This is a genomic window from Enterococcus aquimarinus (assembly GCF_001885765.1).
Taxonomy (GTDB): Bacteria; Bacillota; Bacilli; order Lactobacillales; family Enterococcaceae; genus Enterococcus_I; species Enterococcus_I aquimarinus.
The window spans coordinates 1-57,671 of sequence record NZ_JXKD01000008.1; the positions used below are offsets into that span (position 1 = coordinate 1).

The window sequence follows — 57,671 nt, forward strand, 5'->3', positions numbered from 1 at the left end:
TTAAAAGAGACTTTTGGGTCAGCCTCTTTTTGCTATTATTTATCTCCCTGCTACGGCAAACATTTCATCGATTAATGCAAGGACCTGACGGACTTCGGCATTTTTGACGATTGGTTCTTTGCCTTCACGAATCACTTCATAAAGGTTTTCGTAGAATGGCACAAAATCAGCGTGTCCTTCTGGTAATGGAATACTTTCCATCGCTTCTTCTGAAGGAGGTGCCATGGTTTTTGTCAGACCAACACCGGCTTGGATTGCTTTTGGTGCGCTGACGTTCTCAGCATTTGTGGCACGAATCATTTCACCTTGACAATCCCAATCGTCAATTTTAGCGGTTCCTTCCATTCCTTTGACATACCAACGAGGAAGTTTTGTGTAATTGCTTGTTCCAACTTCGACAATGGCACGCACACCATTTTCAAACGTAATATACGTGAAGAAACCATCATCAACTGGATCACCTAAAACGTAACTAAAGTCTACATTGAATGATTGAATCGGACTGTCAACTAACCATAGTAATTGATCGAGTAAGTGAACGCCCCAATCAAGCAGCATTCCGCCGCCATGTTCTTTTAGATGGCGCCAGTCGCCTGGAATGCCGTTCGCGCCTTGAACGCGTGATTCAATTTGGAAAATATCGCCAATTGGTTTTGCTTGATACATCTCACGAACCATGAGGAAATCAGGATCCCAACGACGGTTTTGGTGCACCATGAAGGTCTTTCCTGTCTCTTTTGCAACTGCGAGGATTTCATCTAATTCTTGGACTTTCATCGTGACTGGTTTTTCACAAACGACGTGCTTGCCTGCTCGTAAAGCGGCAATCGCTAAGTCTTTATGGGAATCATTTGGTGTCGCGATTAACACCACTTCAACTTTTTCATCCGCTAAAACAGCTTCAAAGCTTTCGTATGTTTCTAAACCCGCTTCTTTGGCCGCTTCGATACGCTCTGGAAGAACGTCATAAGCACCTGTTACGGTTAATTTATCATTTTGTGCAGGGATGATTGTATTGCCATGGTATGAACCCATGCCACCGTACCCCACAATTACTACGTTAATTTTTGTCATGTGAAAAACTCCTTCTGTCATTTACCCAAAAAATAGACTTTGACAATCGTCACAGTCTTTTTTTGGAGGGGATTTGTCTTTTGATTAAGGTTAGGCGTGGCCTGTTCTTGCGGCAACTTCAGTAAAATGAGTCAATCGAAAAACCACGATTGCTTCATTTTCCTTCCAGTTGCTTAGAGCAAATCGGCCTTGCTAACACCTTTTATTGACGGGTTAGGCGTGGCCTGCTCTTGCGGCAACTTCAGTAAAATGAGTCAATCGAAAAACCACGATTGCTTCATTTTCCTTCCAGTTGCTTAGAGCAAATCGGCCTTGCTAACACCTTTTATTGACGGGTTAGGCGTGGCCTGCTCTTGCGGCAACTTCAGTAAAATGAGTCAATCGAAAAACCACGATTGCTTCATTTTCCTTCCAGTTGCTTAGAGCAAATCGGCCTTGCTAACACCTTTTATGCCCACCACATGTCGCTTGGTTGGTCTTTAATCATGATGCTTTGTAAGTTTGTAACGGCGCGGGTTAATCCTTCGTCAACGGACATGATTGGATCTTCATGTTCGATACTTAAGACGTAATCGTAACCGTATAGGCGTAGAGCTGAGATGATATCTGACCATTCTTTTACGTCATGGCCACAACCGACAGAGCGGAAAGTCCAAGCGCGTGTTTGAACGTTGCCGTATGGTTGCATGTCTGTTAAGCCGTACATATTGATATTATCTTGATCGAGATACGTGTCTTTGGCATGGAAATGGTGAATGGCATTTTCTTTGCCAAGGATTTTAATGGCCGCAACAGGATCAATTCCTTGCCACCACAAGTGACTTGGGTCTAAGTTACAACCGATTGCTTTTCCTGCGCCTTCGCGTAGTTTTAGCATCGTATAAGGTGTATGTGCTAAGAAACCACCATGAAGCTCGATTCCGATTTTGACACCGGCTGCTTCAGCGTCTGTGTTGATTCCTTTCCAATAAGGGATGAGTTTTTGGTCCCATTGATAATTGTAGTTGTCTTCATACTCCGTTGGCCACGGTAACACTGGCCAGTTGACTTGTGTATCTGTTGCATTGCCGCCTGCGATTCCGGAAAATCCGTTGACAACCGGAACGTTCATTAAGCTTGCCAATTTGATGGTTTTGCGTAAGAGTTCATCCGCTTCTTGAGCGACGCTTGCGATTGGTGAAATTGGATTGTTGTGACAACTTAAGGCAGAAATCTCAAGTCCTTTGTCAGCTAATTTCGCTAAATATTCTTTGCGTGCTGCGCTACTTGCTAAGAGTGATTCAATGTCTAAGTGCGCATTGCCAGGATAACCTCCTGTGCCGATTTCGACTGTCTGCAAGCCTTTTTTGGCAACAGCATCAATCATTTCTTCAAAACTTAATTGGTTAAATAATGGCGTAAATACACCTAATTTCATCGATTATACATCCTCTCTTGCTTGATAGTGTCCGTATGTCGGATACGTATTTTCAGTTGGTGCACACCAACGAATCGCATTTTTAATGACTTTTTGAACTTGTTCGTTGTAATAACTTGGGTACGTCTCATGTCCTGGTTGGAAGTAAAAGACTTTTCCGTTGCCCCGACGATACGTACAACCACTACGGAAGACTTCTCCCCCTGGGAACCATGTCACGAAAACAAGTTCGTCTGGTGCGGGGATATCAAAGTGTTCGCCATACATTTCTTCTTGTTCGAGTTCGATCATTTCACCGACCCCTTCCACAATTGGATGGCTTGGATTGACGTTCCAAATGCGACAATGTTTGCCGTCTTCACGCCATTTTAAGTCACAACTTGTCCCCATTAATTTTTTGAAAATTTTAGAAAAATGACCTGAGTGAAGCACGATTAACCCCATGCCTTCTAGAACGCGTTGGTGAACGCGGTTGACAATTTCGTCTTGAACTTCATCGTGAGCAACATGTCCCCACCAAAGTAAGACGTCGGTTTCGGCTAAGACTTCTTCGGTTAACCCGTGTTCTTCTTCATCTAAAGTTGCGGTACGAACGGTAAATTCTTCCCCGATAAAGTTCGCTAATTGACCATGAATGCCTTCTGGATACATTTTTTGAACTTCTTCGTCTGTTTTTTCGTGACGGTATTCGTTCCATACAGTAACTTGAATCATCTCAACGACACTCCTCTATGATTTTATGTAGTGCTTGATAATTTGCACGCATCGCTTCCATTGGTGTCAGTGCTTGGAACGCTTCTTGTTCCACGATTAGCCAAGGAAGTTCGAAGGTTTTGGCTTTTTGTACGTACTCGACAATTGGCAAGATACCCTTGCCTATTTCGGTACTTTCTTTTGGTTCAGCTTGCATTTCTTTGATATGGAGCAGTCCGACTGCGGCTTTTTGCGCCTCCAACCAAGCATCCACGTTTTGTTCGGCGTATTGTAGCCAGTAAACGTCGACTTCCAGTTTTAATCCCGGTAAAGCTGTTGCTAAGTAAGCTACCGCATCAAAGTCCGAAATACTCGTAAACTCATGGTCATGGTTATGGTAATACACTGTGAATCCTTCTGCTTGTAACGTTGGAAGGAGTGTCTTTAATGTCGCGGCAAAGTCTTCCCATCCTTTTTTATCAGGAAACGTCGCATAGGGAATGACAATGCGCGTATTGCCGATTGCTTTTTCAAAGGCAACCGTTGCGTCAAAATCGTCCACTAATTTTTCGTATGGCACATGTGAAGCAGCCACCGCTAAGTCTAATTCATTTAATAAATCACGCACTTCTGTTGCGCTAAGGCCATGATAGCCGGCGAATTCGACGCCGGCATATCCTGCCTTTTTGACTTCTCGCAACGTATTTCGAAAATCTTTTTCACAGTCTTCTTTGATACTCCAAAGTTGTAAGGCAATCTTAGGCTCCATGTTTTTCGCTCCTTTAAAAGAATACTGGTGCATTGGTTTTAGAAGATTCGTAAATCGCTTCTAAAATTTCAGTTACAACTAACGCTTGTTCTGGTTTTACGACTGGTTCGGTGTCATTGATGATGGCATCGACCCATGATTGCGCTTCTAAGACTTCTTTACTGATTCCACTACCGTCGTAGAAAGCGACGCCGCCTGTTTCTAATTCAATTTTCTTCTCATATAATAAGCCACGGTCTTCGCCATTGATGGTTAATCCGTCATTCATATCTGCGCCGCCTTTTGTTCCAAATAGCGTCGTTTTCGATTCTTTCACATCTAAGCTGTTTAATGCCCAACTTGCTTCTAAATAAATGGTTGCGCCATTTTCCATCACCACAAAACCAAAGGCAGAATCTTCCACCGTGAATTCAGCTGGATCCCAAGGTCCCCAAGCATTTGCTGCATTTTCCGTTTTCGCTAATTCATGATACGTTTTGCCAACTACGTATTTTGGTTTGTAGTTGTCCATCATCCATAAAGTTAAGTCTAATGCGTGTGTACCGATATCAATTAACGGGCCGCCACCTTGCGCTTCTTCATCTAAGAATACACCCCAAGTTGGGACTGCACGACGACGAATTGCATGTGCTTTAGCTGAATAGATTTCGCCTAATTCGCCGGCAGCACAAACTTCTTGTAAGTAACGAGATTCTGTTGCAAAACGGTTTTGGTAACCGATTGTTAATTTTTTGCCTGTGCGTTTTGCGACTTCAATCATTTCACGCGCTTCTGCAGTGGTTTTTGCCATTGGTTTTTCACACATTACGTGGTTCCCTGCTTCTAAAGCGGCAATTGAAATTTCTGCATGTGAGACATTCGGTGTACAAACATGAACGACATCTAAGTCCATCGCTGCTAACATTTCTTTATAATCGCTAAATACTTGGCTATCTGCTGTACCGTATTGTTCTTGTGCTTCTTCAGCTCGCTCTACCACGATGTCACAAAAAGCCACCATTTCAACTTCTTTTACTTGTGCCAATGACGGCAAATGTTTACCACGGGCGATTCCGCCACATCCGATGATTCCAACTTTTAATACTGTCATGTGTTATTTCCTCCTGAAAGCCTTTTTATTTGATACTCTTATTATAAGCAAAGGCTTACAATCTTTCTTCCCACCTTTCATCCATAAAATTCCTGGATATTGCCTTTTGGAGTCTTTTTCATTTTTATAGTCAATAAAATAACGAATAAAACCCAACGAAAATGAATGACACCATTTTCGTTGGGTTTCGCCGATTTTCAGGATCCGACACTACTTTTATTTGACATAAATACCTATGGACGGTCGAATCCGTTTCCTTTCAGAAATACTCTGTTTTAACATAATGCTAAGAATCTATTGCTCAAATGAACCTTTATTCCGATACATTTCCATCTGGCGCTTGCCCGTCATGCGCTAACCATTGACACTCTGTTATTTCCATCTCTGTAAATACTGCTTTAAAGGATGAATCTTCTGGACTACAAGCATAAATACCAAATTGAATTAAACGATTCCCTTTCCACATGTGGAATATGCGCATCTGACTATAATGAATGCATCAATAGATGATTCTATACAATAATCATCCGCTCTTCGACTAAATCGATACCACATTGAATTAATCGATGCATCAATAACTGTAGTAGCCCAATCAGAATAACCATTATTTGTCACAACACTTCCTAAATGTTGAAAATCTTCATTTTCATATTCAACTGAACCTTTAAACCAATTTTCACTATCTAAATACATCACGACTCCACATTGGTCAAAACGATGATTGCTTTCAAATTCCGTTTTTACGATAAAAGAAAAATATTTTTCTTCCGTATTCATTTGCAAAACAGGCGCATTGTCATTCTGAAAGTTATAATAGGTTCTTTGCCATAAATCAGTGTGAGGTTCTGTCATCATTTCGATTTTATTCTCAGTAATAATATAGTTTTTAGGTTCTCTTAGCCATTTTAAATCGCTCACATCAAACTTCATTCTTCTTCTCCTTTTTTGAATTTAACAGTGTTCGTAACGGAACACCGTTAATAAAAAACGTCCTCATGTATTTCCATGAATTATTGAAGTTAACATACAATTAACAAAGCATGGATTGACGATGAGGTAACTAGAGAATAACATAAAACTATCCAAGGAACACACACTACTTATACGGAAATATCAACTGAGCTTGTCAATGAGACTCAATGGCATGGTGATAATCGGACTGTCTAATTGGTTTAATCCAACATCATTTCTCCAAATCTGCTAGTCCCAGATACCGTAGCCTAGCTCATTATTGATCACAGATTAGATAGATTGAATAACGCCTCTCATCCGAAAGCTGGCTATCATCTACTTGAAATATACGAATCAAATAGAAAAAAATAAGCTATTCGAAATGGGTTCATTTAAGAATAAAGTTTAAACTTATGAAGTAAAGAAGTTTCGCTAGTTAATACTGTTTTAACTAATAGGTAACCTAAAGCAGCTCCCATTGTATTTACGACAATATCGGCAACATCCGCACCACGCCAACCACCTAAAAAGTAGTTGGTTAAAAATTGGAAACATTCAATTCCGAGGCTAACGAAGAAACTTAAGAGAACTGCTCTAACGAAAGTAGCATTTTTTTTAAATAAGAAATAATAAACAGATAATGGAAGCAACATCAGCAGATTGGGTAAAGCAGAAAAATCAAGAACAGGATCAAAATTAATCAGACTCAACCAAGGCGTTTGATTAGCATATATCCCCGTTTGGATTTGAAAAGGAAAAAAAGTCAAATATAGAACCGAAAAACAGTAAAAGACAAAAGAGTAAATCGTGATTTTTTGATACATTGTAAATGATTTATTTCTCGTCATTCTCATGATATAGAGTCCCGTTAAAAGAAAAAACGGAATTAGAATAAAGCCGGACACAGTTAATTGCATGTTTACTACCTCTTTTCATCGTTAAGATAAAAAGAGTATACGCTATTTTTTGATCTTATCAATCAGCCTGTAGAAGTAGGTCATACTACATCCTCCCATTCTTTTACATGCAAACTACAAAAAAACACTCTTGCTAAAACCAATTTTAAGCTCCATCATTTTATCTCAATTCATTTGTATGTTACGATTTAAGTAACAAAAGCTGAGTCATAGATAAGGTGGTGATAGAATGAAGAACCTTTTAGTACTCTCAATTTTAGGGATGGGGTTAACTGGGGCAATCCTAATTTTCTCAGTTGCTTTATTATTCAACCCGCCAATCGGGAATGGATTGAAGATTGTTACTGCTGCTTCACTAACAGCTTTCGTTCTCTTCACTATTTATGCTCTAGTCCTTCGCCGACGATTAAATCATTAAGAAAAATCTACTGCACAAGGAAAATAGGCACTTTGGTACATAATAAAAATAGTGTTGTTTTACTATGTACACTTAAAAAAGTTGCTCCTTCGTAATAAACAGGGAGCAACTTTTTTAAGCTGTATCATTGTGATGGCGATGGAAAAATAGCCTCTTACAGCAGACAGTTTTCCGTCTTCATTCTATAGGGTTTACTTGAATAATCGCACTAGCTTACTTGTGAGGCTTCTTCTCCAGTTATTCACTTACGAAATCACCATCATTCTGTCTCTCTGGACTTTGCCAAGTACCGTCTCCGTGTCCTAGTATTGTTCTTATAGCCGGAATAAACGTCGTCACGATCGTGAGTGCGTTCATCATCCAAAATAGTAACATGTAAAATGGCGAAAAGAGAAAATATTTAAGTTTCTTACCGTGATTATCGATGATCATACTAATGCCTAGTTGCAGGACTCCAGCAATCATTTCAAAGCTAACGAAAATCGCGTTCATTGTCAGCATCCGATAAACTCGTTCCATATCTCCCTCCATCAAAGAATGGAGTAGTAGTACAATAAATAAAAAAGAAGCGAGCCAAAAGACAAATGACCACATGATACTTAACGTCTGGTCAATAAACATGACTGTCCGTCCAATATGTTTGAAGGGATTTTGCACGATTAATTTAACATTCGTCAGCCAAACTTCTGTCCCTCCTTTAGCCCAACGTCTGCGTTGTCGATAAAGCATCCTCAAGCTTTCCGGTACCTCCATATAAAATAAAATATCCGGGGCAAACACCGCTAACCAATCTTTACATTGATGATCCCAAGCGATACTGATATCTTCTGTTGCACGATCTTGACGAAATAGGCCCACGTCGATGAGTGCTGCTTTGCGGTACATTGTATTGGCACCGCTATAGGCGTAGAGACTTCCTAAAACACCGGCTTGCGTTCTTTTAATGATCCCAACAATACTTGAAAATTCAACGGTTTGGGACTTCCCTAATATGGTTGTGCGATTTTTCACATCCATATTCGCAGTCACTGCTGCGATATTAAATGATTCTTGTTTGATAAAATAATTGATATATTTCCACAGTGCATCCGGTTCGGGTACCGTGTCAGCATCATTACTTAGAATAAACTCTCCTTTAGCAAACGCAACACCTACATTGAAAGCATGTGCTTTTCCTTTATTCTCTTCAATTCGAATCACTCGCAACTTTTCATATTTTCTCATTAACGTCTTGAGTATCTCCGGTGTTTTGTCAGTAGAGCCATCATCGAGTACTAATACTTCATAATTAGAGTAGTTCATTTCGGTCATTAAATAGTTAATCGTATGATTAATAGTAATCTCTTCATTATGTGCAGGAACCATAATCGTAATCATTGGTTCAATTTCAGTGGGAATGTCAATCCACTCCGTTTGTTTATGTTTGAATAAATATTTATAGTAAAGAACGCCAATAAACCAAGATAAACTCCCTATAATTGGATAGGTCATCAGTATTAACAATAAAAGCTTTAAGATAACATCAATAAGGGATTCGCCTGAATGAATAAAAAGAAACATCTTACTCTCCTCTTTTATTAAAAATTTCAGTAATGTCATTATTCGCTATATTTTTTTCAGCTGAAACAATATAGAATTGAACATTTTTTCGAAAGTCTTTTTTTCCAAAACGGTGATCATAATATTGTTCTAATGCTTCATTATTTTTTTCAATTCTATTTTTATTAATCACTATTTTTTTCTTTAGAACATTTTTATATCTATGATTATTCCAAATCGTTAGCAGTAAAAACGAAATCGTTATCACTAAAATGACGATCGTAAAAAATAGCAAGAAAAATTTCAGTGTCTTCTCATAGAAAATACCGGGGATAAGCAACCAACAAAAAGTTGAAACAACAATCGTCCATCCAACGATCGTTAAGATACCTTGGCGTACTTTTAACATCACACTCCCACGATTAAAAAACTTATCAGAAACTAGAATCTCATCCATCTTTTTTCTAGAAACTTTTTGTTTCATCATAAACAGCTCCTTTATCTGTATTACCATCTAAAGTATCAATTTATTTTTTTATTTTCACACTAGTGGTACAGCGATATTTCACTAATTCCCTCATTTATGAATCTCTATACGAAAAAAAGTCCTTTAGACTGAATCTAGGATAACTTATCCAAGACCAATAAAAAGAACATCCAAATGGAGAAGCAAAAACAGCTTCTCATCAATCATTTTCTTCGATCCATCATCATGACTACGCAACAGAAACAAAGTAACTTTTTTGATCATCTCTCCAATGAAATCACTCTCTTAGGGCTAAAAAGAGCGTTTCACTGTCTCAGGTTCGAAGATATTTTGCTTCAGAACATTCTTTAAAATAGCATCGATGCACCACGAGTGATTATTTCTATTTTGAGTAAACAATTGCTTTTTTCAATAAAATAGTATAATAACCTCCATAAAAATTTTCAAGTATTTTTGTTGTGGATCCCGATTAATCGCAAGCCCCAAAATAGACTACTCGATCATTATTGATTCTTTCACTATTCTCCCCATTGCTTCCCGTAATAATAACCTCACAAAATCGCCTCAAAGGCATTGCGAAAAGACTTGAATAGTAGCAAAAAAAATCACACGATTAAGAAAGGTCGTCTCTCTTAATCGTGTGATTTTGATTCAATTAACCTTGTCTTGCAAGATCAGTAATATATTCAAAGAATGCCTCGCGATCAACGTCGTGGACTAGATTAACCGGTCGACCAGTTTCGTCTGGATACGTTTGGCCTTGGCTGACGCCGTGCGCGTGAACTTTAGAACGTACGACTTCTTTTTGAATCAAGGATTCCTCGCCAAAAGCAACGGCAGTTAAAACGTCCCATAAGAAGTACGTCGAATTGGTTTGGAAATGAACGAGTGGGGGAACGATTGCATACGCTTGTCCTAAGAAATCGATGCCTTCATCTTTTCTTTTTGACGCCCACATTTGACGAATATCATTGGTTAAGGGCACTTTATTCGTGCTCTCAAGTGCGACTAAATCAATTTCAATCGTTGATTCCCAGACACGTGCCACCGCTTCTGGATCCCAAAAGGCATTCCACTCTGCTGTTCCGTCATGTTCAGGTTCTTCAACGTTGCCTTTTTCAAGGAACGTGCCACCCATCCAATAGAGTTTATTGATTTTTTCTTCGATCGTTGGATCCACGTCTAATGCCCGTGCTAAATCGGTTAATGGACCGACAAAGACTAAATCAATTTTTTCGGTTTGTGCTTTTAATGTTTCAACTAAGTGGAGATGGGCCGGTAAATATGACACAACAGTCTCCACTTTGCCACTTTCATTTAAAATTGGTAATGCATCGACTGTGAAGGCATGCATGCGCCAATCTTTGGGAAAGGGATTTTGGGGTCTAGAATTTGAAGCGGAAACCGTAATTTTTTGACCGTGTCCAAATTTATCAATAATTTTTTGACTTGCTAAAACAGCAGGCTCTAAATAACAATCGGCTGGAATCACGCCAACAGCGACGATTTCGACTTCTTTCATTTGGAGCATTAAAAATAATGTGACTAAGTCATCGACTCCGCCATCGTGATTTAAGTAAACTTTACGCATGGGTGTTCTCCTTACTTCACTGTATTTTCGACGGTGATTTCACCATCAATGATTGCTTGACGCGCTGTTTCAACGGCTGCTTGGACTTCTTCTGAAAGCTGACCTTTGGTAATTCCCACACCATTCGCTTCTAAACCATAGACAATGTGCTCGCCACCTGGGAACGTTCCTTCATTCGCTTTATTCGCTAAGTCTTTGACTGTTTGACCAACTTGTTTCAAAGTAGACGTTAAGGTGAAGTTTTCTTCTTTGCCGTCTTTTTTGTAATAGCCATCTTCCGTTTGATCACGGTCAACGCCAATTACCCAAACTTTTTTGTCTTGTGATTCATTGATTGATTTTGCTTCTTGGAACAAGCCATTTCCTGTTGCACCCGCTGCTGCATAGATGATATCGATACCTGATGCATACATTGCTTGTGCGATGGCCCGTCCTTTATCTGGTGCATCAAAAGCGCCCGCATATTGAGAAACAACGGTAATTTCTTTGTTTAATGCTTTCGCACCATCCGCGACTCCTTGACGAAATCCTGCGTCAAATTCTTCTACGACAGCTACTTGCACGCCGCCTAAGAAGCCGATTTGATTCGTTGTTGTCGTGTATGCTGCAGAGAGTCCAGCTAGATAAGCTGCTTCATTTGATTGGAAAGTCGCTGATACCACATTATCGATATTCTCAATAACTTCATCCACCATGACAAAATGGATATCTGGATTGGCTTTAGCTTGTTCTTCAACTGCTGAGACAAGTTTGTACCCAATACCAAAAATTGTTTCAAAACCTGCATTTAACGCTTGATCAATGTTCGGAATATAATCCGATTCATTCGAAGATTGGAAATATTGATAGCCGGCATTGCCTTGTTCAAGCGCGTGCTCTGCTCCCCACTCAACCATTCCTTCCCAAGCCGATTGATTGAATGAACGATCATCGACACCGTTCGTATCGGTAATTAAGGCTGCCGTTTTAACAGCGCTGTTGCCTTCTGATTGGGTGTTCGATTCAGTTGATGCGCCGGCACTACCACATGCGGCTAATAACAGCGTACTTGCTGTGAATAATAAACTCATTTTGCTAAATTTCATGAATGATTTTCCTCCTAGAATCGTTAATTGTCTTTAATTCAGAACTAAAAACAAATTATTTTTCTTTTTTATCATTTAAATCCACTGAAAACCGTACAATAAAAATGACTACTTGATGAATTATACTGATTCACAAACATTTGTAAAGTTATTTCAGTTAATTCTTATATTTTTCATGAAATTTTCATCTAAAAATAAGCTAAAACCGAACATTAAATCAACGGAAGGGGTTTATTGTCGTTTTATCTGCGATTAAGTCAAAAAAAGAACAGTGTGGATTACACACTGTTCTTACTTGTTATTCGTGGTTGTATAACTTTTAGTGTTGATGACTGATTTCAGTATCTTTCTTCAACACTTTATTTAGGATAGTTTATTTTTAGCGATGATGGGCTCATCACTAAACTATTTTCTTTTATCATTTCTTTCATTTTTTACAAAATATGCAACAAAATGAGATTAGGCACTAGCGAACCGGAGAAAAACGCCTTGTGTCGGCTGCGTCAAAAGACGAAATGTGAATTACTCTAGGTTCGTGCTTCAGCACTTACCTAGAGTTTGAAGCTTTCGAGCTGAACGTCACGCAGAGGCCTGATACTGTATCCGTAACTCGCTTTGCTCGAACGGCTTCAGCAACTCTAGGCTCGAAGCGGTCTCGTAGCCCTCACACAAGGCGATTTTTCATAGGGTAGCGTGAGATTCCAACAACACCATTTGGTGAAGAGCCTATTTCGTTTATCACCCTCAACTATTTTTGGTTTAAGATTGGCAATTAGTTTTTACGGTGTTTCATCAAATCAATCGCCACGGCTACAGCAATGATAATTCCTTTGATGACTTGTTGCCACATTGGACTAACGGCGATGAACTGCAGTCCGTATTGAATGACGGTGAAGATTAAGACCCCACTGACAATCCCACTGACTTTCCCAACGCCCCCACTTAAGGACACGCCCCCTACCACACAGGCGGCGATGGCATCCAGTTCATAAGAGTTCCCGTAGTTATTGGTGGCACCTGCTGTCCGAGCGGCTTCTAAAACCCCTGCAATTCCATATAGGACGGCAGCTAAAATGAAGATGCCCATCGTTGTTTTGAAAACATTCACGCCTGAAACAACAGCTGCTTCACGATTTCCGCCGATCGCATAGACATTTTTACCAAAAACGGTTTTATTTAAAATAAACCAGACGAGTAAAATGAAGAGAATGGCAATTGGGACTAGAATTGAAATACCTGGGAAATCCCCAATTTGTAGTAATTTCTTTTGTCCGAGGATCACAAAGTCTTTACGAATCCCACCGATTGGTTGCGATTTGTTCGGTTCCATATCAAAGTATAGGGAAGTCACGCCGTAAACAATAACGGAAACGGCTAAGGTCGCAATAAATGGATGCATGCCAAACTTCGCGACAAGGAACCCATTTAGTAGTCCAAAAATCGCAGTGGCAATCACCGCAATAATAATCGGTAAAATAACCGGTAACATTGGTAAATCCGGGAAAAAGCGATTCGCGTAGTCGGGATTTTGTAACATCGACGTTGAAACAACGGCCGCTAGTCCGACCATCCGTCCCGCTGAAAGGTCTGTTCCGGCAATTAATAACGTAAAACAAATCCCTAAGGCTACAATCATTTTGGTGGAAGACATGGTTAAAATATCGAGCAGCACGTTTAACTGCATAAAACGTGGTTCAATGACCATAATGACAACGACTAACAGCAATAAAGATAAAATAATCGCATTATTTAATAAAAAGGTCTTCGCTGTTTCTTGTGAAATTTCGACTTCCCCATCGCGATACTTTCTGGCAAACATTTGATTACTACCAAAGTACAGCGCACCCGCACCGACCATTCCTACATAAATGGCTAATTCATAAAAAACATTTGGGTTTAAGGTGTACCATAAGACCACGGATAATGCTAAAATGACGGCCCCGACAATCGCAAAGAATAAGCCGAACTGTTTTCGAGGCAAAATTTTGACTTGTGTTTCCATATTATAACCCCTCACTTTCTTCCAATAAATCAGGTTCTTTTTCGGCAAAACGGGTTGCGTAATCCATAATTTGGACCGAATCGGCTTCGCTTGCTTCGAGAATCCCTGTCACGCGTCCTTCTGCCATGACCATCACTCGATCAGACATTCCGAGTAGTTCTGGCATTTCTGAAGAAATCATAATAATCGATTTCCCCGCTTCGACTAACTTATGCATAATCGTATAAATTTCAAATTTCGCCCCAACATCAATGCCGCGCGTCGGCTCATCTAAAATTAAAATATCAGGATCCGTTAATAACCAACGAGCGAGCAACACTTTTTGCTGGTTCCCCCCTGAGAGATTTCGAATCAGTTCCTCCATATTTGGCGTTTTTGTTCGCAACTCGCGATTGGCTTTTTCCGCTGCTTCTAAGCGTTCATGATTATTTAAGACACCCGCATGGGCATAGGATTTTTGATTCACAATGACCGTATTATCTAAAATCGATAAGACGCCAAAAATCCCCGTTGCACGCCGTTCTTCTGTTAATAGAGCAATCCGATTTTGAATGGCATCTTTTGGATGACGAATTTTAAGTTCTTTGCCGTCTTTTTCAAGGCTGCCTGAATGAATGCCACGGAGACCAAAAATCGCTTCGACCAGTTCCGTTCGTTGCGCGCCAACGAGTCCGCCAATTCCTAAGATTTCGCCTTTTCGAAGTTCAAAGTTGACCTTTTTAAAGGATTTTGGATCGTTTGCGGTTAATTCGTGACACTTCAACACCACTTCCGTTGATGGAGTATAGTGTTTTTCAGGGAAGCGTTGCGTCATGTCGCGTCCGACCATCTTTTTAATGATTAAATCGGTGGTTAATTCTTTGGCGGGCCAAGTCCCTACGTACTGGCCATCGCGCATAATGGTGACATCATCGGAAATTTTTAGAATCTCTTCCATTTTGTGCGAAATATAAATAATTGCGACGCCACGATCTTGTAACGAACGAATAATCTTAAATAAATGCTTCGTTTCATTTTCCGTGAGAGATGACGTTGGTTCGTCCATAATAATAATTTTAGAATGATAGCTCACGGCTTTAGCGATTTCGACAAGTTGTAAGGTCGAAGGGGACAACGATCCCGCTAATGCCTCTGGATCGACATTTAATTCTAGTTCTTTAAATAATTCTTCCGTCTTACGAATCATCTCCTTGCGATCGACCACGATGCCTTTCATTGGAAAGCGACCTAACCAAATATTTTCCATCACGGGTCGAAACGGGATTGGATGCAACTCTTGGTGAATCATTGACACGCCTAAATCTAACGCTTGTTTGGAGTTCATGATTTCTTCTTTTGTGCCATCCAAAATAATTTCGCCACCATCTTCATGGTAAATCCCAAAAAGACATTTCATTAAGGTGGATTTTCCTGCACCATTTTCACCCATTAAGGCATGAACGGAACCTTTACGAACAGTCAAACTAACCCCATCTAAGGCTTTGACTCCTGGGAATTCTTTTACGATGTTTTTCATCTCTAATATGACATCAGACATACTCCCATTCCCTTTCTCTTTCGATATTTTCGATAAATGATTGAAGTTGAGCTAAAAGTGAATCACCCTTTTAGCTCAACTCACTTCATTATTCCATGAACTCTGCGTAGTTATCTTTCGTTACTTTCACATAGTCAATCCAAATGTATTTGCCATCTGTGACCGGGTAACCAACGTTTTCTTCGTTAATTTCTTTACCGTCCATCACCGCTTTTGCGACATTAATCGTTGCTGTTCCTTGGTTGACTGCATCATTTAAGACTGTACCAAGTAGTGAGCCGTCTTTCATCGCTTCAAGAGCAGGTGCTGTTGCGTCAACGCCAACAACTGGCATGAATTTCGCTGCATCGCCTGTGTTATAGCCTTCTGCTTTTAATGCTTCAATCGCACCGAGTGCCATGTCATCGTTATTCGCAATGACCGCTTCAATCTTGTCAATACCTTGACCTGTAATGAACGATTTCATTAAGTCCGTTGCTTTTGCTTTATCCCACATCGCCGTATCTGCTGCGAGTTTTTCTGTTTTAAAGCCGGCTTCTTCAATCGCTTGAATGGAATATTCCGAACGTAATGTCGCATCTTGGTGTCCAGGTTCGCCTTGTAACATGACATATTGGATCACACCATCGCCATTTTTATCGGCATCTGGATTTGCTTCAAAATAATCAGAAATAATTTGACCTGATTGGATACCAGACTGTTCAGCTTTCGCGCCGACGTACCATACTTTATCGTAACTTTCCATATCTGCTGTTTCAGGCTCACGGTTGATAAAGACGATTGGGAGTTCTGCCGCTTTCGCTTTTTCAATAATTGGACCCGCTGCAGTGCGGTCAACAGGGTTAATCGCTAAGGCATTTACCCCTTTTGTAATGAACGTATCGACTTGCTCATTTTGCGTCGGTTGTTTGTTTTGGGAATCCACTAGTTCTAACTTGACGCCGCTTGTATTCGCTGCTTCCGTCATCGCCGTTCTTACACCCGTCATGAAGGTATCGTCAAACTTATAGATTGCACCACCGATTAATTGACTTCCTGCTTCTTGGCTACCGCCATCGCCAGAACCTTCTGCACTATCGCCGCCACGACTACCACATGCGCCGAGTGTTAATACTGCTGATAAACTGACAAGTCCTAAAGCAAACATTTTCTTTTTCATTCGTTGTTGCCTCCTTTGTTTTCTTAACACCACTAGTATATGAAACCGCATCCAATAAGAACATAGGATAATTTTAGATGATTTAGTGAAATTTATGGAATCGCTTTTTCAAAAAGTTCTGCTCACACTTTTTAAGAACGAATCGAAAAAAGCATCCGAGCATTGATCGATGCTCGGATGCTTTTACTCTTTGGTATCACGTTCGTTTGTTTCGCGTAAATAGATTTGGTGGCTGACCCAAACATACTGATTGGTGTAATCGGGTAAGTAGGCCTCAATGCGATGTCCTTGACTCGTCACATAAGCTAACGTTAAAAGGTCTTGGGCATAGGTTTGGTAATCATTGATAATCGTGCCCAGCATTCTTCCATCGTTTACGGCCTCGAGCCCTTCTTTCGTACCGTCGATTCCGACAACTTTCGGTTCGTAGGCAAGTTTGGCATCCCGAATGGCTTCAAGTGCTCCAAGAGCCATCTCATCGTTATTGCTAATCACCAGTTCAATTTGCTGAGGATACTTCCCTAGCCATTCGCGTAAAAACTCTTTGGCTGGCTGACGCATCCAATTCCCGACACCGCGTGCGAGTCGTTCCACTTCAATTCCTTCATCGACAATCGCTTGAATCGAGGACTCTGTGCGGATCAAGGAGTCTTGATGGACTTCTTCGCCTTCAAGCATCACATATTGGATTTTTCCATCTTGATTGTGATCAATCGTGGCTGGCTGCGCTTGAAAGGATTGCCAGACAATTTGACCCTGCATCTCGCCGGCTTCTTGGGCTTTGCTCCCAATATAGTACGCTTTACGCCACTGCTTTAAGTCTGTGGGAATCGGTTCGCGATTAAAAAAGATAATCGGAATATCGGCTTGTTTGGCTTTATCAATCAAGCTTGATGCAACAGTTCGATCGACAATATTGACCGCTATCACGTCATAGGATTGACGAATAAATTCATCAATTTGCGTATTTTGAATCGTTTGACTATTTTTCGCATCGACAATTTTGAGTTGCATTTTTTGCGAAAAACGATCGGCTTGTTTGACACTTTCTTCTTCCAAAGAGTGACTCACAGCAGAAATAAATTCATCATCCGCACGATACAAACTGACGCCAATTTTCAAAGATTGTTTCGGTAGACGTTCTTGTGCAATCGATTTTTCTTTGCCATTTAAAAACAACACACTCGCTGTTCCTAGGAACAAAAGACTTAAGATAATTTTCCAGTTTTTCAAATGGTTCTCCTCCTACTGAATCAATGGGAATAACAACTTTTGATTATCAGGATCAAATAGACTTTCTTTTGTCACAATGAGACTTGTAATCGAGGGAATCCGTATTTCTTCCCCGTTGACTTGTGCCATCAGTTGGCTCACTGCCGCGTAACCGACGGCAAATTGATTACTCACACTTAGTCCTTGAATCACCCCTTGATCGACTAAATTTAACAAGGGATTCGAAAAGCCAAAACCGTATAATTGCATCGCGGCTAACTGCGGTTGATTCTTCTTAAGTTTGCCGATTGTTTCACTCAGTTCACTTCCGAGACAAACGATGGCAAAATAATCGTTTCGTACGACTTGTGACATTAGAGTAGCTTCTAAATCCTGATCAGCAAGCGATAATTGATCATAAGGAATCTTTTCTGCGTTAAAATAATCGATTAATCCTTGTTGATTAGCAGCTTCTTGGGCATAAAGATTGGTTGGTTGAACGACTAAAATCGGTTGATTGGCATCATTTTCCTGCTGTATTTCTTCCGCTAAGCGCTGGCCCATTTGATGATTATCGGCAGTTACAACCGGGGTTTCTAAGGGCTCTTCTACTGAATGATTCACGAGTACTAACGGGATGTCGCCAACCACGTCATTAAAAACGGTTTCATTTTCTGGTTCTAATACGATACCGGCACTGTCGTTTTCGATGTCTTGACGTAAGCGTAGCTGTTTTTCTTGCATGGTTAATTCCTCTTCAAAACTGGCAAACGCTATTTCCACTTGCAAATCAATCGCGGCTTGCTCCATCCCTTGTTTCAATGGATTATGCCCATTGTCATCAAACACATTGCGTAAATACGCGGTGACATGATACTCGCGCGGCGTTGCGGGGCGCGTTAGCGTATAGACCAATGAAAAAAATAATAATACGCCACTAAATACTAATAATAGATTCCGTAAAGTCTCTTTCATTTAGTCGCCACCTTCTTGTAATGGTTGGAATGGTAAGTGAATGCGAATCAAGGTCCCTTCATCCGGTTCACTATAAACTTCTAAGCCATATGCTTTGCCATAAAATAATTTAATCCGTTCTTCCACATTCGAGTAGCCAATGCCAGAGCCTTTTTTTCTCGTGGTTGTTGGCGTCCCTTCTTTCAATTGTCGCAATTGTTCCGGTGTCATCCCAGGACCATTATCTTCAATATCAATATAGATGTCTTCTTTGAATCGATACGCACGAATTTGAATTTCCCCTTCTTCATACATATAATCCATGCCGTGATAAATCGCATTTTCGACGAGTGGTTGGACAATGAGCTTAATCGTCGCAGCATTTTCGATGGAAGGATCGACCGAAAGATGGTATTCAAATTTATTTTTATAGCGTATTTCTTGAATCATCAAATAACTTTTGACATGGCTGAGTTCATCCGCTAAGGAAATAATATTCTTCCCTTTACTTAAACTAATTCTAAAAAATTTCGCTAAAGCGGTAATCATCGTAATCGCACCTTCGTAACGGCCACTTTCAATCATCCAAATCGTTGAATCTAAGGTATTGTATAAAAAATGCGGATTGATTTGCTGTTGTAAGGCATTCATTTCTTTTTCTCGCATTTGTTCTTGTTGCGTCACGATATCTTTCATGAGGCGCTGCATGGTATACGCCATCGTCATTAACGTTTTGGATAAATGTTGGATTTCGTAACTGCCTTCAACTGGAATGTCGATATCATAGATGTCTTGCTCCATCCGCGAAACCGCGATTTCCAATTGACGCAAGGGATTGGTGACGCGTTTACTAATCAACAAATTAATGCTTAAGATAAACAAACTAACAATGATCGCGATACTCCATAGTAGCAACTGATTTTGAAAGAGCGTCGCCCGCATTTCAGATACGGGCGTTACCCCCACAATTTTCCAACCAGTATAGCCCATCGTTTTAACGGTCACGATCCGTTTTTCGTCTTGAAAGACTTCATTATGGCTCCCTTCGCTATAATTGGCCGCTTGATGGGTGTTTTCTAACATCAAACCGCTATTAATCAGCTGCTGTCGTGGATGGTAAATCAATTGACCATCAGGTGTCATTAAGTAGACATAGCCTTTACTACCAAAATTGGCATTTAAACTAATTTTTTCCATCCCAGAAAAGTTCATATTCACTAACAGCACCCCTCTTTCAACGACCCCATCATTCATCAGTTCGACCGAGCGACTTAAAGACACGACCCAGTGATACGTATTATTCATGGGTAAAAAGAGATTGTCGACGGTTGGTTTGGAGAAATGAACATTTTCAATTTGTTGATTCGCTTCGATAAACCAACTTTCTTCTAATGGATTGGCATCTGCTTTTAGTTGATTAATCGGCGCACTATTAACAAGTGTTCCGTCATTTTTAAACACGGCAATCGTGGATAAAATACTTTCGTTTGCGGAAAAGAGTAAACTTAACTCACGATTGATTGCGCTTTGGTTTTTACTGATATCACCGTCTTTTAAGATTTTATAGTACACCGTGTTGGAAACGCCCATTAAGCGATGGATATAATCATCCAAATTTAAATTCACTTGATCGAGCATTTCCATACTGGACGTGCGCGTCATTTGTTCGGTCGTCAGAGAAAATTGTCGCATGTAGCCCGCTGTAATCAATAAAATAGCGGAAACAGACACTAACGTAAAGGTTGATAAGAGCGTGAACTGCAAGCCTTTACGATAAAAAAAATGGGTAATCGCGGTCACGAAACGGGTGATTTTTTCTTTCATCGCTTCACTCCTAGACGCTCGTTAATTGCTTACGATATTTGGAAGGCGACAAGCCATAATGCTTTTTGAATACGTAACTAAAATAATTCGGTTCACTATAGCCGACTTTTTCGGCAATCATATAACTTTTATCCGTCGTGGTCTCCAGTAAATAAACGGCTTGCTTCAAGCGTTCTTCTGTTAAAAATGAGACAAAACTCTGACCGGTTTCTTTTTTAAATATAGAAGAAAAATAGGCGGCACTCAGATAGAGTTGCTGACTAATTTTTTCAATCGACAACTCTGGATCTTTGTACGATTCTTTGACGAGTAGTTTCGCTTTTTGAATTAACGCTTTTCCTGAGTCATTCGTTGTCAACTGGATTTCGTGATTTAATTGTTGCGCTTTTTCAAAAAACCACGTCATCATTTCGTCTAGTGAGACTTTATCTAATCGTTCGACCCGTTTAATCATGTCTTCTCCAAATACGACAATCGGATCAAATTCATACGTATTGGCAACGCGTAATAATAACGTCACGTGCTCTAATAAAAACACTCGATAATGCGCTAAGGAGAGATGGTGCACTTGAATTTTGTCAAACATCTCTTGCACAAACTTTTGTAACTGTTCTTTTGTCCCCAATTTTAAAACGTGCATTAATCGTCGTTCTTCTTTTTCTGTCAAAATCAGGATGGTTGGTGGCTTTTGTACCACGTCTTTAATATACGTTGTGAACCAGGCTTGGCGATCGAGTCGATAGCTGTACGCTAACGCATCTTGCGCTTGTTGATAGGCCATGGCGAGTTGCGTTAATTCTGTCACTTTTTGACTGACGCCGGCGACCACCGTACTGCCATTGATTCGACCCGATTCACGACAAATTTCATTGACTCGTTTTAATAACTCATTCATATCAAATGATTGTGTGAAGGCTGCGATTGAGACAATGTATTCACCAAAGATAAACGTATCATTGGCACTTAACGTCGCTAAGTTCTCGGTCACAAATTGTTTGACCGCTACTAAATACAATTCTTCTTTTCCTTTAAAATGACGATTTTCTTTAAACGAACCAATATCAAATAAGATGACAGCATACTCTTGTGCCTTTGGTAACGAAAAACTCTCACGTTGCTGATCCATGCGTTCTGGCGTTAGAAGGCCACTTAAACAACTAAGTAGAAAACTTTGTCTAAGAAGCGGTAAATTGTCTTCGAAATCTCGTTGTAGTTTCGCAATGTCACGCCGTTCTTGTTTTTCTTGATCCATCTTTTGCTTGAGTGAAACTAAAACGGTGATTAAATCTTGCGCAGAAAACGGCTTAAGTAAGTACTCTGCCACATGCAAAGAAACCGCCTTTTGCGCGTATTCAAAGACGTCATAACCAGAAAAAACAATAAATTTTGACAGTGGTAATAGTGAACGCGCACGTTCAATTAAGGCTAAGCCATCCATAAAAGGCATTTGAATATCGGTGATAATAATTTCTGGATAGTCCTTTTCAATGATATCTAACGCTTCTAGGCCGTTTTCAGCAGTCCCGATAATTTTGAATCCTAATGTTTCCCATGGAATCCGTTGCGCCATCCCTTCACGGATTTCTGCTTCATCATCGACTAATAAGACTTTATAATAGTGTGTCAAACAACCACTCCTTTAATAAACCGCTTTCATTTTCGTTTTTTTAAATCATTCTTCTAACGAGCAGTTCCCACCAGTAATCGTTATACCATCACTGGTGGCTGTTCTTTACTCGTCAATTCCTACTTATTGATTCATCTTCTTTTGATACTGTAAGGGCGAAATGCCAGTGGTTTCTTTGAAAACATGATGGAACGTTTTAACACTAGAAAATCCGGCTTTTTCTGCCACATCAATCATTGGAAGTTTTTCATTCGCAAGAATGAATTTCGCTAAATTAATTCGATACTCGGTTAAAAATTGGACGAAGGTCTGCCCCGTATTTTTTTTAAAGAAACGGGTGAAATAATACGGACTGAAGCCGACATATTTCGCCACGTCTTCAATGGTGATCGTTTCTTGATAGCGATTTTCAATGTATTCAAATACTTGATTCAACCGTTCAAGTGTATCTTTGCGATGAATCGTATTCGGTGTTTTTTTCTTCTTTTGCTCGGTCCGTTTAGGCAAACAAGCATAGCACTCAGCGACTAAGCGCGCCAAGTTCGCTAATACGAAATAATTTTTACCCGTCGGTTGTTGCGTTTCGAATTGATAAAGTTCGACTAACAATTCGGTCATTTTCACTTGAAATGCTGGGTCCCAATTACGACTGTGTCTTTCACCTGCCGCAAATAAGTTCAGTAAACTTTCTTCGGTTTCTCGTAAGAAAGATTCATCAAAAAATTTTAAATCAAATTGGTACACGTAGCGTTCACTGTCGGGTGAAGCTAAAAAGTAATGGGGTTCACCACTGGCAAAGAAAAAGATTTCTCCTTCTTGCAGTTCGACGACCATATCATCGACGCCAATTTTGACTTGTCCACGACTTGCATAAATGATTTCAATCTCCTTATGCCAATGCGGATAAACGATTGTCATCCCATCATTTAAAAAAGCACGATAAGGAAATTGGAGGTTCAACTGTGGAATTTCTAGATACAAACTCATCACTAGTCCCCCTTATCCAATGGATTCATGTACAGAATTAAGCGTCAGCCTTTGCTTTTTGAGCAAGAGCTAAGCAACCAATTGTGCCAGCATTATCTTCTAATGCAGGTGTCACAATATACTGCGCTAATGGCGGTGTTGCAACATAGCCTTTCATTAAACGCTCGAAAGCCGCATGGACTTTTTCCATCATATGACGTTGTTTCATCACGCCACCACCAAAAATAATCACTTCTGGTGCAAACATCAATGTCGTATTGTACGCACATTGGGCAATGTATTCTGCTTCAATCGCCCAGAACGCATCATCTTCAGGAATATCTTGCCCTTTACGTCCCGTTCTTTTTTCAATTGCTGGGCCAGCTGCCATGCCTTCTAAACAATTGCCATGGAACGGGCAACTTCCTGCAAAATCATCGTCTTCATGTGGTACAACTAGTACGTGTCCCATTTCAGGATGGCTGAAACCTTCGATGAATTGACCATTTTGAATAGCACCCGCTCCGACACCCGTACCGATTGTATAATAAACCACACTTGATAAGTCTTTTCCATGACCGTAAGCGTATTCGCCGTACGCTGCAGCGTTTACATCTGTGGTCCAAGCCATTGGCACATCAAACGCTTCTTTCATTGCGCCTAAGAAGTTATAGTTTTGCCACGCTAATTTCGGTGTAGACGTAATAAATCCATATGTTTCAGAAGTTGGACGAATATCGATTGGTCCAAATGATCCAATTCCAATGGAAACGAGTTCTTCTTTATATTGATTAAAAAATTCGATGACTAATGCCATTGTTTCAGCAGGTGTCGTAGTTGGATAACTCACACGTTCTAAAATTTCTAATTTTTCATTCCCGATAGCACAAACGAACTTCGTGCCGCCTGCTTCAATTGATCCATATAACATGATTGATTTCTCCTTTTATGCTTTAATAAGTCTATTTTAAAGAGATTACTTCAATAAAGCTAGCCCTTTCATAAATTTCTTATTCGATAGAACGCTTACATTGGATTTTTCTTTTATTTGAGGTGAAAACGCCTTATTTATCGTTGAATAATAAAACAATATGGGAAGAATCGAAAGGAATTCGAAGATTGTTTTGCCTAATTATTTGGCAAAAAGAATGGGCTGTGACAAAAGTCACAGCCCATTTCAGTTATACGAATCGTTAATCGAGACACCAGAAACTTTTGATTCTTAGCTAGTTGTTTGTTATTTCGCTAATTTCGCTGTTTCGATGATTGCTTGTAAGTAACCTTGTGAATCAGAGAACGTTGCACCAGAGACAACATCTGCTGGATTGCCTTCTTCACCAAGGGCTTCTAGTTCACTTGCTGCTGCTTCTAATTCAGCAACCGTTTTACCAATTGCGAAATCTTGGATGGCTTTCATATTATCAGCATACGTTTTTGTTGCGCCACCTTTTTCTTTCATCATCGCAGAGTAAGCTTCGTTATTCGCCACTTTCGATGCAAGGACTACACCTTCTGCCACGCCTGCACCAAAGTCACTATCAGAGTTTGGTACGCCACCGAATTGTGTTAAATCAACAAATTGGAATTCATCGACGAAAACTGCTGCGACTTTATCGCCGTCCATTGCAACGGTTGTCATCGCAAATGATTTATCGCCATGCGGTGCGCCGAGTAATTGTGCTTCTTTTAAATCGGTTGTTTCTGTCGTTGCGCCAATTGACACTAATCCGTTTTTCGCAGTATCTACGATTGCTTGTAAGTAGCCACGTGAATCACTAAAGGTTGCCCCAGAAATCACATCTGCTGGATTTCCTTCTTCACCTAATGCTTCTAAGTCAGCGACTGCTTTTTCAAGATCCGCTACGGTTTTTCCTTTCGCAAAATCGGTAATAGCGGTTAAACTTTGCGCCCATGTTTGCGTCGCGCCGCCTTTTTCTTTCATCATGGCAGAATAGCCGTCGTTATTTTCAGCTTTACTTGCTAATACGACATCCGCTGGGAATGATTCTCCAAAACCACCGTCTGCATTTGGTACACCTTTAAAGTCAGCTGGTGCTAAATACTGAAACTCATCTAAATGCGCGCTCACAATCGTGTCGCCATTCATTAACACATTCACTGCTGCGAATGATTTTGTTCCATGAGGTGCTGTGTACATTTGACGCATGACTAATGTTCCGGCTTCTGGTAACGCAGTCGTTGTGTCTTCCCCTTGTGCAATCGTGATCGCAACGTCTGTTGTCGCTTCACTTTCGCTTGTCGCAGCAGGTGCGCTACTTTCGACTGGTGCTGCTGAGGAACTGGACGTACTTGGTGTATCCGCACTACATGCTGCTAACCCTAAACTTGCTAAAATAATGAATGCCCCTAAATTCTTCTTTTTCATTTGTATCCTCCTAAGAAACTTATTTGTGTTCTTATTCACATATTATCATATTTCAGCCTTTTTGCAACTGTTTTCATAAAAAAGAGTACGGTTTTTTTGTGAAGAATAAAAATAAAGATAAAAAAAAGCATCCACTCTCTTTTTAAAGCGAGAGAAAATGCTTGATTTATAAACGTTAACGATTCTATTAGACGCTCGCACTACTTCCTGCAGCACTTTCATCACTTTTCACACAATCAATGGCAATTACTAGTGAAATAATTAACTCTTCCATTGTTTCATCTAAAATCGTGACCTCATAGGTATCGCCCCAAGAAAACCAGCGCTTCGCAATCGCGGCGATAGGTTTTCCTTGATGTAAGATATTGAACGTCATATCCCACCAGTCACCATCAACCGTTATTCCTTTCGCTGAAATGTGGTAGCGCGCTTTTAAAAAGGTTAACTCTTTTTCAATCAGAATTTGCGATTGCTGGCGAATATCGACATAAAATTTCGGTAGGAAACTCCAGATTTTTTTCGTAATCACGGCTATTTCTTGATCGTGATGGTTGTAAATCGTAAACTGTTTTGGGATTTTCATGAAGCTACCTTTAACGTAGTATTGACGTCGCTCTTGGTCGTCATACACACTAAATTGATCGGTGAAACTAAAGACTTTTTGTTTAATGTATAATTTACGCATGAAATAGACTCCTTTCGTTGGTTTAACTGTTTGAAGGACGGGTCGCATCACCAGTATTAATCACCGGTTGCGTGCCTTTATCGGTAATAATCGACACGAGTAAGTTATTAATTAATTGAATTTTACGATCATCGCTAAACGTCATACCTTGGCCTTCTTCGATTTGTTCAAGCGCCATTTGTGTCATGGAAACGGCCCCTTCAACGATCGTTTGACGGGCTGATAAAATTGCTTTGGCTTGTTGGCGTTGTAACATTGCACTGGCAATTTCGGTCGCGTAAGCCAAGTGATTCAGTCGCGTTTCAATGACTTCTACGCCCGCAACGCTGAGTCGTTCTTGGAGTTCCGTCGCTAATTCAGCTGAGACTTCCGATGTATTACCACGTAATGTAATATCATCGTCTTTAAAGGTATCGTAAGGATATTGACTCGCAATATGGCGAATCGCTGTTTCGCTTTGGATTTCAATAAATTCTTGATAATAGTCAACATCAAACAAAGCTTTCGCTGTATCTCTCACTTTATAGACGACAACTGCCGAAATCTCAACAGGATTTCCATCGGAGTCATTGACTTTCAATAGCGAACTGTTGAAGTTGCGAACTTTTAACGAGACATTCACTTTTTGAGTCAATGGTGTAGTGATAAATAAGCCGTTCGAACGAATCGTTCCTAAATATTGGCCGAAAAACAAAATCGCTTTTGATTGATTCGGACTCACGATTGTCAACGAACTTAGAAACAACAAAGCGATCACACCTAATATGACAGCGGTAATCATTTGCCAAGCCGTTTGTGTTTCCACACCTAAATAAAAGAGATAACCGCCCCCAACGAGTAATCCTAATAATACCACTAACCCTAAATAGCCATTCACATGAAACGTCTTTTTTTCATTCATTTTACTTCCTCCTCTTCTCTTTTATTATTATCTCATAGTTTATTCAAAAATATATCAGACCAAAGATGGATACAATCAAAAAATGGAGTTGGGAATATATCCAACTCCATTTTTTGATTAATGCGCGACGGCTGTTTCTTTGTCATACAAATTCATCGTACCATCTTTAATTTCATAGACTTTATCACAAAAATCGATTAAGCGTGTATCGTGGGTAACCATCATAATCGCTTTATTTTTATCTTTGGCTTCTTTAGCTAAAATTTTAACAACTTCAAAAGCTTTTTCTGAATCTAAACTAGCCGTCGGTTCATCCGCCAAAATAATAGACGGATCGTTATAAAGCGCCCTTGCAATAGCGATTCGTTGTCTTTCCCCACCAGACAAATCTTGTGGGTATTTGTTTTCTAACTTTGTGACACCCAGTTGATCAAACAACGTGTTGGCTTTGTCTTTTTGATTCGACCGGTTAATTTTATCGACTAATTTTAGTTGTTTTTTGACCGTTAAAAACGGAATCAAATTGGATGCTTGTAAAATAAAGCCAATTTCTTTAAAACGGATTTTCGCGCGTTTTTTTTCTTTTTCCTCACTAAACGCTTGACCGTTAATCAATACTTCACCCGCTGTGGGTGTTTGAAGGCCTCCTGCTAGTGTTAAAAACGTACTTTTCCCTGAGCCAGATGGCCCGATAATGCCGATAAATTCGCCAGCTGCGGCCGAAAAGTTTGTTTCTTTTAAGCCTTGAATAATTTGATCGCCATCTTTAAATTCTTTGCGAACATTCTTAAATTCAATCACATTCATGCTTTTCTCTCCTATCCAATCGCTTTTAGCGGATCAATTTTGACAATCGTTTTTACAGAGAATACGGCACCGAATAAGGCAAAGAAGACCATTAACAGACCAATAATTCCGAAAAACACAAAGTTACTTTGAAACGGTACGGCTGTTGGTAAAAATAATGCCGTGCCATATGTCCCAATAAAGCCTAGTCCAACACCAAAAATGGCTAATAAGAATGTTTGTACGATGACGGATGACGCAATGTAGCCACTTGAAATTCCTTGTGCCTTCATGACACCGAAAATACTAACTTTTTGCATCGTTAGGACATAAATAAAGATTCCAATCACAATGGCTGCGATCACGATTAAGAATCCAATCATAAAGCCAAAGGTTAAGACTTGTGCGTTGTATCCTGGTAATTCACTGATGAATTGCGAGATTTCAATTTTGTCTAAATCATCTTCAGGATAGGCCGTCACATCGCCACGAACCACAATTCCATTAATTCGAGCGTCGGGGCTATCATCGGTTTTTTCAAAACGAATTTCTTGATAGGCGCCAATCGTGGTGTAAATGACAGGTGAGACACTAAATTTCGCATTTTCGACAAAACCAACAATTTTAATTGTTTTCTCTTGACCCGAAAGTTTTAATTCATCGCCAAGTTCAATGCCATATTCTTCTTTAATACTGATATCGGCAATTCCTTCATCATTATTTTCAAACGCTTCTCCTTCAACAACCTCAGGCATAATAAATTCATCTGAACGAATCCCAAAGAAGCTGACCGAGATTTTATCATCAGATTTTTTCGCGCCCACTTTTTGAACAACACCCGGAGTCTGCGCGAGAATGGCTTTTTCTGATGCCTCAACTTCATCAAAGTCTTTGATGGGAATCATCGACATTCCTAGATTATTATTGGACTCATTGGAAAGCAAGATTGCATCTGCATCCCACTGATCCACCGCCACTCGGTTTTCCTGAGCTAACCCGTAAGCTAATCCCGTGAGGAAAAATACTAAATATGCAATTAAAAACATCACACCGATAATCAGTGCATAGCGAAATTTCGAATGACGAATTTCATTAAACGCTAAAAACATTAACTTCCACCTACTTTTTTTTATTTTTACTTATCAACTGATAAGCCCATTGTAAAAAAAAAATGGCTCGTTGTAAAATAATCTGACTCACAACTTTTGAGATGGATTACTTTACTTATCAGTCAATCAATCTTAGAATGAAAAAAAGAGAACGTTTTAAGTTTATCAAAAAGGGTGAAAAAGATGGAAAATAAACAACACGATACACGGCATCAAATTTTAGAGGTTGCAAGTTCCCTCTTTATGAATCACGGCTTTTTAGCGACCTCCACCCGTAAGATTGCTACTGAAGTCGGAATCACTCAGCCGAATTTGTATCACCATTTTCGCAATAAAGAAGAAATTTATGTAGCAGTGATGGAGAATTTAGCGGCGGAAGTCAAAGTCTATTTAGACGAAATGGTCGCTTCCACGAAATACACATTTGTGGAGCAATTAGCTCATATGATTTTATTTTTACAGGAGAAACATCCCGCCGACTTTAATATTATGATGCATGACATGGATAATCATTTATCCCCTGAAAGTCGTGCAAAACTATTTATCATCTGGAAAAACTCGTATCAACAGCCCTTTATTTCGTTATTTGAAACAAAAAAAGCGCATTTGCGTGCCAACTTGTCGCCGGAATTAGCGGCTCGCCACTTTTTCCTCACCCTAGCACCTTATATTCGAAAAGAACCTCTTCCAGGAGGACTGACAACCGAGCAGATGATCGACTTTTTCATTTACGGCATTGTCAAAGACGCACCTTAAACAGACCTCTAAAATGATTTTAGAGGTCTGTTTTTTGGTACCTATACAACAGTTAGTCTATCTCAAAATTCAAAGAATAACATTCGAAGAGTCAAACACTTCTTCTAAAGAATCTGGATATGCTTCAAAGATGACTTGCGGCCGTAAAAAAGCTTGGTTGGTGCGTTCTACTTCTGCGTATAACGCTCGAAGCACTTCTTTCTTCGCGGCCTTTCCTTGTCGAAAGTCATCAATCAGTGCAATCATCGCGGCTTTTTCTTTTGCCGGTAACTCTTTTGACAAGTAGCCAAACATGTGTTGCAAGGCATTCGTGCTATTTTTAATCGACATGCCATGTTGTAAGAGTTCGATTAAGATTACTTCATAATGCTGAAAGACTTCTGTTAATGACAATTTTTGGGGATTAGCGACGATGCGACCTAATTGATCTTTGAGCCGCTGATGATAACAAAAATACAGGTATTTGTGATGGCTGTGAAATAACATTAAGGCCCGTGCGCTCCCAATCGCTTTGACTTCGTAAAAACGAGCTAGTAAAAAAACATGGGTGAAAAAGGCTTCTCGCAACGAGGCATCCTGCAGATCACCTGCCGTGATAATCGCAACGCTTGGGACAAGTTGCGTGACGGTAGTTTGTATTCGCTGCGTGCGGCGTCGGACGTATTCCTCTTCGTTTTGCTCGGAGGCGTGCGGCAATACAAGTCCTTGGAAGTTCGCTCGCAACAGTTCCGCCTGAAGATTTTCTTCATCCATGCTCTGTTCGATTAGGCAGAGCTTGTAAATGTTCAACCACGGTGCGAGTGTTTCTTTGAACGTGGAAAGCGCCGCTGCTTGGCTAGACAACATTAAGACTGTCGGTCGCATCGTGCTTCCTCCTTTCTACGGTGTTTTTTCATAATATTTATATTTTTCAATCGACTGCAATCTTTGATGCTTATGATCAACGATTTGGGGCGGATAAAGACGCTTCAACTCGATGCCTTCTTTTTCCAGCAATTTTTGCTCAAAGTGATAGGGTTCATGAATGGCGTAATCCGGAACATCACGTAATTCTGGGACATACTGCCGAATAAATGCACCTGATGGATCAAACTTTTGACTTTGCAGCGTAGGATTAAAAATCCGAAAATAGGGCACGGCATCCGTCCCGACCGAAGCGGACCATTGCCAGCCACCGATATTGGACGCACTATCGTAATCAATCAGCTGTTGGGCGAAGTAGGCTTCCCCTAGACGCCAATCGATGTTTAAATCTTTCGTTAAAAAAGAAGCGGCAATCATGCGTAACCGGTTGTGCATCCAACCCTCTGTCTGTAATTGGCGCATCGCCGCATCGACAATCGGAAAACCCGTCTGACCTGCTTGCCATTTGGCGAACCACTCGTCATTGCTTTGCCATGGAATCCCTTGATATTTTTCCATCACTTCCAACTCTTTTTGTTGCGGATGAAACGCGTAAACCATCTGATAAAAATCACGCCACGCGAGTTCTTTGATAAAATTTTCTTTGCCCTGACTATCGGGCGCTTGACTGACTTGTAAAAATACATCACGAATCGACAATTGGCCGGTACTCAAATACGAGGATAAACGGCTCGTCCCATCGATACTCGGGAAATCTTTGTCGAGGTGATAGCGATGCATTTTTTCCACGCAAAACAGACGAAGGCGTGCTTGGGCATTTTCTTCCCCTAGCCAATCAGCATAATCACCTTGTATCTGGCGACATAGCGTCTGAAAAAGTATTTCGCCATCCCGGGTTTTCCCAGAGATATCTTGGATGACGTGTCGCTGTAGGGCAGCTAAATCAAGGGACAACGGCTGACGTTTGGTCCGTAATTTCCACTGATTATAATAAGGCGTATAGACTTTATACGGGGTATCGTCTTTGGTCAAAATTTCATGAGCCGCATGTAGGTGATGATCGGAATAACCTTTAAAAATCGTCCCTTTGTCAAGGAGCATATCCGCCACTTTTCGGTCTCTTTTTAAACCATACCCTCTGTGGCTGACATTGTAGTGAATTCCTTTAAGCGTTGGGAATTGATCGAATAATGTAGCAAAAGCTTGATCCAATGGGCCTGTTATCAAGTAAAGCGGGAGATTCTTTGCCTGACACGAAGCATAAAAATCGGCTAACGCGGCAAAGAAATAATCATGACTTCTCGTTTCTGGCGCCAATTGTAGCGGGTCAAGATAAAAAAACAATAGTAACGGTTCATGTTCACGCTCGGCTATCTTTAGCGCGTGAATCAACGCGGTATTATCCGTCAACCGCAAATCATTACGAATCCAAACGGCTTGCATCGTCTCGAACCCCTCCTTCTTTTTTGCCCCATTGTACCTTAAACAATCAAAAAAAGGAAATGCCGACACTTGCGACATTTCCTGCTTGATTTGATTATAGTATGCGTTATTTTACGCGCTGACTTCTTCTGAAACAATAGCGGCTAAACGCGTTGCACGCTCTTCTTCTGAAATGCCATTACGCTTAATGTAACGGTTCGTTTCACTTGCCGCACAGTCGTAGCAACAGCCACCTAAATGTTTGGCTTCATTTTCTTCTGAAGTAATAATTTGACGGTTACATGATGGGTTCCCACAGTTAATATATCGTTCACAAGGCGTGCCATCAAACCAATCTTTGCCGACAATTTGTTTGTCGACTTGGTTGATTTCAACGCTAATTCGATCATCAAAGACGTACATTTTGCCGTCCCACATTTCGCCTTTGACTTCTGGATCTTTCCCATAAGTCGCAATCCCACCGTGTAATTGGGCAACATTTTCGACTCCTTCACGTAATAACCAACCAGAGAATTTTTCACAGCGAATGCCGCCGGTACAATAAGTGACCACTTTTTTGTCCATGAATTTCTCTTTGTTTTCGCGAATCCATTCTGGCAACTCACGGAAATTTCGAATATCCGGACGAATCGCCCCACGGAAATGACCTAAATCATATTCGTAATCATTGCGAGCATCTAAAACAATGGTATCTTCGTCTAGTAATGCTTCTTTAAAAGCTTTTGGATCTAAATATTCACCCGTTAAACGTAACGGATCGACATCTTCTTCTAAGTTCAGTGCGACCAATTCTTTTCTTGGGCGAACGAACATTTTACGAAAGGCATGTCCTTCACTCTCGTCAATCTTAAACCATGTATCTTTGAAACGTTCATCGTTATGCATCCAGTCCATGTATTGCTGTGTGGCTTCGATGGTTCCTGATGCCGTTCCGTTAATGCCTTCTTCTGCTACTAAAATTCGACCTTTTAAACCTAAGCTCTTACAAAGCGCTAAATGCTCTTTGGCAAACTGTTCAGGGTTCTCAATTTTAGTATAATTGTAATAAAGTAATACGCGATAGTCCATATATCGGTTCCTCCTTAAAAATCATACATCAGACATTATAACGGAAATGAAAAGCAAAAACGATTTTAACGCTTGTGTGTTTTTTCTCAATGCAACTGTTTTTAGGTAGCACATTGGATTCGTTTTTAGAAAAAAAGAATTTGACCCCCTTTTCCAAATCAAATCAAGTATAATAAAGAAAACGCTTAAAGGTGGGATTTGAATGGATTTAGAAGAATCAAAACGTCGAATGCACGATAAAAAACTCTATTATGCCGGTCAGCCAGAACTGATTGCGGATCAACTAACCTATTTAGAAAAAAACTTTGATTACAATCAACTACGCCCTTCTCAACTAGAAGAAAAGCAAACACTCCTTAAACAACTGTTTGCTGAAATTGGCGAGGGTTGCTATATTGAAGCGCCTTTTCATGCCAATTGGGGTGGAAAACACGTTCATTTAGGCAGCCATGTTTATGTCAATTACAATTTAACGTTAGTCGATGATACGCATATTTATATCGGTGACCATGTGATGATTGCACCCAATGTTGTGATTGCTACCGGAACGCATCCGATTCATCCTGGATTGCGACGCAAAGAAGCCCAATATAATTTGCCAGTCCATATTCAAGATAATGTGTGGTTAGGCGCTGGTTGTCTCGTGATGCCAGGTGTAACGATTGGTGAAAATTCAGTGATTGGTGCGGGGAGTGTGGTCACGAAAGATATTCCGGCAAATGTCGTAGCCGTTGGCAATCCTTGTCGGGTCTTACGTGATATTTCTGAGAAGGATTTGACCGTTTATCATAAAGAGTCGTTGATTGATATTGAGTAAATTGAAATGACTCATGAATAGAAAAATCAAAACAATGATTTCCTCAGGCTCATTGTTTTGCTTGCGTTGTTCTCTCTTAGATTAATTATTTAAGGTAGTTTCTTGATTGGAAGACCATTATCTCGTTCCTTATCAGACGCTTATTCAACTGGCCTCTCTTTCGTAAAATAAAATAGCAATGCGATTTTTAATATCGCAAATTTTTTTCTTTCTCAATTCAAATATATTCTCGTTTTTAAAGTGCCTAAATATAATGTTTTTTAGGCACTTTAAAAAGCTTAAAAAAACTGGTATAATAGTCATAATAGCACATTCATATATTAGAAAGGTGGTTTTATAATATTGACGAATTTAGATAGAATAAAGAATAAAATTAAAAGAGCTCCCAAAGGGTCTTTATTTATTTTGGGGGACTTTTCTCATTTAAATATCCCTTATAATACTTTAAAAGAATACATTCGTCGATTAGTAAAATCTGGTGAGTTACGGTTAGTTTATCGCGGAATTTATCAGAAACCTAAATTTAATAATAAGTTAAATAGAGAGGTCCCTGCATCTCCAAGTGACATCGCCAATACCTACGCTCGAAAGAATAACTGGAAGATTGTTCCTTCTGGAGATACAGCACTAAATCAACTTGGATTAACGACTCAAGTACCTAATACTTATCAATATAAAAGTAGTGGACCAAATCGTGAAATCATTTTAAAAAGTGGCATAAAAATCTCTTTCGAAAATACTGTATCGAGAGAAATAGATATGGAAAAAACGTCTGCACTAGTCATCGAAGCTTTAAAATCTATTGGAGAAGAAAATGCGAACGATGACGTATTAAAAATGATTACAGACAAATTATCGGATACTCAACTTAAGCAACTCAGAAAAGATGTCGCTTTATCAAGGAACTGGATACGTGATTTAGTTGTGATCATGGAGGAGAATATCGAATGTTAGAATTTCTAAAAATGAGCACTACAGAAAAAAACGATACCTACAGAATCGTTTCAGAAGAAAAAAAAATAAATGAAGCTATTATAGAAAAAGACTACTGGGTTGTTCTGATGCTCTATCTTTTATTCACAGAGTCAAAGTTCAAAAAATTCTTTGCATTTAAAGGTGGGACTTCTTTATCTAAGTCATACCATAAAATACAACGTTTTTCAGAAGATATTGATTTAATTTTAGATTGGCGAGTATTAGGTTACAAAAAAGAGGAACCTTGGGAACACCGGAGTAAAACTGGGCAACGAAAATTTAATGATGAAGCAAATGAAAAAGCAGCTCAATGGATTAGCGATCAATTAATTCCGGAACTCAATCGTCTTTTTGAAACACTAAACATCAAAAATATGAGGTTAACTATTTCTGAAAGAGATCCCCAAACCATTCAAGTGTTTTATCCCAATGATTTTAATGATACAAGTATCTTACAAGAAATCCGACTAGAAATCGGACCTTTAGCAGCTTGGACACCGATTACAAACAAAGAGGTTTCTGCCTATCTTGTAGAAGAATTTCCTCATCTATTTCACAAAAAAACGGTTACCGTACCTACAGTTGAAGCAAAACGCACTTTTTGGGAAAAAGTGACTATTTTACATAAAGAAGCTCATAGGATAAGTACAACTACACCCGCTAGATATTCTAGACATTATTATGACATCTATCAATTAGCTTTGTCAGAAGTCAAAATACAAGCATTAGATGATTTAAATTTATTAACGCATGTAGTAAATTTCAAGACAAAATTTTATGCTGACAATTCTGCTAAATATGAAGATGCTGTGCCTGGTAAAATTAAATTATTACCTAATGAGTATCAGATAGACAACCTAGAAAAGGACTATCAGTTAATGGAAAATATGATTTTTGGCGACTATCCTAGTTTTAATCTTATCTTAGCTAAACTAAAAGAATTAGAAATCGAAATCAATGGGTGCTTGAACTAGGTAAAATATTATCCGGTGTGAACCTTCGAATTGAACAGTGTCAGCAAAAAAGAGTCCATCTTTCCAGAATTTGGTTGTATAACTTTTAGTGTTGATAAGTGATATTCGTATCGTTTTTCACCACTTTTTCTGGGTATATTATTTTTAATGTTAACGGACGCATCGCTTTACTATTTTCTTTTATTTCGTTCTTTTTTTAATAAAATAAGTATCAAAAGAGATTCGATACTAGCGGACCGGAGAAAAACGTCTTGTGTCGGCTGCGTCAAAAGACGAAATGTGAATTACTCTAGGTTTGTGCTTGAGCACTTACCTAGAGTTTGAAGCTTTCGAGCTGATCGTCACGCGGAAGCCTGATACTGTATCCGTAACTCGCTTTGCTTCGAACGGCTTCAGCAATTACAGGCTCGAAGCGGTCTCGCAGCCCCTCACACAAGGCGATTTTTCGTAGGGGAGCGCGAGATTCCATCAACACTATTTGCAGAACAGGCCAGAATTCCAGCACAAACACCCTTAAGCTAGAGCGAATCTAACTTAAGGGTGTTTTCGATAGACAGGTGCCTAGAGCATACTTTCGGCAATCCTCATTTCTTCTATTCGTCTTCCATTTCTAAAATATCAATGACCTTCATCAATCGTGTCACATTGCCGCGCTCGTTTTCATCGAGCGTGTTTTCAATGTGCGCGATTGTTTCTGTTAAGTTTGGAATGGTTAAATACTCCAAGGCGTTGACACGCCGCTTTGTCGTTTCAATTTCTTTTGCAATTAATTGACAGGTTTTTTCGATTTCGGCGAGTTGTAACATTAACGGTAACATCGAATCTAAGTAATCTAACGATAAATCGAGTTCACTTGTCGTTGAGACAAAGCCATAAGAAAAATCATCGACATCGCTATCTTCTTGATACATCGTATTTAAAACGGGAACTTCGGTGTTCATAATACTTTTGGTCTGAACATCTAGTGACACTTTATTAAACGGGATCGAAAAGGCTTCTTCTAAGACGTGATCGGGAATGACACTCGAGGCTAAGACGTACTCTTTCATGCCTTTTTGCAGCGAGCTGTCCATTTTTTTACGGAGTTCTTGATTTTTTTTGACTAATAGAATAAATTGACGCACGAGTTCATCTTGCTTATCCTTTAACAACTTATGTCCCCTGGTGGCCGTCCCTAGTCGTTTACGGAGTCGACTGAGTTCCATTCGTGTCGGATTGACATTTAAAATCGCCATTAGTCATTCAGCTCCTTCGTATCCGGTAAGAATTCTGCAATGTATTCTTCTTTGATGCGACTGAGTTCTTCTTTTGGTAAAGTGGCGAGGAGTCGCCAGCTAATATCCAAGGTTTCTTCAATGCTACGGTTCACATAGAATCCTTGGTTTAAATATTCTTTTTCGAATAAATCGGCAAAACGAGCGTACTTGCGGTCGACTTCCGATAAGGCTGACTCGCCTAAAACGACGGCTAGTTCTTTTGCATCTTTTCCATCGGCATACGCGGCATAAATTTGATTCATCGTCGCAGCATGGTCTTTTCTTGTTTTGTCTTCGCCGGTTCCTTTGTCTTTTAGACGAGATAAGCTTGGCAAGACATCAATCGGGGGATTGATGTTACGCTTAGCTAATTCCGGTGATAAAATGATTTGCCCTTCGGTAATATAACCCGTTAAATCAGGAATGGGATGGGTTTTATCATTGTCTGGCATCGTCAAAATCGGAATTTGTGTAATCGAGCCTGGTTTATCTGTTAACATGCCGGCGCGCTCATACAGTCCGGCTAAATCGGTATATAAATAACCTGGGTAGCCACGACGTCCGGGGACTTCGCGACGAGCGGCGGAGATTTCACGCAAGGCTTCGCAGTAGTTCGTCATATCAGTTAAAATGACTAAGACGTGCATGCCTTTTTCAAATGCGAGATATTCAGCGGCGGTTAAGGCCATGCGTGGGGTCGCAATACGTTCGATGGCCGGATCGTTGGCTAAGTTTAAAAACATCACGGAACGATCGAGTGCACCTGTTTTGCGAAACTCATCAATGAAAAATTCCGATTCTTCAAAAGGAATCCCAATGGCTCCAAAGACGATGGCAAAATTCCCTTCGTCGTTTGGCACGGTTGCTTGCCGTGCGATTTGGGCGGCCATTTCTTTATGAGGCAAGCCAGCTGAAGAGAAAATCGGTAATTTTTGACCACGGACAAGAGTATTTAAATGGTCAATAGCTGAAATCCCGGTTTGGATAAACTCATCCGGAAAGGCGCGGGCCATCGGATTAATCGAGGCACCATTGACGTCCACGCGTTTATCTGGAATAATCCGCGGGCCATTGTCAATCGGTTGTCCGGTCCCATCAAAGATCCGACCTAACATGTCTTCTGAAACACCAAGGCTTAAACCAGTCCCGAGAAAACGGACCCGGCTTTCTTCGGCACCTAAATTACTTGTGCCTTCAAAGACTTGGACAATTGCTTTGTCTTTGGTGACTTCGAGGACTTGCCCTCGGCGAATTTCACCGCTATCGGTGCGGATCTCAACGAGTTCATCATATTTGACGCCTTCGACATTTTCGACGACCATAATTGGGCCATAAATTTCAGAGACGGAACGGTATTCTTTTAACATTTATTCCATCCCTCCTTTTTCAACAATTTGTTGAATCGTTGTTTTGATTTCTTGTTCCATTTGGGTCAGTTCTCCGAGTTTTGCTTCGGGAACATATTTGCTTCTGGCAAGGCGTTCGCGTAAGCTCACGGTGCCTTGAATAATTTCTTTAAAGTAGGCACCTAACGCAATGCCCCTTAATGCTTCATGGTAAAAGAATAAAATATTTCTTAGTAAATAAAATTGTTTTTCTCTTGAGGTGTACGTATCGACTTCGTCAAAGGCATTTTGTTGCAAGAAGTCTTGACGAATCGAACGAGCTGTGACAAGCGTCATGCGATCTTTTGGTAATAAGGCATCGACGCCGACGAGTTGAACAATTTCATCTAAACGACTTTCTTCTTGCAATAATCCCATCGCTTCATTCACTTGTTTTGACCACTCGCCTTCAAAGACATCATCTAAATAGTCATGTAATTCATCTTCATATAATGAATAAGAATTCGTCCAGTTAATCGATGGGAAATGACGTTTTTGGGCTAAGGCGCTATCTAAGGCCCAAAAGACTTTGACGATGCGCAAGGTGTTTTGGGTGACAGGTTCACTAATGTCCCCGCCGGCTGGTGACACGGCCCCAATGGCGGTTATGCTACCTTCGCGGTCATCGCTACCCAATGTTTGGTAACGGCCAGCACGCTCATAATATTCGGCAATTCGGCTACCTAAGTAAGCGGGATAGCCTTCATCGCCGGGAATTTCTTGTAAGCGGCCACTCATCTCACGCAAGGCTTCGGCCCAGCGCGACGTTGAATCGGCCATAATCGCGACGCTATAGCCCATATCGCGGTAATATTCCGCAATCGTAATCCCGGTATAAATCGACGCTTCACGAGCGGCAACCGGCATGTTCGACGTGTTCGCAATTAACACAGTTCGTTCCATCAAGGATTTCCCTGTTTGCGGGTCAATTAGTTCTGAGAATTCACTAATGACGTCTTTCATCTCATTGCCGCGTTCGCCACAGCCGACATACACGACTAAATCGACATCTGACCACTTCGCAATTTGATGTTGCACGACGGTTTTCCCTGCACCAAAAGGTCCGGGAACGGCTGCGGATCCACCTTTTGCTACTGGGAAAAAGGTATCAATAATGCGTTGACCGGTCACTAACGGTTGACTTGGTTTTAATTTTTGCTGCGTTGGTCGTGGTTTACGTACCGGCCAACGTTGTAACATCGGCAATTTTTTTTCGTCGCCGCTTGGTGTTTCGATTAAACAAATCGGTTCCGTGATGCTATAGTTCCCGGCTTTGATTTCTTTTATGACGCCACGGACGCCATTTGGCACCATGATGCGATGTTCAACGACACTCGTTTCTTGCACGACGCCTAAAATATCGCCGGCTTCTACCGTGTCACCGACCCCTTTTTTAGGGACAAAGGTCCATTTTTTTTGCCAGTCTAGCGCATCAATCATGACACCTCGTTCTAAATAATCACTATCGGTGACGGCCATGAATTGATCGAGTGGCCGCTGAATACCATCAAACATTTGGCCGAGTAATCCTGGCGCAAGTTCGACAGATAATGGTGTCCCAGTTGTTTCGACGACTTCTCCTGGTCCGATACCGTTTGTTTCTTCATATACTTGAATAGAGGCAATGCCTTTTTTTAATTCAATAATTTCCCCTAATAGCCCTTTTTCACTGACTTTACAAAGTTCGTGAATCTTGGCGCCTTTTAGGCCAATGGCTTGGACTAATGGTCCGGAAACTTTGATAATTTCTCCAATTGCCAAATATGCTCCTCCTCTACGTTAATCCTCTTGTAAAATAGCCATCCCAATTGCTTGCTCCACATTCTTATGTAAGCGAGCCATGCCAATCCCTAACGTTCCACTACTACTTGGAATCGGAATGATGGCTGGCGTTAACGCATTGTCGTAGATGGCAATTTCAGCTTCGAGCTGTTCTACAATGCGCTCGGTAATAAAAATGACGCCATATTCTTCGGCCATTTTTGCGAGTTGTTCTTTTGCTGCTTCAAGGTTCGTTATCGGAAAAACATCAATGCCTAAGCCTTTAAAAGGTAAGATCGAGTTTTTTCCGCCTAACATTCCTATTTTTTTATACATACGTTTCACGCACCCGACTTCTTAGAATTTCGACTGGAATTTTGTTGATTTTCCCAATAAAGATCAAGCGTAAGTTTTTAATTTCAATTTCTTTGGCATATAAATACCCTAACATGGCACTCGGACCAAACGGCATAACTTTGAGTTCTTTAAAGCGCGCCATTAAGAAATTGTCTTTCATTAAATCAAATTGATTCAAAGTTTTAAATTCCTCAAATTCTTGAATACTGCTACTTACTAAATGATGGTATGGCGTTTTCGCGAGTAACGCCATAAAATCAGACAGCGAGTGTTGAATGGCACTTAACATCGGTTCTGTCGGAAGTGTGCCGCCGTCTGCGACGACTGCACTCATAAAGCCTTTTTTGCGGCCGGTAATGTAGCTGCGTAAAATGGTCGAGATATTGAAGACATCGATCATCCGTTGTCCAAGTTCGCCAAAGATTTCTCCGTTATGTCGCTTCGTAATTTCTAGAAAGTGTTGCCAGTAATAATTATCGAAAATAATATCTATGCCTTGCACTTCTTCATATTCTTCAATGTATGAAAACACTTCTTCCAGGCAATCAATTATCGCTTGTGGCAATGCTTGGTGCTTTCTTGTTTGCACACCTTCTTTTAAATGCGTTAACGAAACGGAGCCAAACGGGACAAGTAAATGAGCTAAATCTTCCTTGGTATACCACATTTTGACGAGAACTTTTAAGTTTTGGTAATCATATTTTAACGTAAAGACATCGACGACTTCCTTAATTGGCGTCAGGGCATAGGCCTGTTCAAAGGTTCGTTTTTCTTCCGCCAATAAGATTTGTTCAAAGTCGTGATAGTTGGTTGTTTCTTCAATGAAATCCCCGTAAGGCGTTTCTTGCAAGATCGGAAACAGATCACGCGCATGGTCAACACTCAGTAATCGTTCCAAAAAGGGGGGATCTAATAATTGATTTTCATACGTTCGAATGCGAACATTGGCACTACTAAACTGAATATCTTTCAAATGATCCCTCCTACTCTTGATTGAAAATAAATGCAATCAGTTGATAACTGAGTTCTTCTTCTTTGGATTCTAATAATGCTTCAAAAATAAAGTTAAACTCGACTTCTCCTTGTTTAAAGACGACGCCACTCCGATTCGGGATCGTTTCTTTTGCGACCTGAATTGTCAGGTCTGGTTCAAATTGAGCTTGCCAACGTTGAATCATGGTTTCGCTCACGAGTGGCGCACTTTTAGAGCCAAAGACTAGTTCCACTGTACCCGTTAATTGAACGAGCGCTAGTTTACGCTCGACGAAAGCGTCAAAGTCTTCTGCCGTGATGTTTTGCAGTTGTTCTTTGGCATCCGCGAACAATTCATCTAAGACTTGTTGCTTGGCTGCTAACATGCGGTTACGTGATTTCACGTGTAAATCTGAGACTTTTAAGCTCAATTCTTTTTGGAGTTCTTTTTCATAACGCGCTAAGTGAGCCGCGACTTCTTTTTCAAGTTGTTGTTTTTTAATCCGTTCTTTTTTAGCAATTTCTTTTTCTGCTTCTTCGATTAAATGCGCTTGTTTTTTTTGCGCATCTTCGACAATTTTTGTCGTTAATTTTCGGATATCTGACATGGTTTTCCTCCTACATCATGACCAATAAGAAAGAAATAACGAAACCTAAGATGGCATAAGTTTCCATCATCGCAACGAAGATAATCCCCTTCGTCGTATGTTCTGGCTTTTTGGCTAAAATTTGCATTGCGGCACTGGCTCCACGACCTTGCCAAACCCCATTGGCGATCGCTGTAATGGAAATCGGTAAGGCTGCGACAAATAAGAATAAGCCTTTTTGGAAGCTAATGTCACCAGTAATTTGTAAGTAAATCATAAAGGAAATAACGAAACCGTATAATCCTTGCGTGGCCGAAAGTAATTCTAAAATTAAGGCTTGTCCGAATTTTTCCGGTTGTTCTGAAATCAGTCCTGCAGCAGCTTGGGACGTCATCCCAACCCCAATCGTTGAACCTATCCCCCCACAAATTGTGGCTGTGGCCATTCCTAATGCGGCAAAGACTAAGCCGCCATTCTCATAAAAAAAACTAATCCAATTTTCCATTTATCCTTGTTCCTCCTGTTGTGTAGTGGTTTCGGGTGTAATCGTAACGTATTTTTCACTCGCTTTTAACGGTGTGAAGGCGCGACCGCCACCGGTAAAGAACTTACCGAAAAACTCTAAATATTGTAAACGAATGCCATGAACATAGGCACTTAAATAACTTAAAAAGATATTAATCGCATGTAACAAGATGAATAACACAATCCCGATTGTAAAGCGCGCCACGGGTGGTAAGAAACTAATAATTAAGTTGAAGGCCGCCGCAATACTACCACCGGCCACACCAAGGGCCATCAAGCGGGTGTAACTGACTAAATCACTCATATAGTTCGTTAAATCCATCAAACTATATAACCCGGTCCCAATTTTCCCGACGAGTGTTTCGCCTTCAAAACTTCCTCCAATGACAACCGCAATCAAGGACACGATAATGCCTGTCAGACCAATTGTCGTTAGCGGTGTTTCTGGTAAAATCGTAAACCCAAGAGCTAGACTTGCACCACTTAGTAAAAAGACCATCCACGAACCAGCTTGAAAGATCGCTTTGAGTTTTTGATTTTTGCGACTCCATAAGAGATAAAACTTTAAGATTAACGCAAAGAAGACTTGAATGAAACCAAAAACGACAGAAATAATCAAGATTTCGGTGATATCTGATTGATTCGATAATAGCTGAATCGGCATAGTTGCCCCAAAGAAACTACCATAGATCAAGCCCCACATCATCGTTGGAACGGCACATAGTTGAAAGAAAGTTAAACTACGCTTCATACTGGCTTCGAAGTGGAAAAAGTGTTTCACTAGGAAAATTGCTAGGAACAAGAAGAGTCCATAACCAAAATCGGCAACCATCATTCCAAAGGCTAAGGCATAAAATGGTGCCATAAAAGGCGTCGGATCGAGTTCATCGTATTGCGGTAAACTATACATTTCAATCAATGTTTCAAAAGGTGCCACGAAACGATGATTTTTTAATAAGATTGGGACATTTGGAATTTCTTCTTCTTTGACTTCTTCGAAAACGAGATAATAATTTCCTTTTGTAATTTGTTGTAAGCGTGCTTCTAAGTTACTAGCTTCATCGGAAGGGACCCAACCGGCCAAGCTTGTGACAGATTTCGAGCGTAATAATTTTTCTTGGCTCTTACTTTTCACAATGGCGCTACTATAATATTCCGCCACTAAGGTTAACGTAGCCGCTTCTGCGGACATTTGTTTTAATTGATTTTTGATGGATTGTTCTTCTTCTAGTACCTCAGCCATTTTGGATTTCATTTCACTTAAGGCTTCTGAAGGTTTCGCGGTAAAAGGATAATGATATTCGGTGAATCCAACGGTCGATAAGAGACGTTGAATCGGTTTTTGATTGACTTTATGAAACAACACGAATAAATACGTTGTTGTTGTTGTTTGTTGGATGGTTTGGCAATACGTGCTTGGATATTTTTCAAGCTCATGCGTTAAATGGGTCATTTGTTCATTCGGCAAGGTTCCTAACAAGCCGACTGAATGCTTCAGCGTTTTTAACACGGACGGCGCTTCATCAAAATAACGCCAACGGTTTAATTCGTCTTCTGCTTGCGAAAGATCTTGTCTTTCTTGTTCTAAAATGCGTAAACGCTTTTCTTTTTGGCGCAACTCATCCACTACTGTCTGCCATGAGGAAGCCTCGGTGATTTCGGCTAACTGTGACAACGTGTAGGTCGTGGGTTTCTTACGTAATCCTTCGATAAATGAGGGTTTTGGGATATACGATTCTAAGAAAGCTTTACCCAAAAGGACGCGGGTGAGTTCATTCTCGAGTGCTTCTGTTTGAGCCGAGATATTTTCTGACGTAAAGGCATTTTCAGACACTAAGATGCCATCATCTGCCGGTAATAATTCGGCCTTTTGAAAATTTTGGAGCGCTTGTAAGACGTGTTGTTGTTCTTTTTGAAACGTTAAGACATGGAATTTTTGCATTTGTACAATCGCCAATTAATTCACCACCGCTTCAAGGATCAGATTAATGGCTTTGCGCCGTATTTCTGGAGAGACTTGTTGCAAGGTCGCAATTTCTCCTGCAGTTTTTTCGATTAAAGGTGCTTTGAGCTGCGCTAACTCTGCTGCTTGTTGCTCGAGCAGTTCTTGTTGCGCTTGTTTTTCTTGGACACGCAATGTGTCATGGAACGCTTCAATCGCTTCTTGACTACGTTTTTCTTTTTCTTCGATTAAAGCAGTTGTTTCTTGCAAAAGCGTTTCGGCTTTTTTCTCTGCTTCGATCACTTGTTGAATCGCATCGACACTCATGACGAATTTCCTCCTTTGGTTTGATTCAAATAAAAGCATAACAGGTAAACTTATTTGTTATATAAATGTTAACGAAATTTTTAGAGTGAGTCAAGGAAACTCTCCCTTTTTTCTTAAAAAATTCACACTTTTTCGCTTTTAAACATGATTTCGTCACACTTTTTCGCTGCTTTCGAAAAAAAAACACTATTAAATAGGAAGAAAAAATTCTTTTTAAGAAAGAATACACCTTGGCAAGCTGTATCAGATTTGTTTACTTTTTAAGCGAAGTGGTGTCAAAATGGATCAATCATCAGATAATTACAATCATTCTCCAACCCTTTCAACACGAAAAAAAGATACTGATTTCTAGTCTTATGCTAGAAATTCAGTATCTTTTTGGCTTTATTTCATTTCGGCTAAACGATTTTTTTCCATTAGTTTAAAGAATGGGTAATAAATCACTGCACTGGTAAAGACTAAGAAGAGCGTAAAGATGACATTGCGCCAGTCCATACTGGATAAGTATGCTTGCGCGACGAATGGCGTAAAGGATGGATCGATGATGAACCCTAATCCGATAAAGCCAAGCTTTTGGGCAAAATACGTTAGTAATAAGTTGACAATTGGTGCGACTAAAAATGGAAAAGCTAAGATTGGATTAAAGACGATTGGCAAGCCAAAAATCACCGGCTCATTAATCGAGCATAGTCCTGGAATGAAGGATAATTTCCCGATTGTCCGAAACTCGCTGACTTTACTTCTCATCATCAAGACAACCAGTCCCATCGTAGCACCTGCGCCACCCATAACGGAGATTCGGAACATTTGTAAATTCATCAAGTGCGTCATTTGTTCCCCGTTTGCCAATTGTTCTGCGTTATAACCGGTTTGCGCGATTCCTAACGTGAAAACAAGTGGGAAGATAATGGACGATCCATTAATCCCAAATAACCAAAGGATATTTCCAAGAGTCACGATTAGTAAGAATCCACCTAAACTACCGGCTAAATCAGTCGCTGGCGTTAACACTTGCATAATTGCTTCTGGGAAAATTTGATCGGTTGTGATTAAGAAAATCACATTGATACCATAAAAGAAAATAATGTTGGCTAACAGCGGTAATAAGGTATTCATAAACATTGTCACCATCGGCGGAACAGTATCCGGCATGGTGAATTTAATGTTTTTTGTTTCAAAGAAACGTGAAATTTCAACAGCTAATAATCCGATAATAATTGCGACAAATAAGCCATTTGTCCCTAGATAGTTTAAGTTAATCGTTCCTTCAACGACCGGTGTACAAACCATCGCAAAGGTTACTAAGGCCATCATTCCGTTCATAGATGGATTTAGTCCATAATCTTTTGCTAAGGAATAGGCAATTCCAAAGGCACTAATTAAACCAACTAGCCCCATTGTTAAATTGTAAGGCGCTGTAATCAAATCATAGTTTGCCGTTGCAAAATCTTTCCAGTTCGCTAAGAAACGTAAGAATATTCCGGCTGTTTCAGGATTGTATTGCTCCATATTGATCGATGGATTAGCAAAAATTAAGAAAAACGAGCCAATCACGATAAAAGGTAACCCAAACATCATCCCCGTTGAGATGGCTTTTAAGTGTCGTTGATTACCCAATTTTGCGGCTAACGGGCTTAAAAGACCATTTAATTTATCCATAAACGCTGCTGACTTTTTCATTCTTTTTTCCTCCTAGACTTGCCAACTATTAAACTGAAACGCATCTTCTACGACATTGTTTGGATCATAATGATTTAAAATCTCGTCGTATTGCTCTTTGTAGTCATTATCAACTTTCGCTTGAGGAATGACTTTACTTGCTTCGTGTAAGAAATGATGGGAATCACGTCCCATTTGTGCGCCACGAGTCGTATGTTTGTCGAGTGCATAGTCAGGAATTTCAGGTACATAGCCCATCGCAAAACTTTTAATCATAATATTTTTGAGTAAATCTGAAGAACGGTCTTTTTCAGAAGCACATAAGTAACGAATCGCATGAATAATAAACATTAAACGGTCCGATTCATTGTACTGGAATTCTTTACGCATTTGATTAAAGTTATTCACCATAATGGCCGCTTCTGGATTTCCCATGCCGATATCTTCGACCGAAATCGCTAGTAGGCGACGCCATAATTTTTCTTCATATTGCGGCGAGGTAATATACATTTCATACGCAAATTCACATGCGGCTCTTTCGTAACCTCTGCGAATTGATTTTTGTAGAGCAGAAATAACTTCGTCGCCAGCTAAGCCGTTACGCGTAGTCGTTCTTGCCCAAGGATCTTGAATGATTTTTTTCTTTTCCATGGTATAATGCTCCTATCTAGATTTTTATTGGGGTGAAATGATGAATATTGAAAATTTAATTGAAAAGTATCAATTAAATGATTCCGAAGCTCGTGCCTTACGCTTTATGGATCAACATAAAGAAGGCTTAAAAAAAATAGGGATTCGCGAAGTGGCCAAACAAGCTTTTGTTTCAACAGCGAGCATTGTCAATATGTCCAAAAAAATGGGATTTTCTGGTTATAGTGAACTCGTTTTTTCACTCCAGTCGCCAAGCGTCTCAGCAAATACCGACTTGACGGATTTAGTCACTGTCGAAGAACAACAGCTGTTTACCCAATTAATGACCCACTATCGTGACAAACGAATCATGGTATTGGCATCGGGCTTTTCGCAAAATATTGCGAACTACATGAACGAAACCTTTAATCTTTATGGCTTTCGGGCAACAGCCAATAGCCATTTAGAATTTTTGCGCGGGACGAATGAGGAAGACATTTTACTCATTATTATTTCGAATTCTGGTGATACCCAGCGCTTAGTTGAACTCGCAGAAATTGCTCAAAAACATCAGATGGCGTTAATTGCTTTTGTTGGAGATAAAAAATCGAAAGTTGGCGACTTAGCAACTTTGACGATTAGCACCAATACGTATTCACCAAAAACGCTACAATCCTTCACGCCAAACTTCTTTTTTGGGACGGTACTCAATCAATTCGAATTATTATTGAACGGAGCCTTAAAGAATCTTTATGACGCACCTTAAGTGTTTGGCCTTTTCTACGATTTCATTATAACGAGGAATTGGATTTTTGTACGCTTTTTTAAGTTTTTATAAAATTTTTTACTAATTTTAAAACATGTTTCACTATCTTTAGCGAACTTATTCTTCTTTATACTTTAAAATCGTTCGTTTATAACGCAAAAAAAAGAAGCTGTGACAATCGTCATCGCTTCTTTTTTTTCATCATTCTTTAATGGGTAAGAGTAAACGTAAGCCATTCAAAATGACAACGAGTGTACTGCCTTCGTGGACAAAGACGCCAAGCCCAATTTCGATTTTGCCAAAGAAATTGAATACGACGAGTAACGCCACAATTAACATGGAGAAAATCATATTTTGCCAAACAATCCGGTCGAGTTTCTTGGAGACTTGATGGGCATATTTAAATCGCGTTAAGTCATTCTTCATAATAACGGCGTCTGCTACGTCAATCGCCACATCCGTTCCATCACCCATGGCAAAACCAATATCCGCTTGGACTAGGGCTGGCGCATCATTAATCCCATCGCCAAGCATCACCGTTTTGCCATACTGTTGTTGTAGTTCTGTGATAATGGTTGATTTTTGTTCGGGTAAAACATTGCCTTTTACCTGGGAGATGCCCAGTAAATCACCCACGGCTTGCCCAGTTAAGGTAGCATCTCCTGTAATCATGACTGTTTGAATCCCTTGCGTATCCAAATAATCGATGACACTTGATGCCGTTGGTTGTGGTAAATCCATCATAGCCAAATAGCCAACCACATGATCATTTTCACCAAAGAAGACGACATTCTTGCCTTGTTTTGTCAGACGTTCGGTTTGCACTAATAATTCGCTCGCGATATTGGCAAAGAAATCTTGTTTCCCGATTTTATATTCCTTGCCTTCATATATAGTCTTTAAGCCTTTCCCAATATCATTTTGGACATCGAGTGCAATGGGGGACACTTGATCAAAATGACGTAACATTGCTTTCGCTAACGGATGGTTCGCACTATTTTCCATTGAAACAATGATTTTTGTCCAGTCAGACGCTTTTCTCTCATCGATAAAATAAACGTCTGTTACCGCGGGATTCCCTTGCGTCAATGTACCCGTTTTATCAAAAGCCACTGCTTGCACATCGGCTAAATTCGCTAAGTACGAGCCACCTTTAAATAACACGCCACGTTTGGCTAAATTCGAAATGCCCGATAAACTAGCAGGAATCGCACTTGCTGCTAGGGCACATGGGGAAGCTGAAATCATCAAGACCATTCCTCGATAGAAACTCGCATACCAGCCCCACTGAAAGATCACTATCCCGGATAAAATAAAGAGCGGCACGATGGCTAAGACCGTTTTTACGTAGAGTGGTTCAATTTGTTTAATTTTTGTTGCTGTCGGTGATAAGCGACTTTGCGATTGGTTCACTAATGTTAAAATTTTGGCAAAGATCGTGTCGGAAGCAACTTTTGTAACAGTCATCGTAAACGTTCCTTGACCATTAATGGTGCTTCCGTAAACTTCTGCTCCAACAGTTTTTTCTTGTGGCATGCTTTCACCATTAATGGACGATTCATTTAACGTACTACTTCCTTCAAGAATCACACCATCTGTTGGCACTTGATCACCTGGGAGGACTTTTAACTGGTCCCCAATTTTTAAGGTCTCAACTTCTACCATTACATATTCACCATTTGCTTGGCGTAACCGAGCTTTCGTTGGGTTCATTTTTAGGAGCGCGGTAATTTCTCGCTTACTGCGTCCTTCCGCATATTCTTCTAGAAAATGAGCTCCTGAAAAAATAAGAATAAGTAATGCACCTTCATCGTAATCGCCAAGAAAAACAGCCCCAATGGCAGCTAGCGTCATTAAAATATGCACGTTTGGCCAAAATTTCTTTAAACGGATACTCTCTGTAATGGTTTCACCAATTCCTTCAAAAATCACTTGATAACCGGCAACGACCATCGCACTCAACATGAATAGATTCGATAACGATTCTGGTAACGGACTAAGAAGAGCAATCAAATAAAGGACTAGTCCAACAACATACAGGATGACTGGCTGCTTTCCATGATTATGGTGATGACTACAGCTAGATGCCGCCTCTGTGTGTTGGTGGTGATGCTCATGATCGTGGTCGTGGTCGTGATGGTCTTGGCATGAATGGTCTTTTTTTACTATCATTGACATTTCGTTCCCTCCAGTTCATACATGAATAATCATTCATTTGTTATCCTTATTATATATGAATGAAAATTCATTTGTCAATAGACTTTCTCCTCTTTCACCTATTTTTAACTATTGTTACAATTAATCGAAACGACTTTGCAATTCGTCTAGTTCTCGTCATTTTTGTGTTAAAAAAAGGAATAGAATCATGACAGTTGTCATCGTTCTATTCCTTTTTTCTCGATTGTTCTCCAGTCGCTCAGAGCAACGCGCCTTTTGTCGCACCTTATTTTTAGGGTTCAAAAGGCTGCTCTTTCGGCTACTTCAATCCTTACGCTCAATTGAGAAAACCAATTGCTCGTAGGGATTTCCAGTCGCTCAGACCATAACGCCTTTTGTCGCACCTTATTTTTCTTCGCGTAGGAGGCGTAAGCCATTTAAAATAACTAAAATCGTACTACCCTCATGCCCGATTACTGCTAGAGGAATCGTTAAGCTTTGCATTAAATTCAAGGCAATTAACGATAAAATGACCGCGACACTAAAAATAATATTTTGTTTAATGATTCTTTTCATTTTTTGAGAGAGGCGATGAGTGTACACGAGTTTCGCTAAATTATTTTCCATAATCACGACATCGGCCACGTCCATGGCAACGTCCGTTCCTTCGCCCATCGCAATCCCGATTGTCGCGGTTGCCAGTGCTGGTGCATCGTTGACGCCATCACCGACCATCGCATTTTTACCATATTTTTCTTTCAGCTGTTGGACGTATTTCACTTTATCTTCTGGAAGTAGTTCGCCGTAGTACTCTTTAATTCCGGCATCTTGTGCGACCGTTTGGGCGGTATGGCGATTATCACCAGTTAACATGACTGTTTGAATTCCAGCATTATTAAAGTAAGCGACGGATTCTCGGGCGTTTTTATTTAATGTATCAAGCAGGCCAATACCTCCGATAAATTGGTGGTCACGTTCCACATAAATCACGGTTTTCCCTTGATGTTTCCACTCAGCTAACGCTTCAGGTTCTTCATAGGTGCCACGTTTTTTCCCTACGTAATAGGTATGATCCCCTTCGACTGCTTGAATCCCACTGGCTGTGATTTCTTCTGTTACAAGATCAAGACTTTGATACGCTTGTCCCCATTTTTTGACAATTCCTTGGGCTAACGGATGGGTACTTTTCCCTTCTAGTCCCAGGACATAAGGTAAAATAACAGCTTCGTCTTCTGCCCAATATTCATCGGTGACGCTAAATTCACCTTTTGTTAAAGTACCGGTTTTATCAAAGGCGATACTCCGAATTTCTGCCAGTTCTTCTAAATAAGTGCCCCCTTTAAAGAGCATTCCGTGACGTGCGCCATTACTAATAGCACTCAGTAAAGCCGGTGTGGAACTTGCCACTAAGGCACAGGGACTTGCAACAACGAGTAAGTTCACACCACGATAGAGGCTTTCGTTCCAAGTCCAAGATAAGCCGAAACGAAAAGCGAGAATCGCTAATGGAACAGTGATTAAAATAATCATCACGTACTGATTTTCGACACGTTGGATAAAACTTTCAGTCTTCGTTTGACTGTTTTGTGCGGATTCGACTAACGCAATAATTTTCGCAAAAACGGTTTCTGAGCGATCCTTATTGACTTCAATCTCGAGTGCATCCCCGAGATTAATCGTGCCACCATAAATTTCTTCATTGATACCTTTCAACCGAGGAACACTTTCACCATTCACGACCGATTCATCAATTTCAGACGCGCCTTTCATAATGACACCATCTGTTGGAATATGTTCTCCTTTAAAAATAGCCACTTTATCGCCTATCTCTAAATCGGCTGTGTCAATCATTTCGTACGTCCCATCGGCCAACACCAAGCGCGCTTTTTTCGGTTGCCGATCAATCAAACGATTAATTTCGCGGGCACTTTTTTCAGTGGTATATTCTTCTAATAAATGACTTAGACTAAAAATAAAAATAAGTAGTGAACCTTCACGCCAATCACCAATTAACCCCGCACTCACTGCTGCTAAGATCATCAATAAATCGACATTAAAATGTTTTTCCGCCATCAATTCACGTACACCGGCAATTGTGATTTCCGTTCCACCACTGATAACCGACGCTAAATAAATCAGCCAACTATATTCCCATTGAAAGCCAAACTCTAAAATCAAGCCTACAATTAAAAACACAATACAACTCACCGTACTAATTAACGTGATATTTTCTTTGATTTTTTTCATTTCAACCACCTCATTCGTCTTTCTACACTCTCACTTTAGCACCCTTTTGAACGTTTAGATACGGGAATTCCTCAATTGAAAGAGATTATCATTGTCAGTGAGAAGACGGTTAGACGGTTGTATCATTCTATGATACACTAACAAAAATGAAAAAGGAGTCGTTGCGAATGTCATATTATTTTACCCTACCGGTCAATGAAAACATTGCGCTAGCTTACTGTGATTTATCGATGGCCCAAGAAATTTATGAATGTGTCATCTCGGATAAAGAACATATTGGCGTGTTTCTTGATTTTGCCCATCGTACAACAGATATCTCCGTTCAAGAAGAATACATCAAAATGAAGCTCCACAACAATGCCGAAGGAACTGATAAAATGTTTTGTCTCATTTTTGAAGAGTCGATTATTGGGTGTATTGATTTACATAAAATCAATCAAAAAAATCAAAGTGCCGAAATTGGGTATTGGATTCATTCGGATTATACCAATCGCGGGTTTATTACGGCAGTCGTGAAGAAAATCTGTGCCTACTCTTTTTATGGGTTACATTTGAATAAACTTTCAATTTTTGCGGATGTAGCGAATGTCGCAAGTAATAAAGTGGCGCTCAAATGCGGATTTGAATTTGTTGGGACGGATAAAGCAGAAGTGCTGTTACGCGATGAGTTGCGTGATATGAATAAATACTCGTTACTAAAAAAAGATTTTCAGCTTGAATAAAAAGAAAATAGCTAATAGAACGGCAAAAGATACAATCCGTTCTATTAGCTATTTTTTGTTGTGGAGTGGATGCTTATTGAGTCAGAATCTTTATTTCTCCCACGGTTATTGTTCGATGAATTTACCAATGACTTTTAGCAACAATCGCCGAAAGAAGTACTCAAAAAATAGCAAAAAACTCCGAAATGAGCCGCCCCGCTAAAGTTCGATGTTTAGGTCCAACTTTTGCGGAGCGCTATCGATGCCGGAGGTTTTACTCTATTTTTCGCGAATATACACGCCTTCAATTTCTATCCAATAAGTGATCGGTTGATTGTTCTCATCTACTTGCATTTCAATATGATTAAAGATGAGTTGTCCTTCGATTTCATCGGTGCTAAATGGATATTCCAAGGTCGCAACGGTAGTCGATTCTTTTTGTTCTGTTGTCGGCGGATATTCTGCAAGCAATCCTTCTACAAAGGTTTTCAGAGACTCTTCTAAAATCACTTGATTGTTTAATTTAATCGTGAGTTTTGGGACGCTATTTCCCTTTTCAGATAGGATCCACTCAATCTCATATGTCCCTTTATTCCCTTCAAACGTTCCACCTTGACCTTCTTTTTGGTCTTGATAGGTTAGTGGAACGCGCCAATCAAAGGACGCAATATCAATCGCTTGATTCTCGCGACTCACACTCGTAATCGCATTTTGCAAAGGAGCCACATCTTCTTGTCTTGGATAGATAGGGGCAAATCCCATCACTTCCTTAAAGCTTTCATCGTCATATGGCTCAATACTGAACCAAACAGGTAAACGATCTTGCTCTTGCCGGGCCAAATATTGGGCCGAAACCGTCATTTTTTCTCTAATTGGTTGCTCGATTGCTTCACTTCCTGGGATGATTTCATTATTTTCAAACATCTGTGCTTGAATTAATAATTTTTCGAATCGTTGAACTTGAAGTCGTACGGGCAAGCTTTGATAACCGACAAGTGGCATCACCGAGAATAGCATTGTCGCCATGACCAGGAGTAAAACCGAGGCATAGGCGCTTCTATTTTTGAAGACTAAGAGAAGCATGGCTACGACTGCCACTAGCCAAACGAGCATAAAATAATATTCAGTCGTTTGCATTCCGTAAGTCATCAGTTGCTGGATTAACGCCCAACCTTCAAAGGCTAAAATAATGAGCGTGGCAAAAGGAAAGACTTGGCGATACAATTTTGCGACTTTATTTTGTGCTTCATGAACCATAATATAAAGCCAAATACCTACGACTGCATAACTCGTTGCAATACTTGATAAACGGATAAAGTAATTGCCAACTCCTTGGAAAATAATCCGAATTGTCCAAAGTAATAATACAATGGTCAGTGCTAAGGTAACCGGAACAAGAATATAAGAAAATAATAGTTGAATAAATTTCGATTGTTCTTGCGCAGCTTGGTGTTTTTCATCTGGTTGCGTTTGGGAAAAATCAGGTAAGGATCCTAGAAAGATCAGGAACGTCACAAAGCCAATAATCGAACCTAGATGTTGATAAACTTTGAAACTCATTGCGGGATAGAGTAATCCTTGGATGGCACCTGCCACTGCTGAAGTCCCTGCTAATAAGACCATTCCATAAATTAGGGCAATAAAAAAAGATTTTTGGATCATAAAAATCGTGCGCGACAGCGATTGATTTTCTTTTTGGCGTGCTGCAAATAAGACAAAGGCTAAAAACGTTACGCCTAATAACATCGCCATTCTGGCATTGGCAATCTCACTTAAATAGAGATAGTTAAAGGAACTGTTCGCATCAGGAGCCGTTTGTCCAAAAAAGTAAAGCAGTAAAAAACTACTTAACGAAACGATTCCCGTTACACCATTTGCAAGCGACATTCGTGTCGTTTCGAGTTGTTGCCCACGCACATAGGTCGCTGCCATTAAACCAAAAATTGCACCAAAGGCAAACGCCCAATGCAAACTATTAAATAACAAATGAAATTCATCTGCTTGTACACCCTCTATTTGAGTCCGTATCATCGTCGTTATCGTAAATAGCAACCCACTGATGCTCGCAGCTGGGAATGTCCCCATCGCTTGAAAAGCGCCTTTGACAACTTGTTCTACCGAACGTTTCAATTCTTGCATCACTAAAACCTCCCTCATATCGATTTATCCACATTCATTATACCATAATCGTAAAAAACTCTTTCTTTTAACCACTGTTACTGCGACTAATTTTCAATTAAGCTTGCTATGACTGATGAAACAGTACAATCGTTTCTTTAGCGTTAATATTGCTGTTGCTCAAGCGTCTAAAAAAAATCTCAAGTCATCTTTTGAATGAACAGACCCCAAAAAGTTCGATGGTTAAGTCGAATTTTTCGGGGTCTTTCGATTAATTTAAAGAGATCAAGATTCTCTTTAAAAAACTCACAGGCAATTTTATCGTATCATCATTTACTAAAAAAATACGTTTAACAATTGTTCTGACATACTTTTCGTCTTTTTAGTTGGTTGTATAGTAGGCTTAACACTTTAAGAGATAACAGATAGATTCCGACAAAAAGAAGGCCGATGACATTATTCCAGATTCTGAGTTGAACCGATCCCCCAATGCCATAACGATCTTGTGCTAGTAGCAATGCACCAAAACAATTCAGAATGGTTTGATTACGATACGTTGTTAATAATCCTAAACCGAAGCCGCCAATTGGACCAATCAAAAAAAGAGAACGATTTGGTAAAAATGACATCAATGTGAAAAAGCCCACTGAACCTAATATAACCCCGATTAAACGGTCAAACGCACGTTGTTTTAACGCGTCTCGGTCACCGGCTAATAACGAGGCACAGGCAAAACCTGCCCACATATAACGCTCTAAAGAGTAATAATCCATCCATAATAAAAATAAGCTGGTACCTAAAGCTAACACCATTAAAAATTGATTATTCTCATTCCAAACCCGCTCACCGACGATTCGTTTATAGAGCGTGAATTCTTGATGCTTTTCTCGATGCTTTCGGAAATAGATCCAAGAAAACAAGATAAATGCAAGAAAAACTAAAGCAAATCTAGAAACAAAAAATTCTTTGCTCGGTAACGTTCCCACTAGAAAAACATAACAAAAGCTATACAAACTAGGATTTCCTAATTCACGATTATAACTAGTTAGTAAAAAAATCATTAGTAGTGAGTAAAAATGACAAATAAATTTCCAACCGGATGGCAAGACAGCCGCAAGCTGGGGGGAAAATAATAAGAGCAATAAGACGACCCCTAACCCAATTATTCCTTGTTTCACACGATACCCAAAATCAACAAAGCGGATACTCATTAACATACAAAACAAGACGACTGCTAACGTACTTTGTTCCTGCCCAAACACCGCAGAAATCATCGTAATCGAGACACTGGCGAATAAGACGATTAAAAAAGAACGAACAATAAGGGCTCGACGGTAAAAACGTTTCTCTTCGATACTTTCACTCGCTTTTATTTTATTTTTTAAGATAAAAGGTGAAAGTTGAAGCATTTGATAAAAATTCATACATGGCATCCTCTCAAAAGTAAAATAACACTATCGAGGAGGATACTGTTAATTCATTTTTTCTTCAATTAAAAAACTTCGGAAAAAATATTTTCCAAAGTTTTTGATTACTTCTTTATTTAAAAATTAACTTCATCTGGATTGGCTGCAGTTCCCACTTGACCTTTTAATTGATCAATCACAGCCATGTCTTCCGGGGTTATTTCAAAATCAAAGAGTTTCGTGTTTTCAATAATCCGCGATTCGGTGACTGATTTTGGCAATGGTAAAAATCCTTTTTGTAAACTCCAACGTAAAACAAGTTGGGCGATTGTTTTTTGATAATGGTCTGCTAAGGTTTGTAATGATTCAATCTCAAAAATACGGCCGGTACCTAAGGGACTATAGGCTTCTGTTAAAATGCCATGTGCAGTATTATAGGCCACCAGTTCATCTTGGGGATCACTTGGATTGGCATAAATTTGATTCACGACCGGTTTGATTGTCGCTGTTTCGAGTAAGGCATCGATATGATGGGGATGGAAATTCGAGATCCCAATGGCCCGGATTTTACCAGCTTGTACGGCTTCTTCCATCGCGCGCCAGGAATCTGCATTTGTTGCTTGCCAATTCGGACGATATTTTTTCGGATTCGGCCAATGAATTAAATACAAATCAAGATAGTCTACACCAAGTTGTTCTAACGATGCATCGATGGCTTTTCGAGTCTCTTCAAATGTCCGCTGCGTATTCGCTAATTTCGTCGTAATAAATATTTCTTCTCGAGGAATCCCACTTTTAA

Annotated in this window: 50 protein-coding genes and 1 pseudogene (1 of these 51 running past the window's edge); 7 read left to right on the forward strand and 44 right to left on the reverse strand. The window is 40.0% G+C overall.

Annotated features, from left to right (window positions below; translation table 11 throughout):
• Positions 1 to 39: 39 nt before the first annotated feature.
• The 7 genes and pseudogenes from RU93_RS06770 to RU93_RS06800 form a co-directional block, all read right to left on the reverse strand.
• Positions 40 to 1,074, reverse strand: coding sequence for a Gfo/Idh/MocA family protein (locus tag RU93_RS06770; RefSeq protein WP_071874856.1), 1,035 nt, complete (start codon positions 1,072 to 1,074; stop codon positions 40 to 42).
• A 448-nt stretch (positions 1,075 to 1,522) separates the two neighbouring features.
• Complete coding sequence (locus RU93_RS06775) at positions 1,523 to 2,491, reverse strand: sugar phosphate isomerase/epimerase family protein (protein ID WP_071874857.1); 969 nt, start codon at positions 2,489 to 2,491, stop codon at positions 1,523 to 1,525.
• A gap of 3 nt (positions 2,492 to 2,494) precedes the next feature.
• Positions 2,495 to 3,205 (reverse strand): ThuA domain-containing protein, encoded by a 711-nt coding sequence (locus RU93_RS06780; RefSeq protein WP_071874858.1) that lies wholly within the window; start codon positions 3,203 to 3,205, stop codon positions 2,495 to 2,497.
• 1 nt (position 3,206) lies between these two features.
• Positions 3,207 to 3,953, reverse strand: coding sequence for a sugar phosphate isomerase/epimerase family protein (locus RU93_RS06785; protein WP_071874859.1), 747 nt, complete (start codon positions 3,951 to 3,953; stop codon positions 3,207 to 3,209).
• A 13-nt stretch (positions 3,954 to 3,966) separates the two neighbouring features.
• Positions 3,967 to 5,043, reverse strand: coding sequence for a Gfo/Idh/MocA family protein (locus tag RU93_RS06790; protein ID WP_071874860.1), 1,077 nt, complete (start codon positions 5,041 to 5,043; stop codon positions 3,967 to 3,969).
• A gap of 313 nt (positions 5,044 to 5,356) precedes the next feature.
• Positions 5,357 to 5,973 (reverse strand): annotated as a pseudogene (locus RU93_RS06795) (DUF1349 domain-containing protein).
• A gap of 413 nt (positions 5,974 to 6,386) precedes the next feature.
• Positions 6,387 to 6,911 carry a VanZ family protein gene (locus tag RU93_RS06800; protein ID WP_245785384.1) on the reverse strand — a complete coding sequence of 175 codons (525 nt, stop codon included), beginning with the start codon at positions 6,909 to 6,911 and terminating at the stop codon, positions 6,387 to 6,389.
• A gap of 229 nt (positions 6,912 to 7,140) precedes the next feature.
• Between RU93_RS06800 and RU93_RS06805 the strand changes: the two genes are divergently transcribed.
• Positions 7,141 to 7,329 (forward strand): hypothetical protein, encoded by a 189-nt coding sequence (locus RU93_RS06805; RefSeq protein ID WP_071874861.1) that lies wholly within the window; start codon positions 7,141 to 7,143, stop codon positions 7,327 to 7,329.
• Positions 7,330 to 7,566: 237 nt separating this feature from the next.
• Here RU93_RS06805 and RU93_RS06810 read toward each other — a convergent pair whose 3' ends face one another.
• From RU93_RS06810 to RU93_RS06895, 18 genes are all read right to left on the reverse strand, one after another.
• On the reverse strand, positions 7,567 to 8,889 hold the full coding sequence (locus RU93_RS06810; RefSeq protein ID WP_071874862.1) for a glycosyltransferase family 2 protein: 1,323 nt from the start codon (positions 8,887 to 8,889) through the stop codon (positions 7,567 to 7,569).
• 1 nt (position 8,890) lies between these two features.
• The gene (locus RU93_RS06815; protein ID WP_071874863.1) at positions 8,891 to 9,352 is read right to left on the reverse strand and encodes a hypothetical protein; all 462 of its coding nucleotides are present in this window, start codon (positions 9,350 to 9,352) and stop codon (positions 8,891 to 8,893) included.
• Between the two features lie 658 nt (positions 9,353 to 10,010).
• Positions 10,011 to 10,946 (reverse strand): nucleoside hydrolase, encoded by a 936-nt coding sequence (locus RU93_RS06820; protein ID WP_071874864.1) that lies wholly within the window; start codon positions 10,944 to 10,946, stop codon positions 10,011 to 10,013.
• An 11-nt stretch (positions 10,947 to 10,957) separates the two neighbouring features.
• Positions 10,958 to 12,031 carry a BMP family lipoprotein gene (locus tag RU93_RS06825; protein ID WP_071874865.1) on the reverse strand — a complete coding sequence of 358 codons (1,074 nt, stop codon included), beginning with the start codon at positions 12,029 to 12,031 and terminating at the stop codon, positions 10,958 to 10,960.
• Positions 12,032 to 12,803: 772 nt separating this feature from the next.
• Positions 12,804 to 14,033, reverse strand: a complete 1,230-nt coding sequence (gene mglC, locus RU93_RS06830; RefSeq protein ID WP_071874866.1) for a galactose/methyl galactoside ABC transporter permease MglC — start codon at positions 14,031 to 14,033, stop codon at positions 12,804 to 12,806.
• A gap of 1 nt (position 14,034) precedes the next feature.
• Positions 14,035 to 15,549, reverse strand: a complete 1,515-nt coding sequence (locus RU93_RS06835) for a sugar ABC transporter ATP-binding protein (protein WP_245785385.1) — start codon at positions 15,547 to 15,549, stop codon at positions 14,035 to 14,037.
• 109 nt (positions 15,550 to 15,658) lie between these two features.
• Positions 15,659 to 16,729 carry a galactose ABC transporter substrate-binding protein gene (locus RU93_RS06840; protein WP_071874868.1) on the reverse strand — a complete coding sequence of 357 codons (1,071 nt, stop codon included), beginning with the start codon at positions 16,727 to 16,729 and terminating at the stop codon, positions 15,659 to 15,661.
• A gap of 183 nt (positions 16,730 to 16,912) precedes the next feature.
• Positions 16,913 to 17,962: a galactose ABC transporter substrate-binding protein gene (locus RU93_RS06845; RefSeq protein WP_071874869.1), complete on the reverse strand. Its 1,050-nt coding sequence runs from the start codon at positions 17,960 to 17,962 to the stop codon at positions 16,913 to 16,915.
• Positions 17,963 to 17,974: 12 nt separating this feature from the next.
• Positions 17,975 to 18,916, reverse strand: a complete 942-nt coding sequence (locus RU93_RS06850; RefSeq protein ID WP_071874870.1) for a substrate-binding domain-containing protein — start codon at positions 18,914 to 18,916, stop codon at positions 17,975 to 17,977.
• On the reverse strand, positions 18,917 to 20,719 hold the full coding sequence (locus RU93_RS06855) for a cache domain-containing sensor histidine kinase (protein WP_071874871.1): 1,803 nt from the start codon (positions 20,717 to 20,719) through the stop codon (positions 18,917 to 18,919). It abuts the gene before it with no gap.
• A 10-nt stretch (positions 20,720 to 20,729) separates the two neighbouring features.
• Positions 20,730 to 22,346: a response regulator gene (locus tag RU93_RS06860; RefSeq protein WP_084131260.1), complete on the reverse strand. Its 1,617-nt coding sequence runs from the start codon at positions 22,344 to 22,346 to the stop codon at positions 20,730 to 20,732.
• A 123-nt stretch (positions 22,347 to 22,469) separates the two neighbouring features.
• Positions 22,470 to 23,333 (reverse strand): AraC family transcriptional regulator, encoded by an 864-nt coding sequence (locus RU93_RS06865; RefSeq protein ID WP_071874872.1) that lies wholly within the window; start codon positions 23,331 to 23,333, stop codon positions 22,470 to 22,472.
• 37 nt (positions 23,334 to 23,370) lie between these two features.
• The gene (gene scrK, locus RU93_RS06870; RefSeq protein WP_071874873.1) at positions 23,371 to 24,243 is read right to left on the reverse strand and encodes a fructokinase ScrK; all 873 of its coding nucleotides are present in this window, start codon (positions 24,241 to 24,243) and stop codon (positions 23,371 to 23,373) included.
• A 306-nt stretch (positions 24,244 to 24,549) separates the two neighbouring features.
• Positions 24,550 to 25,698, reverse strand: coding sequence for a peptidoglycan-binding protein (locus RU93_RS06875; protein WP_071874874.1), 1,149 nt, complete (start codon positions 25,696 to 25,698; stop codon positions 24,550 to 24,552).
• A 187-nt stretch (positions 25,699 to 25,885) separates the two neighbouring features.
• Complete coding sequence (locus tag RU93_RS06880) at positions 25,886 to 26,383, reverse strand: LURP-one-related/scramblase family protein (protein WP_071874875.1); 498 nt, start codon at positions 26,381 to 26,383, stop codon at positions 25,886 to 25,888.
• A 22-nt stretch (positions 26,384 to 26,405) separates the two neighbouring features.
• Positions 26,406 to 27,284, reverse strand: coding sequence for an SPFH domain-containing protein (locus RU93_RS06885; protein WP_071874876.1), 879 nt, complete (start codon positions 27,282 to 27,284; stop codon positions 26,406 to 26,408).
• Positions 27,285 to 27,401: 117 nt separating this feature from the next.
• On the reverse strand, positions 27,402 to 28,091 hold the full coding sequence (locus RU93_RS06890; protein WP_071874877.1) for an ABC transporter ATP-binding protein: 690 nt from the start codon (positions 28,089 to 28,091) through the stop codon (positions 27,402 to 27,404).
• Between the two features lie 11 nt (positions 28,092 to 28,102).
• Positions 28,103 to 29,179 carry an ABC transporter permease gene (locus RU93_RS06895; RefSeq protein WP_071874878.1) on the reverse strand — a complete coding sequence of 359 codons (1,077 nt, stop codon included), beginning with the start codon at positions 29,177 to 29,179 and terminating at the stop codon, positions 28,103 to 28,105.
• Between the two features lie 183 nt (positions 29,180 to 29,362).
• On the opposite strand from RU93_RS06895, the gene RU93_RS06900 reads away from it, so the two are divergent.
• Positions 29,363 to 29,935, forward strand: coding sequence for a TetR/AcrR family transcriptional regulator (locus RU93_RS06900; RefSeq protein WP_071874879.1), 573 nt, complete (start codon positions 29,363 to 29,365; stop codon positions 29,933 to 29,935).
• A 69-nt stretch (positions 29,936 to 30,004) separates the two neighbouring features.
• Here the strand turns inward: RU93_RS06900 and RU93_RS06905 are convergent, their stop codons facing one another.
• The 3 genes from RU93_RS06905 to trhO all read right to left on the reverse strand — a co-directional run bounded on the left by RU93_RS06905 (position 30,005) and on the right by trhO (position 33,310).
• Positions 30,005 to 30,799, reverse strand: coding sequence for a DUF1722 domain-containing protein (locus RU93_RS06905; RefSeq protein ID WP_071874880.1), 795 nt, complete (start codon positions 30,797 to 30,799; stop codon positions 30,005 to 30,007).
• 15 nt (positions 30,800 to 30,814) lie between these two features.
• Positions 30,815 to 32,242: a cryptochrome/photolyase family protein gene (locus tag RU93_RS06910; protein ID WP_071874881.1), complete on the reverse strand. Its 1,428-nt coding sequence runs from the start codon at positions 32,240 to 32,242 to the stop codon at positions 30,815 to 30,817.
• Between the two features lie 111 nt (positions 32,243 to 32,353).
• Positions 32,354 to 33,310 (reverse strand): oxygen-dependent tRNA uridine(34) hydroxylase TrhO, encoded by a 957-nt coding sequence (trhO, locus tag RU93_RS06915; RefSeq protein WP_071874882.1) that lies wholly within the window; start codon positions 33,308 to 33,310, stop codon positions 32,354 to 32,356.
• A 202-nt stretch (positions 33,311 to 33,512) separates the two neighbouring features.
• Here trhO and RU93_RS06920 point away from each other — a divergent pair, with 202 nt between their 5' ends.
• The 3 genes from RU93_RS06920 to RU93_RS06930 all read left to right on the forward strand — a co-directional run bounded on the left by RU93_RS06920 (position 33,513) and on the right by RU93_RS06930 (position 36,076).
• A complete protein-coding gene (locus tag RU93_RS06920; protein WP_071874883.1) occupies positions 33,513 to 34,127 on the forward strand; it encodes a sugar O-acetyltransferase in 615 nt (204 codons plus the stop codon).
• A 342-nt stretch (positions 34,128 to 34,469) separates the two neighbouring features.
• On the forward strand, positions 34,470 to 35,081 hold the full coding sequence (locus tag RU93_RS06925) for a DUF6088 family protein (protein ID WP_071874884.1): 612 nt from the start codon (positions 34,470 to 34,472) through the stop codon (positions 35,079 to 35,081).
• Positions 35,075 to 36,076 (forward strand): nucleotidyl transferase AbiEii/AbiGii toxin family protein, encoded by a 1,002-nt coding sequence (locus RU93_RS06930; RefSeq protein WP_071874885.1) that lies wholly within the window; start codon positions 35,075 to 35,077, stop codon positions 36,074 to 36,076. Before RU93_RS06925 ends, RU93_RS06930 begins: the two co-directional genes overlap by 7 nt.
• A 593-nt stretch (positions 36,077 to 36,669) precedes the next feature.
• Here RU93_RS06930 and RU93_RS06935 read toward each other — a convergent pair.
• The 11 genes from RU93_RS06935 to RU93_RS06985 all read right to left on the reverse strand — a co-directional run bounded on the left by RU93_RS06935 (position 36,670) and on the right by RU93_RS06985 (position 47,498).
• A complete protein-coding gene (locus RU93_RS06935; protein WP_071874886.1) occupies positions 36,670 to 37,311 on the reverse strand; it encodes a V-type ATP synthase subunit D in 642 nt (213 codons plus the stop codon).
• Positions 37,311 to 38,699 carry a V-type ATP synthase subunit B gene (locus RU93_RS06940; protein ID WP_071874887.1) on the reverse strand — a complete coding sequence of 463 codons (1,389 nt, stop codon included), beginning with the start codon at positions 38,697 to 38,699 and terminating at the stop codon, positions 37,311 to 37,313. Before RU93_RS06940 ends, RU93_RS06935 begins: the two co-directional genes overlap by 1 nt.
• Positions 38,700 to 40,478, reverse strand: coding sequence for a V-type ATP synthase subunit A (locus tag RU93_RS06945; protein WP_071874888.1), 1,779 nt, complete (start codon positions 40,476 to 40,478; stop codon positions 38,700 to 38,702).
• A gap of 18 nt (positions 40,479 to 40,496) precedes the next feature.
• Positions 40,497 to 40,814, reverse strand: a complete 318-nt coding sequence (locus RU93_RS06950) for a V-type ATP synthase subunit F (RefSeq protein ID WP_071874941.1) — start codon at positions 40,812 to 40,814, stop codon at positions 40,497 to 40,499.
• Positions 40,807 to 41,808: a V-type ATP synthase subunit C gene (locus tag RU93_RS06955; RefSeq protein ID WP_071874889.1), complete on the reverse strand. Its 1,002-nt coding sequence runs from the start codon at positions 41,806 to 41,808 to the stop codon at positions 40,807 to 40,809. Before RU93_RS06955 ends, RU93_RS06950 begins: the two co-directional genes overlap by 8 nt.
• 10 nt (positions 41,809 to 41,818) lie before the next feature.
• On the reverse strand, positions 41,819 to 42,415 hold the full coding sequence (locus RU93_RS06960) for a V-type ATP synthase subunit E (protein ID WP_071874890.1): 597 nt from the start codon (positions 42,413 to 42,415) through the stop codon (positions 41,819 to 41,821).
• A gap of 10 nt (positions 42,416 to 42,425) precedes the next feature.
• Positions 42,426 to 42,899 (reverse strand): V-type ATP synthase subunit K, encoded by a 474-nt coding sequence (locus RU93_RS06965; RefSeq protein WP_071874891.1) that lies wholly within the window; start codon positions 42,897 to 42,899, stop codon positions 42,426 to 42,428.
• A complete protein-coding gene (locus tag RU93_RS06970; protein ID WP_071874892.1) occupies positions 42,900 to 44,876 on the reverse strand; it encodes a V-type ATP synthase subunit I in 1,977 nt (658 codons plus the stop codon).
• Positions 44,877 to 45,188: a hypothetical protein gene (locus tag RU93_RS06975; protein WP_071874893.1), complete on the reverse strand. Its 312-nt coding sequence runs from the start codon at positions 45,186 to 45,188 to the stop codon at positions 44,877 to 44,879. It abuts the gene before it with no gap.
• A 384-nt stretch (positions 45,189 to 45,572) separates the two neighbouring features.
• Complete coding sequence (locus RU93_RS06980; protein ID WP_071874894.1) at positions 45,573 to 46,868, reverse strand: PTS sugar transporter subunit IIC; 1,296 nt, start codon at positions 46,866 to 46,868, stop codon at positions 45,573 to 45,575.
• Between the two features lie 12 nt (positions 46,869 to 46,880).
• Positions 46,881 to 47,498 (reverse strand): AAA family ATPase, encoded by a 618-nt coding sequence (locus RU93_RS06985; protein ID WP_071874895.1) that lies wholly within the window; start codon positions 47,496 to 47,498, stop codon positions 46,881 to 46,883.
• A gap of 40 nt (positions 47,499 to 47,538) precedes the next feature.
• On the opposite strand from RU93_RS06985, the gene RU93_RS06990 reads away from it, so the two are divergent.
• The gene (locus tag RU93_RS06990; RefSeq protein ID WP_071874896.1) at positions 47,539 to 48,243 is read left to right on the forward strand and encodes a MurR/RpiR family transcriptional regulator; all 705 of its coding nucleotides are present in this window, start codon (positions 47,539 to 47,541) and stop codon (positions 48,241 to 48,243) included.
• 201 nt (positions 48,244 to 48,444) lie between these two features.
• Here RU93_RS06990 and RU93_RS06995 read toward each other — a convergent pair whose 3' ends face one another.
• Both RU93_RS06995 and RU93_RS07000 read right to left on the reverse strand, forming a co-directional pair.
• Entirely contained in the window at positions 48,445 to 50,421 is a 1,977-nt protein-coding gene (locus RU93_RS06995; protein WP_071874897.1) for a heavy metal translocating P-type ATPase, read from the reverse strand.
• 384 nt (positions 50,422 to 50,805) lie between these two features.
• Entirely contained in the window at positions 50,806 to 52,647 is a 1,842-nt protein-coding gene (locus RU93_RS07000; protein WP_071874898.1) for a heavy metal translocating P-type ATPase, read from the reverse strand.
• 167 nt (positions 52,648 to 52,814) lie between these two features.
• On the opposite strand from RU93_RS07000, the gene RU93_RS07005 reads away from it, so the two are divergent.
• Positions 52,815 to 53,369 (forward strand): GNAT family N-acetyltransferase, encoded by a 555-nt coding sequence (locus RU93_RS07005; RefSeq protein WP_071874899.1) that lies wholly within the window; start codon positions 52,815 to 52,817, stop codon positions 53,367 to 53,369.
• Positions 53,370 to 53,627: 258 nt separating this feature from the next.
• Here RU93_RS07005 and RU93_RS07010 read toward each other — a convergent pair whose 3' ends face one another.
• The 3 genes from RU93_RS07010 to RU93_RS07020 form a co-directional block, all read right to left on the reverse strand.
• Positions 53,628 to 55,487 (reverse strand): DUF4153 domain-containing protein, encoded by a 1,860-nt coding sequence (locus RU93_RS07010; protein WP_071874900.1) that lies wholly within the window; start codon positions 55,485 to 55,487, stop codon positions 53,628 to 53,630.
• 329 nt (positions 55,488 to 55,816) lie between these two features.
• Positions 55,817 to 56,890, reverse strand: coding sequence for an FUSC family protein (locus RU93_RS07015; RefSeq protein WP_071874901.1), 1,074 nt, complete (start codon positions 56,888 to 56,890; stop codon positions 55,817 to 55,819).
• Positions 56,891 to 57,009: 119 nt separating this feature from the next.
• Positions 57,010 to 57,671, reverse strand: the 3' portion of a protein-coding gene (locus tag RU93_RS07020) for an aldo/keto reductase (protein WP_071874902.1). 187 nt of this gene lie beyond the right edge of the window; 662 of the gene's 849 nt are visible here — the last part of the coding sequence; its start codon lies beyond the right edge, outside the window; the stop codon is at positions 57,010 to 57,012.

Coding starts and splice junctions, on each gene's coding strand:
- RU93_RS06770 (WP_071874856.1), bottom strand. CDS start 1,074: ATGACAAAAATTAACGTAGTAATTGTGGGGTACGGTGGCATGGGTTCA.
- RU93_RS06775 (WP_071874857.1), bottom strand. CDS start 2,491: ATGAAATTAGGTGTATTTACGCCATTATTTAACCAATTAAGTTTTGAA.
- RU93_RS06780 (WP_071874858.1), bottom strand. CDS start 3,205: ATGATTCAAGTTACTGTATGGAACGAATACCGTCACGAAAAAACAGAC.
- RU93_RS06785 (WP_071874859.1), bottom strand. CDS start 3,953: ATGGAGCCTAAGATTGCCTTACAACTTTGGAGTATCAAAGAAGACTGT.
- RU93_RS06790 (WP_071874860.1), bottom strand. CDS start 5,043: ATGACAGTATTAAAAGTTGGAATCATCGGATGTGGCGGAATCGCCCGT.
- RU93_RS06800 (WP_245785384.1), bottom strand. CDS start 6,911: ATGCAATTAACTGTGTCCGGCTTTATTCTAATTCCGTTTTTTCTTTTA.
- RU93_RS06805 (WP_071874861.1), top strand. CDS start 7,141: ATGAAGAACCTTTTAGTACTCTCAATTTTAGGGATGGGGTTAACTGGG.
- RU93_RS06810 (WP_071874862.1), bottom strand. CDS start 8,889: ATGTTTCTTTTTATTCATTCAGGCGAATCCCTTATTGATGTTATCTTA.
- RU93_RS06815 (WP_071874863.1), bottom strand. CDS start 9,352: ATGAAACAAAAAGTTTCTAGAAAAAAGATGGATGAGATTCTAGTTTCT.
- RU93_RS06820 (WP_071874864.1), bottom strand. CDS start 10,946: ATGCGTAAAGTTTACTTAAATCACGATGGCGGAGTCGATGACTTAGTC.
- RU93_RS06825 (WP_071874865.1), bottom strand. CDS start 12,031: ATGAAATTTAGCAAAATGAGTTTATTATTCACAGCAAGTACGCTGTTA.
- mglC (WP_071874866.1), bottom strand. CDS start 14,033: ATGGAAACACAAGTCAAAATTTTGCCTCGAAAACAGTTCGGCTTATTC.
- RU93_RS06835 (WP_245785385.1), bottom strand. CDS start 15,549: ATGAAAAACATCGTAAAAGAATTCCCAGGAGTCAAAGCCTTAGATGGG.
- RU93_RS06840 (WP_071874868.1), bottom strand. CDS start 16,729: ATGAAAAAGAAAATGTTTGCTTTAGGACTTGTCAGTTTATCAGCAGTA.
- RU93_RS06850 (WP_071874870.1), bottom strand. CDS start 18,916: ATGAAAGAGACTTTACGGAATCTATTATTAGTATTTAGTGGCGTATTA.
- RU93_RS06855 (WP_071874871.1), bottom strand. CDS start 20,719: ATGAAAGAAAAAATCACCCGTTTCGTGACCGCGATTACCCATTTTTTT.
- RU93_RS06865 (WP_071874872.1), bottom strand. CDS start 23,333: ATGAGTTTGTATCTAGAAATTCCACAGTTGAACCTCCAATTTCCTTAT.
- scrK (WP_071874873.1), bottom strand. CDS start 24,243: ATGTTATATGGATCAATTGAAGCAGGCGGCACGAAGTTCGTTTGTGCT.
- RU93_RS06875 (WP_071874874.1), bottom strand. CDS start 25,698: ATGAAAAAGAAGAATTTAGGGGCATTCATTATTTTAGCAAGTTTAGGG.
- RU93_RS06880 (WP_071874875.1), bottom strand. CDS start 26,383: ATGCGTAAATTATACATTAAACAAAAAGTCTTTAGTTTCACCGATCAA.
- RU93_RS06885 (WP_071874876.1), bottom strand. CDS start 27,284: ATGAATGAAAAAAAGACGTTTCATGTGAATGGCTATTTAGGGTTAGTG.
- RU93_RS06890 (WP_071874877.1), bottom strand. CDS start 28,091: ATGAATGTGATTGAATTTAAGAATGTTCGCAAAGAATTTAAAGATGGC.
- RU93_RS06895 (WP_071874878.1), bottom strand. CDS start 29,179: ATGTTTTTAGCGTTTAATGAAATTCGTCATTCGAAATTTCGCTATGCA.
- RU93_RS06900 (WP_071874879.1), top strand. CDS start 29,363: ATGGAAAATAAACAACACGATACACGGCATCAAATTTTAGAGGTTGCA.
- RU93_RS06905 (WP_071874880.1), bottom strand. CDS start 30,799: ATGCGACCGACAGTCTTAATGTTGTCTAGCCAAGCAGCGGCGCTTTCC.
- RU93_RS06910 (WP_071874881.1), bottom strand. CDS start 32,242: ATGCAAGCCGTTTGGATTCGTAATGATTTGCGGTTGACGGATAATACC.
- trhO (WP_071874882.1), bottom strand. CDS start 33,310: ATGGACTATCGCGTATTACTTTATTACAATTATACTAAAATTGAGAAC.
- RU93_RS06920 (WP_071874883.1), top strand. CDS start 33,513: ATGGATTTAGAAGAATCAAAACGTCGAATGCACGATAAAAAACTCTAT.
- RU93_RS06930 (WP_071874885.1), top strand. CDS start 35,075: ATGTTAGAATTTCTAAAAATGAGCACTACAGAAAAAAACGATACCTAC.
- RU93_RS06935 (WP_071874886.1), bottom strand. CDS start 37,311: ATGGCGATTTTAAATGTCAATCCGACACGAATGGAACTCAGTCGACTC.
- RU93_RS06940 (WP_071874887.1), bottom strand. CDS start 38,699: ATGTTAAAAGAATACCGTTCCGTCTCTGAAATTTATGGCCCAATTATG.
- RU93_RS06950 (WP_071874941.1), bottom strand. CDS start 40,814: ATGTATAAAAAAATAGGAATGTTAGGCGGAAAAAACTCGATCTTACCT.
- RU93_RS06960 (WP_071874890.1), bottom strand. CDS start 42,415: ATGTCAGATATCCGAAAATTAACGACAAAAATTGTCGAAGATGCGCAA.
- RU93_RS06965 (WP_071874891.1), bottom strand. CDS start 42,899: ATGGAAAATTGGATTAGTTTTTTTTATGAGAATGGCGGCTTAGTCTTT.
- RU93_RS06975 (WP_071874893.1), bottom strand. CDS start 45,188: ATGAGTGTCGATGCGATTCAACAAGTGATCGAAGCAGAGAAAAAAGCC.
- RU93_RS06980 (WP_071874894.1), bottom strand. CDS start 46,868: ATGAAAAAGTCAGCAGCGTTTATGGATAAATTAAATGGTCTTTTAAGC.
- RU93_RS06985 (WP_071874895.1), bottom strand. CDS start 47,498: ATGGAAAAGAAAAAAATCATTCAAGATCCTTGGGCAAGAACGACTACG.
- RU93_RS06990 (WP_071874896.1), top strand. CDS start 47,539: ATGAATATTGAAAATTTAATTGAAAAGTATCAATTAAATGATTCCGAA.
- RU93_RS06995 (WP_071874897.1), bottom strand. CDS start 50,421: ATGTCAATGATAGTAAAAAAAGACCATTCATGCCAAGACCATCACGAC.
- RU93_RS07000 (WP_071874898.1), bottom strand. CDS start 52,647: ATGAAAAAAATCAAAGAAAATATCACGTTAATTAGTACGGTGAGTTGT.
- RU93_RS07005 (WP_071874899.1), top strand. CDS start 52,815: ATGTCATATTATTTTACCCTACCGGTCAATGAAAACATTGCGCTAGCT.
- RU93_RS07010 (WP_071874900.1), bottom strand. CDS start 55,487: ATGCAAGAATTGAAACGTTCGGTAGAACAAGTTGTCAAAGGCGCTTTT.
- RU93_RS07015 (WP_071874901.1), bottom strand. CDS start 56,890: ATGAATTTTTATCAAATGCTTCAACTTTCACCTTTTATCTTAAAAAAT.